The sequence below is a fragment of the Paenibacillus sp. FJAT-26967 genome (genome assembly GCF_001541095.1).
Classification (GTDB): Bacteria; Bacillota; Bacilli; order Paenibacillales; family NBRC-103111; genus Paenibacillus_F.
Map to the genome: position 1 here is coordinate 173015 of NZ_LMXH01000003.1, position 57671 is coordinate 230685.

A 57671-nucleotide genomic window follows, 5' to 3' on the forward strand; every position below is an offset into this window, starting at 1 on the left:
ATCCGCTTCACAAAGGGGAGGTTCCGATCCGGGGAGGGGTGAGCTCCTTCGGGTTTAGCGGGACTAACGCTCATGTGGTGGTAGAGCAGTTTAAAGCTGTGAGACCGGCAAAGGGCGCAAGCAATCCGGAGCAGGCTCATGTGTTGACATTATCCGCTAAGAGTGAAGCGGCATTGCATCAGCTGGTCTGTGCTTACGAGAAACTTTTGGCGCATCATGACTCTCTGCCTCTTGAAGATATGTGCTTCACGGCCAATACGGGCCGTTTGCATTTGGAGCATCGAGCGGGAATTGCCGCCTCTTCAACGGAAGAACTGCTGGATAAGCTCCGGCTGCTGGCATCCGGACAGTCTGGACCTGGAATTTATCAGGGCGTGTTCAAAATCGTGTCCGATACGGGGCGGGCTAAGGCACCGGGCGAAGTGACGGATACCGATCTGTTCAACAGCAGAGAAGAAGCGGCAGCCGTAATAGCGCAAGTACTGTCGCAGGGTTATGCCGGTGAAAAGCAGGCAAACCAGCTCAGCGAATTGTATGTCCAGGGCGCAGTCATAGACTGGCAAGCACTGCACGCTGCTTCAGGCGGCGCCAAGAGAGTCCCGCTGCCTTTGTATCCTTTTGAACGCAGCAGATGCTGGGCGGACTACAGCCCGAAGTCTGCGCAGAATGAAGGACCAATCCGCCAGTCCGGCCTGAGTACTCACGCGCTGGGCGATGGCGGCGCATTAAGGCAGGAGACGGCGGCAGCGTATGAAGCTGTGCAGGAGCGCAGTCTTCCTTATCTGCGTCAAGCGTCCGCGGATTACCAAGATGGGGTGCCGGGTGCATACGAGACTGATCGGAAATGGGGTGCTTCTGCCATGACCGCCGAGGGAATCACAAGAGAGCTGAAGGATATCGTCGCCCGGGCTTCCGGTTTTGAAGCGGACGGGATCGACGATCTGATGCACTTTCTGGAGATGGGTCTGGATTCGATCATGCTCGTGCAGGTGAGAAAAGAGATTCAGGATACATACAGCGTCGATGTTCCAATGGCTCAGTTCTTCGAGTCCGTCACGAACCTATCTTTACTTGCCGCTTATGTTGCGGATCATTGCCCGGCTCCGCCCGCTTTTAACAGGGTGGAGGCGGCTGCGGGCCGGGATGCAGCGCGGCAGCCTGATTATCCGGGCGAATCAGCCGGTAAAGTAGTGCCGCTGAGGGAGAACCAGCCGGTTCCCCCGAAGGAAGACCGGCAGCAAGTGGAAGCGTGGCAGCCGCATACGGGTACACCGGCATTAGCCGGCTTATCCCCGCAGCAGCCTGAATCAGCGAAACCCTACACGTTTACGGGGAGGGGGGCGGCGAATAATGCTGCCGGCGGCGGAACGATCGAGCGGCTGCTGACTATGCAGCTTGAACTGATGAATGCCCAGCAGCAGAATTTCGCGGGTATTATGAACCGCCAGCTGGATGTCATCAGCGGAGCGGTCCTGCCGGGATCAGATCGTGAGCATGTGCGGGGAATTGACCCGGCAGTAGGGCTTGCAGCAGGTTCAGTAACAGGCAGCGGAACACCGTTTGCAGATGCACCCGCTGGCCCGGCCACCGTTGGCGCAGAAGCGGCAGCGGGGCTCATAAGCGGCCCGCCGGCTATGGAGTCCGCTAAGGCAGCCGGATCTGCTGCAACTGCTGCAACTGCTGCAACTGCTGCAACCGGAACCAAGCCGTTCGTTCCATACCAGCCCCTCGTCATTGGAGAGGATGGAGGATTTACACCCAGGCAAAGCCGCTATCTGGCGGATTTCATGCAGCAGTATATCGGTCGGACCCAAGGCTCCAAGCGATTGACATCCGATACCCGGCATGTTCATGCCAATAACCGGAATGTCTCCGGTTTCCGTTCGTACTGGAAGGAAATGGTATATCCTATCATCGCGCAGAAGTCCACGGGATCGAAAATGTGGGATGTGGATGGCAATGAATATATTGATTTGACGATGGGCTTCGGTGTTAATCTGCTGGGGCACAACCCGGAATTTCTGAATGAGGTCATACAGGAAAATGCACGCACGGATCTGCCTCCGCTTGGCCCGATGTCGGATATTGCGGGAGAGGTAGCGGGACTGATTTGCGAGATGACGGGAGCCGAGCGAGTCGCTTTCTACAATTCGGGGACTGAAGCGGTCATGGTCTCGATGCGTCTTGCCAGAGCGGCGACGGGAAGGTCGAAAATTGTCATTTTCTCCGGGTCTTATCATGGGACTTTTGATGGTGTACTGGGTGTTGCGTCTCCGGATTCTCCCGATGCGTTTGCAGTGCCGATGGCACCGGGAATTGCGGACCATTACATGCAGGATGTTATTATGCTGCCTTACAACAATCCGGAGTCACTTGAGGTCATACGGAGTCACGCTCACGAGCTGGCGGCCGTGTTAGTGGAGCCGGTCCAGAGCCGCAGGCCGGACCTTCAGCCGAAGAAATTCCTGCAGGAAATCCGCTCCATAACTGCGGCATCCGGCACTGCGCTGATCTTCGACGAAGTGATCACGGGCTTTCGCATCGGCTTGGGCGGGGCCCAGGAGTGGTTTGATATCCGCGCCGACCTGGTCATTTACGGCAAAGTCGTGGGCGGCGGTATGCCGATCGGCCTAGTGGCGGGGAAAACGGCCTTTGTCGATCCGGTAGACGGAGGGAGCTGGAATTTCGGAGACAGCTCATATCCGCAAAGCGCGAAGCGCAAAACCTTCGTCGGGGGCACCTTCTGTACACATCCGCTTACGATGAGGGTCGCCCTGCGGACACTGACTTATTTGAAAGAGGAAGGGGAGCGGTTGTTCAGTGAATTGAACGATCAGACCGCTTACCTGATGAAGGAACTGAACGCGTACTTTAAGGCGTCGGGTGTTCCGATTCATATGGTGAATTTCGGCTCTTTGTTCCGTTTTGTATCGTTCGGGGACACCGAATTGTTCTTCTATCACTTGATTCACAAAGGGATTTATATCTGGGAAGGCCGCAACTGCTTCCTGTCGACGGCCCATACCCGTCAAGATATGGAGATCATTATCCGTGCGGTAAAAGAAACCGTAGACGTGCTGCGGGCCGGCGGATTCCTGCCGGAGCCTCCAGGGCGTCCGCCGGGAGGCGGGAAGGATCGCTCCCTGGAGGCAGCGTCAACGGCACAATCGGCGGAAGGTGGCAGCCTGGCAGCTTCCGCAGGGGGTCCGGGCAGACATCTGGAACCGGTGACTGCGGCTCCACCCATTACACGGACGGATTCGGAGCTATCCGTTAAGGCCTCCGTTATGGCGCCGCCAACGGATAACTCTCCCTCGTCCGCAAGCACAGCCGAGATCAGACTGCCTCTTACCAATGAACAGAAGCAGCTCTGGTTCGCCTCGGTGACGGGCAGCGCTGAGTCGGCTGCCTTGAACCAGTCGCTGCTGCTGCGGATGTCGGGCCAGCTCAGCGTACCCGTCATGGAGCAGGCTCTTCAAAGACTGGTGGAGAGGCATGAAGCTTTGCGGACGGTTATCGATCCGGGCGGAGAATTTCAAGTCGTCCTGCCCCGGGCAGATGTCCCTATTTATCTGGAAGACATCTCAACTCAAGCTGTACCGCAGCAGGAAGAAAGTTACCGCAGCTGGCTTCTGGAAGACTCGGCAGCATTTGACCCGCGATCGGGTGAACCGCTGTTCCGGGTCCGCATCCTGAAGCGTGGTGCAGGCGAGTACTACATGTCGCTGACCTTCCACCATCTTGCCGTGGACGGCTGGTCTATCGCGCTCCTTGTCGGCGAGCTGCAGCAGGTCTATTCCGCCCTGCTCCAAGGAACCGCTGCGGGATTGCCGGACGCTGTCCCGTTCCGGGAATACATGAGCTGGCAGCAGAACCAACAGCTGCAGGAAGGGAGCCGGGCGGCTGCCGAGTTCTGGAAAGAACAATTCCGGAATCCGCTCCCGGTATTGGCGGTTCCTTCGCCTGTAGGCCATGTGCGCCGCAGGCTGCATTACGGCAGCCGGATTACCGTCAGAATAGACGGCGCATTGACCAAGCAGCTTAAGGCGCTGAGTATCCGGTCCAAGAACAGTCTGTTCGTGACGCTGCTCGGTGCATACAAGCTGTGGCTGCACCGGCTAACCGGAGAGCAGCAAATCGCTGTGGGAATTCCGACAGCCGGACAGGCCCAGATGGGCGCCTACTGTCTTGTCGGAAACTGCGTAAACCTGCTTCCCGTCATAACCCGGGCACAGGGATCCGACCGTTTTGCCGATTATCTTGGCCAAGTTAAGCGAAGCATGGCCGCTCTGGAGGCTCATCAGAACTACTCGCTGGCCGCTCTTGCAGAACGGATGCCGGGCAGCCACTTGCCTGTGCTTAATCTTTTATTCAATATGGACCGGCCGATACAACGCTTTACATTCTCGGGTCTGGAGACTGAGATGCTTCCATATCCCGTTCAATATCTGCACTACGATCTTTTTCTGAATGTAACGGAAATCCGTCAGGAGCTGTGGCTCGACTTCGATTACAGCACAGATTTGGTGGAACCGGACATTATGAAGCAGTGGTCCGAAGCGTTCATTCATCTCTTGCAGCAGTTGAGCCGTGAAGAGACATTACGTTTGTCGGAGCTGTCCCTGCTTTCTCCCGATCAACTCCGTAAAGAGTCCGAATCGGCTGTTCAGAGCGGACAGGCCATTCTGGACGGTTATTTGCAGCCTGCCGCCGCCGGGATTATGGGCGAATTGTATACACGAAGCGCAGAGAATTGGTCTCCGTCGGGCAAGCTCGCCATGTATAGACCGGATGGGGATGTTCTTGTGATTGGAGACAAGGACAAGCTTACCCGCATCAGAGGCTTTCAATTTCATGTTCAGCAGCTGGAACAAACTCTGATGAGCGTACCGGGTATCGCCTCTTGCGCGGTTCACCTTACAGGCGGGGATAGCGCTGGCGCTTCTCTGGCCGTATACGCAGCCGGCAAAGCCGGCCGGACTGTCAGCGCGTATGCCGCTAAGGCATCGATGGCGGCACTTCTGCCGGATCATCTGATTCCGAGGACGGTCATTCCGGTTGATTCGATTCCGTATCAGCCGGACGGCAGTCTTGATCTGTCCATGCTCCCGCTTCCTTCAGACGATGAGGGGATTCAAGCACCTGCAAGTGAGCTGGAGCGGCAGATCCTTGCCTTGTGGGAGGAAATCCTGGGGGTTAGCCCGATTGGGATTCAGGATGATTTTTTCTCGCTGGGCGGCAATTCCCTGAAAGCGACGATCATGCTGTCCCGGATGGATCAGACCCTTTGCAAACGTGTTCAATTGGGCGAGCTTTTCGGCCATAGTACTGTGCGAGAACTGGCTAAGCTTCTGCACAACGCAGACAACTCGGCGTATAGTCCCATTCTCCCTCTGGCAGAAGGTCAGGACAAGTATCCGGTGTCTTCCGCCCAGCAAAGAATATACCTTTTGAATGAGCTGGAAGGGGACGGACTTGTTTATAACGTGCCGGGGCAATTAGTTATCGAAGGGAAGCTGGATAAGCAGCGCTTTAAGGAAGCGATCCGGCAGGTCGTAAAGCGGCATGAAGCCTTCCGGACCGTTTTTGAAATGGAAGAGGACGGCCTGATTGTTCAAAAGATTGTGGATGCTGTGGAATTCGTTATCCCGGAATACACAGCAGTCAAAGAGAGCTGGCAAGAAAGGGTAAGCGGATTTGTCCGGCCTTTTGATTTGCGACAGGCTCCGCTGCTGCGTGCTGAGCTGGCTGTCTTCTCGCAGCAGGAAAGTATCCTGCTGTTCGATATGCACCATGTCGTCTCGGACGGGGTGTCGGTTTCCATTTTCCTGGATGAGCTGATCCGCCTGTATGAGGGAGAAGAGCTTCCGGAACCGACGCTTCAGTTCAAAGACTATGCAGCGTGGCAGACGGAATTGGCCGCAGGAGAGCAGTTGAAGGTGCAGGAGGCTTACTGGCTGGATCAATTCAAGGGAAGCCTGCCGATTCTGAGTCTGCAGACGGACTATAGCAGACCTGCGCAGCTGTCTGCCCAGGGCAGCCGGATTACATGGAGTTTGAACGAGGATCTGGCAGCCGGGCTGAATAAGCTCGCCCGTAATACAGGCACAACCCTGTTTATGGTGATGTTGTCGGCCTATCAGATCCTGCTTCACAAATATACCGGGCAGGACGACCTGATCGTTGGCACGCCTGTATCGGGAAGACTTCATCCGGATACGGAGCACATGATCGGCATGTTCGTTAACACGGTTGCGATTCGCAGCAGCGTGGACGGCAGTATGAACTGCTGCGACTTCCTGCAGCGTGTCAAAGAATCATGCCTGCTTGCTTTTGAGCACCAGGATTATCCGTTTGATCTGCTGGTTGAAAAGCTGGAAGTTCAGAGGGAGCCGGGCAGACGGCCTCTATTCGACACAATGTTCGTTCTTCAAAATATGGGCATTACGGAGCGAACAGCAGCCGGCTTGAAGTTTAGTCCTGCTGAAATCAATCCGGGTGTCTCTCAGTTCGATTTACTGTTCACCGCAGAAGACCGGGGAGATCACTTGCTGCTGCATGCGGATTACGGGACGCATTTGTTCGGGGAAGCCACGGTCAGCAGACTGCTTGCCCATTATGTCCGGCTGTTGGGCTTGCTTGCAGAGAATACGGATCGGTCCATTGGTGATATCGAGCTCCTGACAGACGAGGAAAAACAGCTCCAACTGGGCGATTTGAGCCTGGCGCAGGCGGACTATGACCGGAGTGCAACGATACATGGTCTGTTCGAATCACAGGCGGCGCGTACGCCGGAGCGGACAGCCGTAGTGTTGGACGGGGCAGCGATCACCTACGGACAGCTCAATGAACAGGCCAACCGGATTGCGGGCTGGCTGCAGGAGCAGGGAGCCGGTCCCGATACGATCGTAGGCCTGATGATGGGGCGCTCTACCGAGATGATTGCCGCAATTCTCGGCACGCTCAAAGCAGGAGCCGCTTACCTGCCGATTGATCCGGATTACCCGGAGGAGCGGATAGCATTCATGCTGGAGGACAGCGGTACTCGCCTGCTTTTGACTGGAGGAGCCGGTGGAGAAATACCTCGCGGGGTATCCTTCCAGGGTGTGCTGCTGAATGTTTCGGACCGCGAAGCGTATGACAAGTATAAGGGCAGTAACCCGGAGGCGGAAGTCAGCCCCGGGCATATGGCCTATATCATTTATACATCGGGAACTACGGGAAGACCAAAGGGCGTGATGATCGAACACCGGAATGTGGTCCGTCTTCTCTTTAACGACCGGATTCAGTTCGATTTTAACGAGCGGGACGTATGGACGATGTTCCATTCTTACTGCTTCGATTTCTCCGTCTGGGAAATGTACGGGGCGCTGCTGCAAGGCGGTAAGCTTGTCATCGTACCGAAGGAGACGGCGCAGAGTCCGGAGGATTTTATCGAGCTGCTGATCCGAGAAAGGGTTACGGTTCTTAATCAGACACCGACTGCCTTCTACCATCTTATTCAGGAAGAAAAAAAACGTACAGGCAGGCAGCTTGATTCGATTCGTTACGTGATTTTCGGAGGCGAAGCCTTAAAGCCCGGCATGCTGCGCTGGTGGCGGAGTTTCTACACGGATACACGGCTGATTAACATGTATGGCATTACGGAAACAACGGTCCATGTCACGTACAAAGAGATTACAGAGCAAGAGCTTCAAACGGATTTGAGTAATATCGGCAAACCGATTCCGACCTTAAGCTGTTACATCTTTGACGATCAGAAGCGCTTCGTACCGATAGGCGTAGTCGGAGAACTGTATGTGGGCGGCGATGGAGTAGCGAGGGGGTATCTGAACCGGGAAGAGCTGACGGCTGAGCGTTTCATTCCGAATCCCCACAGACCGGAGGAAAAGCTGTACAAGACCGGAGACCTTGCCCGGCTGCTGCCGAGCGGAGAATTCGAGTATATGGGGAGGATCGACCATCAGGTCAAAATCCGCGGTTTCCGCATCGAACTCGGCGAAATCGAGCATGCTCTCTCCGGTATGTCCGGGATACAGGAAGCAGTCGTGCTCGTCAGAGGAGAAGGTGAAGGCGATAAGCAGCTCTGCGCATATTATGTGGGAGATCGTGAATTCCGCAGCTCTGAACTGCGCAGCCACCTGCTGGAATCTTTGCCGGAATACATGGTTCCGGCAGCCTTCGTTCCGCTGGAGCGGCTGCCGATTACGTCCAACGGCAAGCTGGACCGCAGCGCCCTGCCTGACCCGCAGAGCTACATGCAGAGCGGGATCGAGTACGTGGCTCCCCGTGACAAGACCGAGGAGGCATTGGCCCGAATCTGGGCCGAAGAACTGTCGGTGGATCAAGTAGGTGTCCACGATCACTTCTTTGAAATCGGAGGACACTCGCTCAAAGCTTCCGTCGTAATCGCCCGGATCAATCGGGAACTGAGTACCGGAATTCCGGTACGGGCCATGTTCGCGAATCCGACGGTCGCCGGGCTCGCTAAGCTCATTAAGCTTCCGGGAGCAAGCGCTAATGCATACTCGCCTATTCCAATCAGAGCAAGGCAAGAGTTCTATCCGGTTTCGCCGGCTCAGAAACGTCTCTACCTGCTGCATCAGATTAACGAAGAGCGGAACACTTCTTATAACATGGCAGCTGCTTTTGAAATAATCGGCGTGCTGGATATGGATAGACTGGAAATGGCTTTCCAGACTCTTGTCCAGCGGCATGACGCGCTTCGGACATCCTTCCGTTTGGAAGATGACGAGCCGGTGCAGGTCATCCATGACGAGGCGGCTTTTGCCATCCGTCATCTCGGGGAAGCCGCAGAAGAGGAGCTGGCTGTACTGGCGGAAGAGTTCGTCCAGCCGTTTGATTTGGGACAAGCTCCTCTGCTGAGAGTCGGTTTGGTCCGGACTGGAGAGAATCGTCATCTGCTGCTGCTCGATATGCATCACATTATTTCCGACGGTAATTCGGTGGATATTTTTATAAGGGAATTCAATGAAGTTTATCGCGGGGGCTCCTTGAGTCCGCTGCCGATTCAATACAAGGACTACACCGATTGGCATAACCGGGCCGTGCAGCATGAAAGCTATAAGAACCAGGAGCTGTTCTGGCTGGAACAGTTTGGCGGCGAACTGCCGGTTCTTACGCTGCCGGCAGACTTCTCCCGTCCGAAGAAGCAGAGCTTCGAGGGAGGCAAGACCGCGTTCCATCTGCCTGCGTCTCAGACTGCGGCTCTGAGAAGACTCGCGCTGAGCACCGGCTCCACCCTCTATATGGTGCTGCTTGCGGCCTTAAGCACGGCTTTGTCCAAATACGCCGGACAGGAAGATATCATTGTCGGCTCTCCGGTCGCAGGCCGGAATCATGCGGACCTGCAGCCGGTCATGGGAATGTTCGTCAACACACTGGCACTGCGGAACCGGCCATCCGGGGAGAAGACATTCCTGACTTTTCTGGAAGAGGTCAGAGGGAATTGCTTGAACGCTTATGACAACCAGGAGTACCAGTTTGAGGATCTGGTAGAACGTCTTCAGCTGAAAAGGGACTTGAGCCGTAATCCGGTGTTTGATGTCATGTTTACGATGCTGATTACTAATGCAGCCGAGTTCAGTGCCGAAGGTCTTTTGGTCCGGCCTTACGAGCTGCCGTCTTATTCGTCCAAGTATGATCTCAGCCTGAATGCGGAGGAAAAAGGCGAAGAAATCCGCTTTGAGCTTGTTTATTCCAAAGCACTGTTCCGGGCAAGCACCATAAAGCGGCTGGCTGATCAGCTTCTGCATCTGCTTGCCGCACTTCCGGAAGAAGCCGGTAAGCCCATCCGTGATATCGGGCTGCTGCCCGATTCGGAAAGAGAGCTTCTGCTCCATACGTTTAACCGGACTGCCGCGAAGTACCCGTCCGATCAGACGGTTATTGATTTGTTCGAACAGCAGGTGGAGAAGTCCCCGGATGCGGGAGCGCTTGTGTATGAAGGCAGCCGCCTTACCTTCTCGGAGCTGAACCGCCGGGCGAATCAATTGGCGCGTGTGCTTCTCTCCGAAGGAACGGGAGACAGCGCCAAGATGTCCGGAGCTGTGGGAACCACTCCGATCGTGGCTATTATGGCGTGTAGCCGGATGGAGACGATCATCGGCATTCTGGCGGCACTCAAGACCGGCTGTGCCTATCTGCCGATAGATCCGGAGTTTCCTGCCGAACGTGTCAATTACATGATTGAGAGCAGCGGAGCTTCCATGCTCCTGAATTACCGCAAATTCACGGACAAAATAAACCGGGATATCGGGATGTACTTCCTCGATGATGTGGAGTTCTTCGTCGGGGATGACCTCAATGTAAGGCGCCCGTCCCGGCCGGATGATCTTGCGTATGTCATTTATACGTCAGGCACGACCGGTCTTCCCAAGGGTGTCATGGTGGAGAACCGTAATCTGATTAACTATGCAACCTGGTTCACCCGGCAATATGACATCGGAAGCCGGGACAAGACGATGCTGCTTTCTTCTGCAAGCTTTGATCTGGGCTATACGGTGCTGTATTCGGCTCTGCTGAGCGGCTGTGAGCTGCATTTAGTGGATAAGCATGACTCGATAGATCCGGTACGGGTGCTGCAATACATTGCGCAAGAAGGAATCACTTATATCAAAGCGACACCTTCGCTGTTTCATATGCTTGTTAACAATGAGTTTTTTGAGAACCGACCGCCGGTTCAGTCCTTGAGATTAATTGTGCTGGGCGGAGAAAAGATGAAGCCTGCGGACATCGAGGCCTATCATGTTCAGAATCCGGAGACGGTCTTCATCAATCATTATGGGCCTACGGAAGCCACCATCGGGTGTATCACGCACAAGATCGACTTCAGCCGCTTCGGAGAGTTCAAGCAGCAGCCGGTCATAGGACGGCCGATTCATAACGCGCGGGTTTACATTCTGGACAAACACGGGAAGCTGGCGCCGATCGGTGTGCCGGGTGAGCTGGCGGTAGGCGGCGATGGTCTTGCCAGAGGATACCTGAACCGGATGGATCTGACGCAGGAGAAATTCGTGTCAGATCCGTTCCTCGACGGGAAGCGCATTTATCTCACTGGAGATACGGCAAGATGGCTCCCGGACGGAACGATTGAATATATCGGACGTGCCGATCATCAGGTGAAAATCCGGGGTTACCGGGTAGAACCGGCTGAGATTGAAAGCAGCCTGATGAGTAATCCGGTCATCCGGGAAGCGGTTGTGACGGTTAAGGAGGACATGGAAGGGCGCACGTTCCTGTGTGCTTATGTCTCCGTCCGCACTGAAACGACGGCCGCCGAGCTTAGAGAATACGCAGCGGAGCGGTTGCCCGACTATATGATTCCGGCTGTATTCATGCTGATAGAGCAAATGCCTTTAACCGAGAACGGCAAGGTGAACCGGCAAGCGTTGCCGGAGCCCCAGAGCAAGCTCCAAACCACAACCGCTTATGCGGCGCCTGAGACGGAAACCGAGCAAATTCTTGTTGATGTCTGGCAGGATACGCTCGGTATCCAAGGAATCGGCACGAGCCATCATTTCTTTGAGCTTGGCGGCGATTCCATCAAAGCTCTGCAAATTTCATCCCGCCTGCTGAGGCAAGGATTGAAGATGGAAGTGAGGGCGCTGTTCAAGCATCCGAGAATCAAGGAACTGAGCAGATACGTAATACCGGCCGTGCGCACCATCGATCAGGGGCTGGTGGAGGCTGTAGTGCCGCTGACGCCTATTCAACACCGTTTGTTCGGTCAAAAATGGGAGGCGGTTCAGCATTATAACCACTCTGTGGTGTTGGCCAAGCCGGATGGATTCGATCCGGACACTGTCAGCCAAGTGTTCCATCATCTAGTGAAGCATCACGATGCCCTGCGCATGAGTTACCAGCGTAAAAGCGGGGGAATTGTCCAGCGCAACCGTGGTATGGAACCGGGTTTATTCCAATTGGCAGTCCATGATGTCAAAGACGTTGCAGACAACCGTGAATTTATCACGGCAGAATGCGCCAAGGTTCAAGCTTCCATGAATATCGGCAAGGGTCCGCTGGTGAAGCTGGCACTCTTCCAGACGGCAGAAGGCGATCATCTCCTGATTGTGATCCATCATCTGGTCGTTGATGGAGTATCGTGGAGATTCCTGCTCGAAGACTTCGGAATTCTCTATGCCCAGCTGCAGAACGGACAGACTCCGAAACTGGCGGACAAAACGGATTCCTTCAAGGTCTGGGCGGAACAGCTTGGTGAATATGCAGCTGGTAAGGAGATTTTGCGGGAGCTTCCGTATTGGCAGAAAGTCGAATCCGCTGTAACGGTGCCTTTGCCGAGAAAAGGAGGCGCTGCGAAAAGCAACAAGATCGCAGATGCCGCCTCCGTCCGAATAACGCTGGAGCCGGAGCTTACGGACAAGCTGCTTAAGGATGCCCATTTTGCCTACAATACCGAAATGAACGATCTGCTCCTCAGCGCCCTGGGGATGTCAATCAAAGAGTGGTCCGGCCACCAGCGCGTGCTGATTCAGCTCGAAGGGCACGGCCGGGAAAACATCGGCAAGGAATTGAATATAGCCAGAACTGTCGGTTGGTTTACGTCCTTGTATCCGTTCCTTCTGGACAGTATGGAGACGGAAACTCTCGCCGATCGGATTAAGTCGACCAAAGACGAGCTGAGAAGAGTTCCGCATAAAGGAATCGGCTATGAGATTTTGAAGCATCTGCACAAGGAACGGGATCAGCTTCCGCTCGGATTTCAGTTGAAGCCGGAGATCGTGTTCAATTATCTGGGTCAGTTCGACCGGGATTTTGACTTGGGCAGTATCGGGGTTTCTGATATCCCGGCAGGCCCGGAGATTGGTCCCAAATTCGAGCGGCCTGCTCTTTTTCAAATGAACGGGCTGGTCCGTGACGGGTCTTTCGAGCTGGACATCCAGTACAACAAGCATGATTACGATGCGGAGACGGCTGAGAAATTAGCCGATCTCTATAAGAAGCATTTGACCGAAGTGATCCGGCATTGCTGCGGGAAGGATACCAAGGAATATACGCCGACGGATTATCAATATAACAAGTTGTCCCAGAAACAGCTGAGTAAAATAGCCGGTTCCTTGAAGTTAAACCTGTAGCCGGGGTTCATGGATCCGGTCAGATCAAGCAGCCGACAAAGGCGGCCCTCCATACAAGCGGGATATGGGTTAACCGTAAGGCTGGCTGAACCAGCCGGGAAGAGGCTGCCGGTCCGGTCCGAATGTGGAAGGCACCGGCAGGCCGATTTCTTTAATACCGGACAGACAGGGCATTTTTTTCTAAATAATAGGGAGTGAGCAGTCATGAGTAGCCCTGAAATTGTAAACATAATCGAGATGACTCCAATGCAGGAGGGTATTCTTTTCCATAGCTTAATGGACGAGGAGTCGGGAGCTTACTTTGAACAAGTGAACCTGACCCTGGAAGGCAGAATGGATCCGGAGGTATTTGAGAAGAGCTTTAATAAACTGCTGGAGCGCCATGATGTTCTGCGGACGGTATTTATCGCCAAAGATGTAGATCAGCCTCTGCAAATTGTGCTGAAGGAAAGGAAGGCGACTCTCTATTATCAAGATATAGCTTCTCTTTCAGAAGAAGAACAAGCAGAGGAAATCAGGAATTACCTGGAGCGGGATAAAAGTAGAAGCTTCCAGCTGGAAAAGGATGTACTGATCCGCCTCGCCCTGCTGAAGCTGGGAGAAACCAAATATGCGATGATTCTGAGCTATCACCACATCATTATGGACGGCTGGTGCCTCAGCATCCTCGGTAAGGAGCTCTTCCAGATCTATGCGGCGCTCGTGCGGGGGGTGCCTCCGCAATTGGAGGAGGTGTACCCGTACAGCGACTATCTCGAATGGCTTGGCAGCCAGAACAAGGAAGAAGCGGTGGCCTACTGGACGGGCTATCTGACTGAATATGAGCAGCAGGCGTCGATTCCCTCTTCGGCAGGGGCAGGGAAAGCTGCGGGTTATGACTACAAGACTTATACTTTCAAGCTTCCAATAGATCTTACGTCTGCACTCGAAAAGCTGGCTTCCCGGCAGGGGGTTACTTTGAGCACGGTCGTTCATGCTTTGTGGGGGGTTATTCTTCAGAGATACAATCACTCGGACGATGTCGTGTTCGGATCGGTTGTATCGGGAAGGCCGCCGGAGGTGCCGGGCATTGAGAACATGGTCGGTATTTTTATCAATACCGTCCCGATGAGGGTCAAGAATACATCCGGTAAGACGTTCGGAGGGCTTTTGCAGGAAATGCACCACGCGGTCATTGAAGCGAACCGGTATAACTATGTGTCGCTGGCGGATATCCAGAAGAACACGCCGCTTAAGAACAATCTGATTCATCATATTCTCGTGTTCGAGAACTACCCTATGGATGATGAGACGATTGGTGAAGAGAACGGAATTCGCATTACCGGGACGGAAATGATCCAGTATACCAATTACGATTTTGATATCACCGTGTTTCCGCAGGCGGAACTGGAGTTCGTATTCACTTATAACGGACGGCTTTACGGGGAAGCGTTTATCCGGCGGATGGAAGGACATATCCGGCAGGGGGCGCAGGCGGTAACGGAACATGAAGATCCGGAACTTAGCGGGATTGATATTCTGACCGCTGAAGAAACGAAGCGGATATTGAACGGATTTAATAAGGATGCCGTGGAATATCCGTGGGACAGAACCGTTCATCAATGGGTGGAGCATCATGCGGAGCAGGATCCTGAACGGATTGCGTTGATCTACGGGGAAGAGCGGATTTCATACGGTGAACTCAACAGGCTTGGGAACAGACTCGCCAAGCGTTTTATCCTTGAGGGTCTTCAGCCGGGTGATTTTGCAGCCGTTATGCTGGAGCGCTCTCCGCTCATGGTCGCCGCTATTCTGGGGATCTGGAAAGCCGGAGCGGCGTATGTTCCGATGGATGTCGAGTACCCTACGGACAGGAAAACAGCGATTACCGGAGATTCGGCCGCACGCCTGATTCTGACTTTATCCAGGTACGATAGCAGCGCGTTTGAGCATCTTTACCCGGAAAGAGTGCTGCATCTGGACGGATACGGCTTCCGGGATGGGGCTCTTGCAGCCGAAGCAGCAGGCTCAGATGACACAGCTCCTGCTGTACAGGTGCAAATCGAAGATGCTGCGTATGCTTTATTTACTTCGGGCTCCACCGGCAAGCCGAAAGGTGTCGTGATTGAGCACAAAAGCATGTTGAATCATATATGGGCCGAAAAAGACTTCCTGGGCTTAACGGATGAAATGGTGTTCGCTCAAAATGCGCATCACTGCTTCGATATCTCCGTCTGGCAGTTTTTCGGGGCACTCACGCTTGGCGGGACGACCGTTATCTACCCGGACGAGATTGTCCTGCAGCCGCACGTGCTGCTGCAGAAGCTGGCAGCCGACGGCGTCACGCTGCTGGAAGTCGTGCCGTCATACCTGACAGTCGTCATGGATGTGCTGGAAATGCAGCCTGCAGCCCTGGAAGGGCTGGGCAGCTTGAAGCACGTGTTTATCACAGGAGAAGCGGGCAGTACCTCGCTGGTTAAGCGCTGGTTCGAGCTCTGCCCTGCGATTCCGATGGTTAACGCCTATGGTCCGGCCGAAGCAGCCGACGATATCAGTCAGGAGCTGATGGAGCGGGCCCCTGAGGAAGGGGAGCCAGTGTCCATCGGCAGGCCGCTGCCGAATATCCGGATGTATATAACGGATGCATCCATGAACTTGTGCCCGGTAGGTGTTCCCGGTGAGATCTCTGTTGCCGGAATTGCCGTAGGCAGAGGCTATCTGAATGATCCGGTGAGGACCGGGCAATCGTTCGGAACGGATCCGTTCTCGCCCGTACCGGGCCAGAGACTGTACAAGACCGGTGATTTGGGCCGGTGGCTGCCGGACGGACGGATCGAATTCTTGGGACGCAAAGATCACCAGGTTAAGATCCGTGGCTTCCGGATCGAACTGGGCGAGATCGAGAACGCGCTGGCCGCATGCGAGGCCGTCAGGCAGAATGCCGTCGTTGCGCTGGAGAACGGACGCAGCAGCGCTTACCTGTGCGCTTACTTCACAGCGACAGGCACTTCTCCTGTTTCCGCTCAGGAGCTTAAGGATTTTCTCGCTGAACGGGTACCTGCGTATATGATTCCTATGCACTTCATCCAGCTGGATGAGCTTCCGCTGAACCCGAGCGGCAAGGTCGACCGGAAGCGGCTGCCTGAGCCGGAGGCTGTGAGCACGGAACCGTACGTACCGCCGAGAAACGATCTAGAACAGGCGCTTGCCTTGATCTGGAAAGAGGTTCTGGACACGGAAGAAGCCGGAATTCATGATGACTTTTTTGACAGGGGCGGACACTCGCTTAAAGCTATTCTGTTCGTCTCCAAAATATATTCGGAGCTCGGTATGGAGGCGTCGGTCAAGGATATTTTCACGTATCCGACGATTGCTCTGCTGGCAGGGCGGTTTGCCGGAAGCAGTCCCGCCGAAATGGAAGCGATCCCTGCTGCGCAAATCCGGGAAGGGTATCCGCTTAGTGCTGCGCAGAGAAGACTCTTTATACTCCATGAACTGGAGGGAAACAGCAGCACGGCTTACAACATGCCCATCGTTTATCAAGTTAGCGGACGCCTGGATGTACACAAACTGGAAGATAAGCTGCGCCAGATTATTGCCAGGCATGAGATTTACCGGAGCAGTTTCATAACAGTAGAGGGAGAACCTATTCAGATCGTACACGATGAAGCTGAGTTTTCCATCACGCAGAGGGAGTTGCAAGAAGATTTCGATGGCGACATCCGTTCAGTGACGGCAAGTTTTATCCGTCCCTTTGACTTGGGAGAAGCCCCTCTGCTGAGGGCGGAAGCTATCCGGACACCGGAAGGGAATCACTGGCTGCTCCTGGACATGCATCATATTATTTCGGACGGAATTTCCGGCCAGCTGCTGCTGAAGGAATTGACTGCTCTCTACGAAGGGAAGGAGCTTCCCGCTCCAAGCATCGCGTACAAAGATTACGCCGTATGGCAGGAGGACCGCTTTGCGGGCAACGCGATGAAGGAGCAGGAAGCCTACTGGCTGAATGTCTTCGGGGGCACCGAACTGCCTGTTCTGCAGCTTCCGCTGGACTTCAAACGGCCTCCGGTGCAGAGCTTCGAAGGCCGTACGATCCGTTTCACCGCAGGGGAAGCATTAACCCGGCAGGTGAACGAGACGGCTGCGGGAACGAAAGCGACCTTGTTCGCCGTCTTGCTTGCCGCTTATCAGGTTCTGCTTATGAAGTATTCCGGGCAAAACGACATTGTGGTGGGCTCGCCTGTGGCCGGCCGCACTCATCCGCAGCTGCAGGATGCGATGGGGATGTTCGTCAGTACGGTAGCGCTGCGTGCCTACCCTTGCCGGGAGAAGACGTTCCGGGAACTCGTGAAGGAAGTATCCGGCAGTGTCCTGGCCGCTATGGAGAACCAGGAGTATCCGTTCGAGAAGCTGGTGGATCAGCTGAATGTCGTACGCGATACAAGCAGGAATCCGCTGTTTGATACGATGTTCAGTCTGTTTGACCCCGAAGAACAGCCGGTTAAGCTTGGCGGGATGCAGCTTGAACCTTACCCGTTTGCAAGTACGGCGGCCAAGTTCGACCTCATGCTCGATGCGGGCGAGGAGGATGGCCGGCTTATATTCGACTTGCAGTACTGCACCGCCTTATTCAGGGAAGATACGGCAGAGCGGATGGCCGGACATTATTTGAATCTGCTGAGAGAGCTTACTTTGCACCCGGACAAGCCATTAGGTGAAGTAGAAGTGGTGACGCCAGGCGAGCGCCGGCATATTGTGGAGATATTTAACGGCAGGAAGGGGGATTATGATTTCACACGAACCGTCCATGAACGGTTTGAAGAGACAGCGGCGAGTACGCCTTCCAAAACGGCGCTTTTGTATGAAGAAGAGGCGATTGCATACGGAGAGCTGAACGTTTCCGCCAATCGAATCGCCCGGTATTTAAGGCGGATCGGCCTTGGCGAGGAGGATGTTGCGGCCGTTCTGCTTGAGAGGACCCCGCAGTTTGTGGCCGGTGTACTCGGAATTTGGAAGGCGCAAGGTGCCTACGTTCCGATGGATCCCTCTCATGGCGTAAAGCGCCAAAAAGATATTTTGCTCGATTCGGGCGCCAAAGTACTCCTGACGCTGTCCTCGCATTTGGAAGAAGAAGTGACCGAATCTTTTGAGGGTATGATCGTATGCCTGGATAAAATCGTTCAGCAGCTGGAAGCGGAAGAAGCAGAAGATTTAGGTCTGGCTTCAGACATGAACCGGTTGGCCTACATCTTATTCACGTCCGGCTCTACAGGCCGTCCTAAAGGCGTCATGATCGAACATCTCGGCATGCTCAATCACATACTTGCGGAAGCGGAAGAACTGGAGCTGGACTCCGGACTTATCTTCGCGCAGAACGCGAATCAGTGCTTCGATATTTCCGTCTGGCAGTTCTTCGGCGCTTTGGCGCTGGGAGGTACGACCGCAATCTATCCGAAGGAGCTTGTGCTCGAAGTGAGCAAGTTCGCCGGCCGGATAGCCAGAGACGGGGTCACGCTGCTGGAAGTCGTCCCTACGTATTTGGCAATGCTGATGGATGCACTGGAAAGTGGGGACAATCCGCTTCGCAGCTTGCGTCACCTTATCATAACCGGGGAGTCTGTTAAGCCGGGAACGGCCGAGAGATGGTTCAAGCTATGCCCCGGCATACCGCTGGTTAACGCCTACGGTCCGGCGGAAGCGTCGGATGATGTCAGCCAGTACATGATGACCTCGGCTCCAGCCGGCATGCCAGTCGTTCCGGTCGGCAGACCGGTGCCGAACATGAACCTGTATGTCGTGAACGAAGACATGCAGCTGTGCCCGGTCGGCGTCGTCGGCGAACTATGCGTAGCGGGCATCGGCGTAGGACGCGGTTATCTCAACGATCCGGAGAAAACGAGCCGTGCTTTCGGCGAGGATCCGTTCAGGCCCGGCGAAGGATTCCGGCTGTACCGCACCGGTGATCTCGGCAGATGGCTGCCGGACGGCAATCTCGAGTTTGCCGGACGAAGTGATTTCCAGGTCAAAGTGCGGGGCTTCCGCATTGAACTGGAAGAGATCGAGTCGGCGCTTCAGAAGCACCCGCTCGTGAAGGAAGCTGTCGTGATGGCTAGAGATGACAGCGCCGGGGATAAGTATTTGTGTGCTTACTTGACGGTGAAGGCCGGATTCGATCCCAAGTCTCTGAAGGAGGCGCTTCAGGATGAACTGCCGGATTATATGATTCCGGGCCATCTGGTGGAGCTTGCGGCTTTGCCGCTTCTGGAGAACGGCAAAGTGGACCGGAAATCACTGCCTGAGCCCGTTCGCGATCCGGCTGCAGACAAGGAATACACCGCCGCTGCCAGTGAAACTGAGCAGTGCCTGGTGGATATTTGGGAAGAAGTGCTGGGAACCTCGCCGATCGGTACGCAGCATAACTTTTTTGAACTGGGCGGGGACTCCATCAAGGCCATTCAAATCTCTTCCAAGCTGAATGCGCGCGGGTATGTGATGAGAATCAAGGATCTTTTTCAGAACCCGCATATTGTGAAGCTGGCCAAGCATGTCCATAAAGCCAGCCGGGAGATCGACCAGGGAATCGTGGAAGGTGAAGTACTGCTCACCCCGATCCAGAGGTGGTTCTTTGATCAGCGGTTCACGAATGGACACCATTACAATCAAGGGGTCGTTTTGTTCAAAAAAGACAGGTTCGATCTGGCGGCTCTGAAGGAAGCATGGACGAAAATCGTAGAGCATCACGATGCGCTGAGAATGGTTTTCCGGCTGAAGGCTGAAGGTGTAAGCAGCAGGGACGGCGGTGACGACAAGGATATCAGGGGAAGCAGTTCCAGTCTGGTCAAGCAGATCAACCGTGCTGCTGACGGTGAGTTGTTCCATCTGACGATTGCCGACTTCCAAGGGGAAGTCGACCCTGGAGAACAGATCAGCGCAGCCATAAACGAGCTTCAGGCCAGTATCGATCTGGAGAATGGCCCGCTCGTCAAGCTCGGGGTGTTCCGGACAAGCGAGGGCGATCATTTTGCGATGGTTATTCATCATCTGGTCATCGACGGGGTATCCTGGCGGATTTTGTTCGAAGATCTGACAACCGCCTATACCCAGGCCATTCAGAATCAGAGGATTGAGCTTCCGGCCAAAACGGATTCGTATCTGAACTGGGCGCAAGGTCTCAGCGAGTATGCCAAGGGCAGGGAAATGAAGCGTGAGAATGACTATTGGAGCCGGTTGGATGCTGTAAAAGCAAAGCCTTTGCCACGGTTTAGCAGTGGTCAGTCGCTTAAGAACCGGGATAACCGGACGTATACGTTCCGGCTTCCAAAGGAGGAGACCGATCAACTCCTTGCCGGCGCTCATACCGCATATGGGACAGAGATTAACGATCTTCTGATGACCGGCCTCGGAATGACTGTCCAGCAGTGGACGGGCGAGGACCAAGTCTTCATCTGCCTGGAGGGACACGGCCGGGAAGAAATCATGAGAGAGATGAACGTCAGCAGAACGGTCGGCTGGTTCACTTCCACCTACCCGGTTCTGCTGGATATGGGCAATTCCGAGGATCTGGGCTATGTGATCAAGCAGACCAAAGAGAACCTGAGGCAAATCCCAAGCAAAGGGATCGGCTACGGCATCCGCAAGTATCTTGCCTCCAGCAGCAGCGCAGTCAGCGAACCGGAGATTAAATTCAATTATCTGGGCCAGTTCGACACAGATATTAACACGGATGTATTCCAAGCCTCCCCCATATCGCAGGGACAGACCGTCAGTCCGGAGGCCGACAGGGAAATTCCGCTCGATATCGGAGGCGTTATTGAGGAAGGCGAACTGGTTCTGTTTATCGAGTACAACCTGAATGAGTATACCGAGGCTTCCATGGCGGAGTTTGCCGAACTTTTTCAGCAAAGCTTGTCTGCGGTTATCGCGCACTGCTCTTCTAAGGATTCCAAAGAAATGACCCCCTCCGACGTAGGGGGAGGAGACCTGTCCATCGACGAACTCGAAGCGATTATGTCTTTTTACGAAAGCTGAACGCGAAGTACGAAGATTAAGGGGGAAACCATTTGGAACGGACCATGGCGATTCAGGCCATTTACAATTTAAGCCCGATGCAGGAAGGTATGCTGTTCCATCATTTGTTGAATAAGGATTCCCAGGCCTACTTCGAACAGTTTACCTGTGAGGTGACAGGTACTCTGGATGTAGCCGTGCTGCAGCAGAGTTTCAATTTGCTCATTGGTAAATACGAGATTCTGAGAACCAATTTTCTTCATGAAAATGTAAAAAGACCGAAGCAAGTCGTGTTCAAGGAGCGGCCGATCACGATTGCTTATGAAGATATCAGCGGGCAGGACGAACAGGCCCGTAAGCAGCTGATCGGGGAGCATATCCGGGAGGACAAGAAGCGTGGCTTTCACCTGGCGAAGGATCTGCTGCTCAGGCTGGCTGTCTGGAAGACCGGCAGCGAAGCATACACGCTGAACTGGAGCTACCATCATATTCTGATGGACGGCTGGTGCCTGAAGACGATTGTCGATGAGCTGTTTGACACGTACCGGGAACTGAGACAAGGTCTGCCCGTAACGCTGACGCTGACGGATGCGGCTCCCTATGCGAATTACATCAAGTGGCTGGATGAACAGGATCAGGAGGAAGCCCGGGCTTTCTGGAAAGAATACCTGGCGGGCTTCGAGACCAAATCTGCTTTGCCCGGGAACAAAGGCAATCTCAAAGAGAACGGCTATACGCAGCGGGATGACGTATTTGCCATCCCCGAAGAGACAGCGATCTTGCTTGAACGAACCGCAACCGAGAACCAAGTGACCCTGAATACGGTGCTGCAAACGGCCTGGGGCGTGCTCCTGGGACGTTATAGCGGATCGGATGATGTCGTCTTCGGGACGGTTTCATCGGGACGACCGGCGGAGGTGGAAGGGATCGACAGCATGGTCGGGTTGTTTATCAATACGATTCCGACCCGCATCCGCTTCCGGGAAGAGCAGACTTTTGCGGAGCTGATCCGGCAGGTTCAGGCGGCTTCCGGTGAAACCAAGGAGTATGACTATTTTCCGCTGGCGGAAGTGCAGGCTCTTTCGGTAATGAAGCAGGGTCTGATTGACCACTTGTACGGCTTTCAGAATTATCCGGTCAGTGATGAATCGGCGGAATCTCTCTATACGGAAGAATTCCGGATGACCGAGATCGAAGACTACGAGCAGTCCAATTATGACTTCAATGTCATTCTGACACAAAGCAGAGGTTTAGAAGTTTTATTCAAATACAACACCTGTGTCTATGACGAAGAGTGGGTTTCCCGTATTGCGGGGCATTATCTGAATGTGCTGCGCGCTGTCGCCGGGAATGCCTCCCTGGAGCTGAAGGATATCGAAATCCTCACACCTGCCGAGAAGAAACACCTGCTGGAAAATTTCAACGGGAAGGAAGTTTCCCTTCCAGCGGATACGACAGTACTGGATTTATTCGAGGCCAAAGTGGAAGAAATCCCCGGCAATACGGCTGTTGTCTTCAAGGGGGAGAGCCTTACTTACCGGGAGCTGAACGAACAGGCGAACGGGATGGCCGCTTATCTTCGTGAGCAGGGAGTCGGTCCTGAGAAGACTGTCGCCATCATGCTGGAGCACTCCATCGGCATGATCGTGGGGGTGCTGGCTGTTCTGAAGGCCGGGGCGGCTTATCTCCCGGTAGATCCCGAGTATCCGGCAGAGCGCATCAGCTATATGCTCCAGGACAGCGGAGCCGCTATCTTGCTCACCCGCCGTCAGCATGTACGCGGACGTGGGATGAACCTGCAGGTGCCGACGCTGGATTCAGACAGTCTGGTGCCTGTTCTGGGCACGCATTCATCCAATCCGCTGCGCGCAGCTGGGCCCGGCCATCTGGCTTATGTGATCTACACATCCGGATCTACAGGTAAGCCCAAAGGCGTCATGATTGAGCATCATACTCTCGTTAACATGTCTCTTTGGCACAAGTCATACTATGGTCTCAGCGAGCTGGACCGCTGCACCAAATATTTGGGCTTCGGATTCGATGCTTCGGTCAGTGAAATCTTTCCCTGTCTGATTGCAGGCAGTGCGCTGTATATTATCCCGGATGAGATCCGTCTGGATGTGCAGCGGCTCAATGCTTACTACGAAGAGAACGGAATCACGATCACTTCGTTCCCGGCAGCGATTGCCGAGCAATTTATGCGTCTGGAGAATCGTTCGCTGACCCGCCTTATTACGGGTGGAGACAAATTGAATTTCTACCGGAAGACTCCATATAAACTTTACAACAATTACGGCCCGACGGAGAATACGGTTTGTTCCACTTCGTTTGAAGTGGTTGATGAATATCCAAATATTCCGATCGGCAAACCTATTGACAATGTTAGAGCTTACGTCCTGGATGCCCGCAAACGTCTGCTTCCGGCCGGTGTGCCCGGCGAGTTATGGCTGGCGGGAGCAAGTGTGGCCCGTGGGTACAGGAACAGCCCGGAGCTGACGGAGGAGAAATTCACGGCCGATCCGTTCAAACCGGGTGAGCGGATGTACCGAACCGGCGATCTTGTGAGCTGGCTGCCGGACGGGAATCTGGAGTTCTTGGGACGTGTGGACCAGCAAGTGAAAATCAGGGGCTACCGGATCGAACTGGGTGAAATCGAGTCCCTTCTTCTGAAGCAGAAGGAAACCCGGGAGGCCGTCGTTACGGCTTGCGCCAATTCACTCGGAGACAAGTTCCTGTGTGCATATCTCGTGCTGAACAGCGGGATGACGACTCGTGAGCTCAAGGCCAGACTGGCTGCAGAGCTGCCTGAGTATATGGTCCCGGCACATTTTGTTGTGCTGGATAAGCTGCCGTTGACACCGCATGGCAAAGTAGACCGCAAGGCGCTGCCGGAACCGGATCAAGCCGCAGGCCCGGGGGCAGATTATGTGGCCCCGCGCAGTGAGGCTGAACACAAACTGGCTGTAATCTGGCATGAGATTCTCGGTCTGGATGTAAGCGGCATTGGGGTGAACAGTCACTTTTTCGAGCTGGGGGGCCACTCCCTGCATGCGGTGAAGCTCGTTTCGGCCGTTCGAAAAGCATTCCAGAGTGATCTGCCTCTGACGGGTGTATTCGAGTCCCCGTTACTCGGAGAGATGGCACGGATGATCAGCGGCGGTACAGAAATGCAGCAGGGTTATGCTTCCATTGAACGGGTGCACCGGGCCGAGTATTATCCGGTTTCGCCGCCACAGAGAAGACTCTTTATTCTGGAACAGCTGGAAGAGCATAGTACGGTTTACAACACGCCATCGGCCATCCGGATCAGCGGAGAGCTGGATGTGGAGCGTCTTAACCGGGTGTTCCAGACGCTTGTTAACCGGCACGAAGCATTCCGAACTTCGTTCGAACTTGTAGACGCGGAGCCTGTCCAGAAAATTAAGGACGAGGTCGAATTTGCAGTCAGCTTCATGGGACGGACGGATGAATCCGGGCTTGCGGGAGTGCTGGAGAACTTTGTGACCCCGTTTAACATAAGCAAGGCGCCACTTTTCCGCGCGGGTCTTGTTCAGATCGCGGAGCGTGAACATGTGCTGCTGCTTGATTTCCATCACCTGATTGCAGACGGTTCCTCCGTCTCCATCCTGGTAGATGAATGGAATGCGCTGTATGCAGGCCGATCTCTGCCTGAGCTGAGCATTCAGTACAAAGATTACGCGGTCTGGCATCATAAACTCGCGAAGGACGGAATTCTGAAGAAGCAGGAGGAGTACTGGCTGGAGCGGTTCCAAGGCGAGCTTCCGGTGCTGAACCTCCCGGCGGACGGCCCCCGGACACAGATCCGCAGCTTTGAAGGAGACAGCTTATCGGTGAGGCTTGCGCCTGAACTGCTCAAGCGGCTGCATCAGCTTGCCGCTGAGACCGGTACGACCTTCTATATGGTTATGCTGGCTGCTTATGGAATTGTGCTCTCCAAATATACCGGACAAGAAGATATCATCGTCGGGTCTCCGGCAGCGGGGCGCCCTCATTCGGATCTGGAACCGGTTATCGGAATGTTCGTGAATACGCTGGCGATGCGTAGTTACCCGGCAGCGGGCAAGAATTTCAGAGACTACCTCCAAGAGGTCAAAACAAGCACCTTGGGGGCTTTTCAGAATCAGGATTATCCGTTCGATGAACTCATCGAGCTGCTGGATATTCCGCGGGATTTGGGACGCAACCCTTTATTCGATACGATGCTGGTTGTACAAAATCTGGAATCTGGGGACATCCGGCTTGAAGGCCTTGAATTAAAACCCTTCGACCTGGAAGCGAAAGTGTCTAAATTTGAACTTACCCTTACCGTCATCGAAGATGCGGAAGGTGCCGAGCTTGATACGGAATATGCAGCTAAGCTGTTTCGTCCCGACACGGTTAAAAGATTGATCGGACACTATGTCCGGGTTCTTGAAGAAGTCACCGCAGATCCGTCCGTCAAGCTGGGGGATATCGATCTGCTGACGGCGGATGAGCAGGATGAAATCGTATTTGCCTTCAACCGCAGTGCAGCCGAGTACGATCGAAACCGGACGATTCCCGGACTGTTCGAGGAACAGGCGGCAAAATCCCCGGATGCGCCAGCGGTTGTAAGCGGAGGAGCACAGCTTACTTACGGGGAGCTGAACCGCCTCGCGAACAGACAGGCCCGCGTGCTCAGAGAGCGGGGCGTCCGGCCGGGTACCGTAGCGGCAATCACAGGTGAACGCACCGCCGGAACCATAATCGCCATCCTGGCGATTCTTAAGGCAGGGGGAGCCTATCTGCCGATTGACCCGTCCTATCCGGTCGACCGGATCGCCCATATGCTCCGGGACAGCGGAGCGGAACTGGTGCTCTGCCCGGCGGAGTTGGCCCAGCAGGCACGGGAGTGGACGGCGCTGGCGCAGTCAAGCACGCTCATCCTGGAGCTTGATGCGCTCACGGGTCCAGCCGGGACCGCCGGCGCTAATGACGGTCATGGGGCTGAGGACGCGAGCAACCTGCCGCCGCTCGGTTCGAGTCAAGATCTCGCTTATCTGATCTATACTTCCGGTTCGACCGGAGTTCCCAAAGGCGTCATGTTGGAGCATCAAGGGATTCTCAACCTGCAGGTGTTCTTCCGGGAGCAGCTCGGCATCCTGCCGGAAGACCGCATCGTGCAATTTGCGAGCTTGTCTTTCGATGCGTCTGCCTGGGAGATGTTCATGGCCTTGCTGACCGGCGCGTCTTTGCATCTGGTTCCGCAGGATACGATCCAGGATATTCCACTGTTCCAGAAGTTTGTGGCCGGCAGCGGCATTACGGTTGCTACGCTTCCGCCTACGTACGTGGTACATCTGGACCCGGAGGCAATGCCTTCTTTGAGAAAGCTCATTACAGCCGGCTCCGAAACGAACCGCGATCTGGTACAGGAGTGGAGCCGCAGGCTATCGTACATCAATGCCTACGGCCCGACTGAGTCGACCATTTGCGCAACGATCTGGGAGGCTCCGCAGGATGGGCGGCTGCCGGAGGGGCCGATTCCGATCGGCAAGCCGATTGTGAACACCCGCGTCTACATCGTGGACGCGGGCAACCGGCCGGTGCCGATCGGCGTTACCGGCGAGCTCTGTCTCGCGGGAGACGGACTTGCCCGCGGTTACCGCGGCAACGAGACGCTGACCGCCGAGAAGTTCGTCCCGGATCTGTTCTATCCGGGTGAGCGCATGTACCGGACCGGGGATCTTGCACGCTGGAGCCGGGACGGCAGCATCGAGTACCTGGGCAGGTCCGACCATCAGGTCAAAATCCGCGGCTTCCGTATTGAAACCGGCGAGATTGAAGCGCAGCTTCTGCGGCATGAAGCGGTCGAAGAAGTTCTGATTCTCGCCCGCAAGGACAGCTTTCATCAAGACTACTTATGTGCCTATGTCGTGTCCGGAGCGGATTGGACACCTTCGGTCCTGCGTTCATATCTGGCGAAATCGCTGCCCGACTATATGATCCCGTCCTTCTTCATCGGGCTGGACCGCATGCCGCTGACGCCCAACGGCAAGCCGGACCGCAAGGCTCTGCCGGAGCCGAATACACTTCTTCACAGTGGAGCGGAGTATCTGGCTCCCCGTACGGAGACTGAGCGGAAGCTTGCGGCCGTCTGGCAGCACGTCTTGGGACTGGAGCGCATCGGCGTGTACGATAACTTCTTCGATCTCGGCGGCCATTCGCTCAAAGCCGCCTCTCTGATCGCCGGAATTAGCCGGGAATTCCAGACCAGCCTGCCGCTTAGAGAAGTATTCCAGTCCCCGCTGCTCGGGGAAATGGCGGACAAGATTGAAGCTGCCGCTTCGGCGGGGCATGGATATGCACCCGTGGAAAGATTGCAGGAAGCGGATTTCTATCCGGTCTCTTCCGGGCAGAAACGGTTGTTGATCCTAAACTCGCTTGATGAAGCCGGCATCGCGTACAACATGCCTACGATTCTCACACTCAGCGGCGAACTCGATTTAAGCAGGCTGAAGGAAGCGTTCCATACCTTAGTACAGCGGCATGAATCCTTGCGGACATCCTTCCGTCTGGAAGAGGGGGAACCCGTTCAAATCATTCACCAGCAAGTTCCTTTCGCTGTTCAATTTAGTGAGCTGGAAACCGGATCGGAGAGGGAGATTGAACAGGCTGTCGTGAATTTCGTGACTCCGTTTCAGTTGAGCCAGGCTCCGCTGTTCCGGGTTTCTCTCATCAGAGTCAGCGGCGGCAAGCATCTGCTTCTGATTGATATGCATCATATTGTGTCCGATGGAGCCTCGGTAGGACTGCTGGTGAGTGAATTTAACCGGCTTTACCGCGGAGAGCAGCTCCCCGAGCTGACGCTTACCTACAAGGATTACGCGGGATGGCAGGCAAGGCAGCTGCAGGACGGCAGTCTGGAGCTGCAGGAGCAGTTCTGGAAGCGGCAGTTTGAGGGTGAGATTCCCGTGTTGAACCTTCCGACGGATGATCCGCGGCCCAAGACCCAGAGTTTCGAGGGAGAGAGTCTTTCCATCCGCTTGGAGGGAAGCGCAGGCGCCGCTGTTAAGCAGCTCGTCTCTGAGACGCGCTGCACACTGTACATGCTCATGTTGACCGCATACAATGTGCTGCTCTCCAAATATAGCGGTCAGGAAGATATCATCGTAGGGTCTCCTGTTGCCGGCAGGCCGCAGGCAGAGCTGGAGCAGGTGATCGGGATGTTCGTCAATACGCTTGCCTTGCGGAATTATCCTGCAAGCACTAAGACGTTCCGGGATTTCCTGGATGAGGTGAAGGATCGTACGTTAAGTGCTTTTGAGAACCAGGACTTCCAATACGAAGAACTGGTGGACAAGCTGAAGCTCAAACGTGATCTCAGCCGCAATCCGCTTTTTGATGTGATGCTGGAAGTACAGAACATCGACATCGGAGACATGGAAATGGAGGGCCTGCATGTAACGCCGTATTCATTTGAATCGACTGTCTCCAAATTTGATATGACCGTCTCGGTTTATGAGGACGCGGAGGGCTTTACACTGAGTGTCGAATATGCGGCGAAACTGTTCCGGAAGGGAACGATGGAGCGTCTGCTTCATCACCTCACGAGAATTCTTCAGACCGTGACAACAAATCCGGATATCCGCCTTGCCGATATCAACATGCTGACGGAGAACGAGGAAAAGGTTCTCCTGACGGATTTCAACGACACGAAGGCCAGTTATCCCGAGAATGCGACCTTACCGGAGCTGTTCAGGGAACAGGCAGCCCGCACGCCTGACAGCACGGCTCTGGTATATAAGGAAACTACGCTTACTTACCGGGAGTTGAGTGAGAAGACCAATCGGCTGGCGGCTGTTCTGCGGGATAACGGCGTGCGGAGCGGGAGCGTGGTAGCCATTGTGGGTGACCGTTCCTCCGATATGGTAATCGGAATGCTGGGTGTCATGAAGGCAGGAGGGGCTTACCTTCCTATCGATCCGGAGTATCCTCAGGACCGGCTGGATTATGTGCTGGAAGACAGCGGCGCTCAAATTGTGCTGTATCAGACGATCTACGAAGATAAAGTGCCTGCGGGCATGAAGGCGATGGCTCTGGAGGATGAAGCAACTTACCGGGGAGGGGAGAAGGATCTCCCGGACTGGAATACGTCTTCGGATCTGGCCTATGTGATGTATACATCGGGTTCTACCGGCAAGCCCAAGGGAGTGATGGTAGAGCACAGAGGTATTGTGAGGCTGGTGCGCAATACAAACTATGTAGAGTTCAAGCCGGAGGATAAGATTCTGCAGACGGCAGCCCAAGTGTTCGATGTAAGTGTTTTTGAAATTTGGGGTGCTCTGTTGAACGGCTCGGAGCTGTATGTAGTGGATAAGTTCACACTGCTGGATCCCTACAAGCTGGGTGAAGCCATCAAAGAATATGGCATCACGATGATGTGGCTGACTTCGCCGCTGTTCAACCAGTTGTCCCAGCAGAAGCCGGACATGTTCCGTCCGCTGCGCTATCTGATCGTAGGCGGAGATGCGTTGTCCCCCGTGCGGATTAACACCGTCCGCCGTATTTGTCCGAAGCTAACCGTTGTTAACGGCTACGGGCCTACGGAGAACACGACGTTCTCCTGCTGTTTCGAGATTAACGAGGATTACCCGGACAATATTCCGATCGGATACCCGATCAGCAACTCTACGGCGTACATCCTGAACGCGCACGGCAAGCTGAATCCAATCGGAGTACCGGGTGAACTGTGGGTCGGCGGAGACGGCGTGGCACGAGGGTATATCAACAAGCCGGAGCTGACGGCGGAGAAATTCATCCCGAATCCGTTCGCGCCAGGTGAACAGCTGTACGGGACAGGAGACCTGGCTAGATGGCTTCCGGGTGGGGCTATCGAGTATCTTGGCCGTATAGACAACCAGGTGAAAATCCGCGGCTTCCGCATCGAAATCGGAGAAATTGAAACCCAGATCTTACGCCATGAAGCCGTGAAGGAAGCGGCTGTTCTAATCAAAGAGCAGGGGGACCAGAACAAGTTCCTGTGCGCTTATGTTGTGTCGGAGCGGGCCGTAACTGACCGGGAGTTGAAGGATTATTTAGCCGGGCAGCTGCCGGATTATATGATCCCGGCCGTCTTCCTCTTCATGGAGAAGCTTCCGCTTACCCAGAATGGCAAAGTGGATAAAAAGGCGCTTCCCGAACCGCAGCAAGGCGAATGGAACGAGAGTGGATATACGGCGCCGAGAAACCGCACGGAAAGAACCATTGCGGATATATACAGCGAACTGCTCGGCATAGAGCGTATTAGCGTAAGGGCCAATTTCTTCGAGCTTGGCGGCCACTCGCTCAAAGCGATCCGCCTGATTGCCAGATTCGCAGAGCTTGGCTGGCCGGTCTCCATCCAGGATGTCTTTACGCATCAGACACCGGCGGATATGGCTGCCCTGATCAGCAGGTCGGCAGTCGATCAGGTGCAGAAGATCAGACAGAAGGCCGAGGCAGCCCAATTCCTCACCGGGCGTCTGGGCAAACCTGTCCGGTATCTGCACTATTACTCCGGGTCGAGACGATATGACCTGCTGTCTGTTGAGGAACTGGATGAAAGCATCCGCAGGCAGGCCGAGCAGTTGATTGCCGCGAACATCGGAGCCGAGATTCAGCCTCATTACATTGTGAGTGGGATTCAGCCGGAATCGGGCCCGCAGATCAGCGCAGAGCAGTTTAAGGCGCTGACGGCGCTCCAGGAGCCGGAGGAAGCGGGAATCGCCGGAATTCTGGCGCAAATCGACGAGAGCCAGACCCAGTTTGCTGAAGGGATCACGGGTGGAGAGATCGTGACTCACTACGGGATTTCTCCTTCACAACGTTACCATCTGGCGCACAAGGACATCTCCGGGACGCATATCAGCTTCGATCACTATGTCGATACGGACCTTCTCCGCGGCGTTATTCATCACCTCATCTGTACGCAGGAAGTGATGAGAAGTGTTCTGACGGAGGAAGGGGAGCAGGGCAGTTGGATGCTTCTGGACGAACCGGAGTCGATCACCCTGCCTTACCTGGATCTCTCGGGTTTTGGAGCGGATACCCGGAGACAGGTGCTGCAAGCTGTGATGGAGAATTTCTTCATCCGTACGCATGATCTTGTGGGCTCCTTGATGTACCGAATCCTTCTGGTGAAAGAAAATTTGAAAGAATACACCCTGCTGCTGCCGTTCTCCCACGCCGGATTTGATTATATGAGCGGGGAAATTATTCAGAATAAAGTGCGGCGTCTCTATGAGCAGTTCGAGAATGGGGAACAGCCTCAAGAAGAGAAGGGACACACTTACCAGGATTATATCGCGCAGATATCGAAAGGTCCGTCCGAAACGACGGATGAGGAGCTTGTTTCCAGTCTTGCTCTGGAAAGCTTCCAATTGCAAACGGAGAAGCTTTACCAGTTCTCCCGCCATTTTGACAGCAGTGGTTATACGGTCGTCAACTTCGAGAAGGATGCCGGTCAAGCGGCAGGAGGCGATGCGGAAGAGCTGTGGAAAGTGGCGATTGGAATAACCCGTGACTTTTTCAGCGAATACTTCGGTGTCCGTCACTTACCTGTCTGGCTGACCAATTATGGCAGGAAATATGGAAATGAGTCGTTCTTTGAAACCGTCGGGGAATGCATTGATTACATTCCGGTGCTTCTGAATGCGGCCGATGACATCTCCTACTCGGTGAAAGATATCAAGTTCCGACTCGATAAAGCGTCCAGACAAAATATCAACTATGCCAATCTGATGTATAACGGCGCCATGTCGGAAGCATTCGGACAAACCCAGCTGCTTCTGAAAGCGGCCTTCGAGAAATTCCCGCTGAACGTCAACTATCTGGGGGAAATGCCAGAGCTGGAAGACACGGTAAGCGGGCTGGATCTTGGAGGGGTAAACTGCGACGAGAAGGACCGCGTGGTCTGCATGGTCTGGCACAGTAAAGGCAAGATCTCGCTGACGATCGTTCTTCCTTACCTGGAGAATCAGGAGAAAGTCAGGAGTCTGCTCGAGCAAGTTTCCCGCAGCTATCTGTTCGCTCTCAGCACGGCCGAATAGCAGAGAAGGCTGCAGGGGCAAATACCGGCAGGTAATCCCTTGCAGGAAGCGCTTCTAGATTTATGTGTGTGAGTGTGCTATCTGTTCAGGCGGCGCAGCAAAAGCTAGGGCAAGCTGTTCCGCCAGTCGCTTGATATGTATATAAACCGATCCATGCCGCATGATTTTTTATCAGGCAGGCAGAAAGGTGTAGAACATGAGAGATACCTCTAACATTATTCTGTTCAGCATAAGCCGTCTGATTTCCGAGCTGGGGACTGCCGTTTTCAAATTCGCCCTCAGCCTCTACGTTCTGGATATTACAGGTTCCGCCAGCTTGTTTGCGACCGTGCTCGGCTTTACGTTCCTCCCCGGCATACTGGTTAATATTTTTGCAGGGGTGTATGTCGACCGGAGCAATAAGAAGAAAGTGATGGTCATAAGCGACTTTGCCAGCGGGATCATGATTCTGATCTGTATGGTCATTTTCAGCTACTATCCGGAGAACATCTTTACACTGATTCTATATGCAATCGCGCTTTCGACGATCCAGGCTTTCTTCTCTCTGGCTGTGAACGCCTGTATCCCCGATCTGGTTTCAAAAGACCGCGTTAATGCGATGAATTCCAGCCATCAGGGCATCAATGCTCTATTAAGTATTTTCGGACCGGTTGTCGGGGCGATCGCGTACAGCATGATCGGATTTCACATGATTTTCCTGATCGACGGCATTTCTTTTATCGTCTCCGGAATTCTCATTCTTTTTCTGAAATTCAGACCGAGAAGCACGCCCGCAGAAAAGCACAAGCCGTATTTCGAAAGCCTCCGGGAAATCCGGACGTATATCCGGGACCGGGCCGCCATCAAAAATATCCTGTTTGTTTTCCTGGCTACGAATTTTGTAATCGGTCCGGCGATTTCCCTTGTGCTGCCCTATATTATTTACAAACAGTTCCAGATGTCCGCGGAGCAGCTTTCTCTGATTGAAGCGGCTTTGGCGGTCGGGTTTATTGTGGGGGCCATTACCATTGCTATGAAAAGGGTCCATGCGTTCTTTATCAACAAAATTTTTGTCCTTATTCAGCTGCAGGCTCTCATGTTCACCTTATGGATCTTTCCGAAATTGCCGTTTATCGGCCTTGAGGCCAAGTGGGGCCTGACTTTCGGGTATATGCTGCTGCTGGCCTTCACGGGGATTTTCCTGGCTATGGGGAACATTCCGATGACCTCGTATGCACAGCTGTATATTCCGGAGAAAATCAGGGCGAGTTTCTTCGGAGTGGTAGGAACGGTGACGACTTTGGCCGTACCTGTCGGGATGTGGATTTACGGTGTCCTGATTGATTTGATTAACTTCTCCTTTATCGTGATCGGATCGGGACTTCTTCTCTTTATTGTAGGCACCATTGCTCACCGGAACAAAGATCTCAGGGAATTCTTCAAGCAGGATCTTGAACCGGAACCGGATGACGTCACAGGAACAACCAAGACCAAAACCATAGAGGCTTAATCGTTCGTGCAAGTCCAAATTCGGAGCATGGGGAGGCAATTGAGATGAGTATTTTTGAAGAGTTGGAATCAAATGTGAGGTCCTATTGCAGAAGTTTTCCGGTTGTGTTCGATAAGGCGAAGGACGAGTATCTGTATGCGGATAACGGCCGTGAGTATCTTGATTTTTTTGCGGGAGCGGGGGCTTTGAATTACGGGCACAACAATGAGTTTATTAAGGAAAAAATCATTGATTACTTAAAATCGGACCGTATCATGCATGGGCTGGATATGTATACGAAGGCGAAGGAGGATTTCATCCAGTCCTTCTCCAGTCTTATCCTGAAGCCCCGCGAGCTTGATTACAAGCTGCAGTTCTGCGGACCGACCGGAACGAATGCGGTTGAAGCGGCTCTGAAGCTGGCTCGTAAAGTTACCGGCCGGACCGGCGTGTTTACCTTCATGGGAAGCTTCCACGGCATGTCCATGGGAAGCCTGGCGGTCACCAGCAACAAGGAAAGCCGGGCTGGGGCCGGGCTGCCCCTGGGCAACGCCACGTTCTTCCCGTACGATGGCGGCCCCTTCGCTGAGCTGGACACGATCTGGTACCTGGAGCAGGTTCTCCGCGATACGCATTCCGGGATAGACACGCCGGCTGCCGTTATTCTCGAAACGGTCCAGGCAGAAGGAGGAATCAACGTAGCCGGTGTAGAATGGCTCAGAAGACTGAGGAACTTATGCACCGAGCACGGAATTCTGCTTATTGCCGATGATATTCAGGTAGGCTGCGGAAGAACCGGCCCGTTCTTCTCTTTCGAGAGAGCGGGAATTACACCGGACATGGTCGTCCTGTCCAAATCAATCAGCGGATACGGCCTGCCGATGTCTCTGCTCTTGCTGAAGCCGGAGCTTGATCAATGGGCCCCGGGTGAGCATAACGGGACTTTCCGCGGCAATCAGCTCGCATTTGTAGCGGCTAAGGCCGCACTCGAGTACCGGAGGGAATCTCTCCTTGAGGAGCAAGTCATGCATAAGGAGGCCTACATCCGGCAGTTCCTGGAGCAGGAGATCATGCCGCTTCACCCCGCTCTTACCATGAGGGGAATCGGTCTCATTTGGGGCATCGACATGGCGGGAGTACCCGATCCGGAGGCGCCGCGGAAGATTGCCAAGCTGTGCTTTGAGAATGGGCTTATTATCGAAAGAGCGGGCAGAAACGACACGGTAATCAAAATCATGCCTCCGCTGATGATTAGTCCGGCCGCGCTTAAAGAGGGGTGCGAAATTATCCTCGCAGGTATGAAGACAGTGCTCGGCGCCTATAATCTCGTTGCCAATTAAGTCAGGAAGAACAACAAGAGCGACATGATAAATACGATAAACACGAGCGGTAATCCTTACAAAAGAGCGGTAAGAAATCGAGCAGATTGCGGCAAATGCCGCAGTCTGCTCTCTGAGCATTCTAAGCGATATCTGCGGTCTCTTCAGTCAAGCGACTGAGAGCGGGCTTGAAGCACTATCGAAGCGGCAATCTTCCGGATCGTGATTTAGTCCGGCAGCTTCGGCTAGAAAAGGTTTTCGTTCTATTAATATAGAAGGAGTGGAGTGAATGAAGCTGTTCTGTATGCCTTACTCAGGAGCCTCCGCCACGATTTTTACCCCGTGGATCAAGGAAGCTTCGCCTCAGCTGCAAATTGAGCCGGTGGAGCTTCCCGGCAGGGGACGGAGATTCAACAGTCCATTGCTGGATGACATGGACGAGCTCTCGGAGGATGTCGTAAATACCATTGAACGCTCCCTGCAAGATGCGGTACCGTATGCCCTTTTTGGACACAGCTTGGGATCGCACCTGGCATTTGAAGCGGCTCATCGGTTAATCAAGAGAGGACAGAAGCCTCCCAGGCATGTCTTCTTCTCCGGAGCGCTCCCCCCTAACGTGGAGCGAAGCTGCCGAATTAACCATGAACAGTCTGACCCGGATCTGGTCCGCCAGCTCATTGATCTGGGCGGCCTTACGGATGAGGTCAGTGAAAATAAGGATCTGATGGACATTTTCCTGCCGATAATCCGTTCGGACCTCAAAGCGGTCAATACCCACCGGTATGCCGATAATCCGGCGCCTCTTGCTCTTAATATCTCGGTCATTTATGGAACAGAAGATGAACTGACCACGGGGGACCTCGGGGGTTATTACAAGCTTACGCGGCAGAATTGCAGCATGTATCCGTTAGAAGGCGGGCATTTTTTTATCCGGGACCGAACCCGGGAGATTCTTGAGATCGTTCGGACGGAGCTGCTGCAGCCGGTGGGGTGAAACCCTGGAGAATGTTAGCAATAGAAGAGTACAGAGTCTCAACTCGTTAACCCGGCGGGTAAAAGGTTAAAAGCGGTCTTTGCAGAAATTAATTTGCAAAGACCGCTTTTATTTAGGCGACGAGCCGTTAACCCAAGGAGAAAATACAGTCCGTCAACTCCTTGCAGAAGATCCACAACTGCGAATCCCGCCGCACCTCTCAGATCCCTGCGCCATTCTCGCCAAGCACCTGCTCGACTTTGGCGATGTGCAGCTCCATGCGCGCCGAGGCTTCGGCGCCGTTGCGGGCGGCTATCGCATCATAGATAGCCTGGTGCTCGCGCAGCAGACGCTCCGCGGACGAGCGCTCTGCGTAGAACCAGAGCGCCCGCGTGTCCCTCATGCTGTCGTGCAGCTTCTGCGACAGCGAGCCCATCAAATCGGCGAGCACCGGGTTGTGGGTGGCGGCAGCCATTTGCTGGTGAAACCGGACATCGGCCTGCTCGCTGCGCGCTTCGTCGCCCAGATGGGCCTCCATCTCGCGAAGGATACCCGCGAGACCGTGCAGGTCGGCTTCCGACCGGTTCCGCGCGGCAAGAGAAGCGCATCCGGTTTCCAGCACGCGCCGGACCTCGAGGATCTGGCGGAGTGAGGCCGCCCGGTCTACCCATGACTCGGGGTGCAGGAGGCCGGGATGCTGCGGCTCTGCCGCGGCAGCCTTCACGAAGGTTCCGCCGCCCTGCCGGATATCGAGCATGCCCATGGCCTTCAGCGCACTAAGCGCTTCCCGCACGGTCGAGCGTCCCACGCCATACTGCGCGGCCAGATCAACCACGGAGGGAAGCCGCTGTCCGGTCGCAAGACGGCCCTCTTCGAGCTGTTTACGGATATCGCTCATGACCCATTCGTGGCTTTTCAAAGGCCGTCCGCTGCTGTTCGTCTCCATGTATTTGCCTCCATACCTTATTTTAAAATTTCCGCTTCCGGTTGATTTATTTTAGTGTATACTTATTCGTAAAGAAAGTCATCAGATGACCTGACTAATTTTTATGTAATTAAATGAAATGCTTATGATTGATTAAGTTTTATCAGTGGGCTTGCCACCTGAAATCGGCCTATTCTTATGTTCATCTAATGATTATTACTTCCATAAAGGGGTGTCTGATTGTGCTGCAGGAAGAAGTTAAACAGAAGCTGACCGCTATTCTCGGGCCCGGCGGATTCAAAGACGATCCGCAATCGCTCGTTACCCATTCGTATGACGGGACACCGATGCTGCAGTCTCTGCCGGATGCGGTCATTTACCCGGAACGGACGGCTCAAGTGTCGGAAGTTATGAAGGTGCTGAGCGAATACCAGGTTCCGCTTATCAGCCGGGGATCAGGCACGAACTTGTGCGGGGGTACTGTGCCTGTAGAGGGCGGGATCGTCATGGTCATGCACCGGATGAACCGTATTCTTGAAGTCGATATGGAGAATCTGACGGCTATCGTGCAGCCGGGACTGAATACCAAGGAATTTATTCTGCACGTGGAGTCGCTGGGGCTTTTTTATCCGCCGGATCCGAGCAGTATGTCGATTTCGACGATCGGCGGAAATATTGCCGAATGCTCAGGCGGGCTGCGCGGTTTAAAATACGGCACGACCAAAGACTACGTCATCGGACTGGAAGCCGTGCTGGCAAGCGGGGAAGTGATCCGTACCGGCGGCAAGCTGATGAAGGACGTTGCAGGCTATGACTTGACGAAGCTGCTGGTCGGTTCGGAAGGTACGCTTGCCGTTATTACGGAAGCAACGCTCAAGCTGATCCCGCCGCCGAAGGCGAAGAAGACGATGCTGGCGATGTATAAGGATTTGTACGGTGCCGCGCGTACGGTATCGAAGATTATCGAGAATCAGATTATTCCCGCTACGCTGGAGTTTCTGGATAATCCGACGATCCGCGTGGTTGATGATTTTGCGAAGCTGGGTCTGCCGCTGGATATGGAAGCGATTCTGCTTATCGAACAGGACGGCGATCCGGAGTCGGTTGAGCGTGACATCGCGCTGATCGAATCAATCTGCCGCAGCGAGAATGCCGATCGGGTTGAGGTAGCTGCAAGCGAGGAAGAAGCGCTCAAGCTGCTGACGGCAAGGCGGAGCGCTTTTACGGCGCTGGCCAGGCTCAGACCGACAACGATTCTGGAGGACGCTACTGTTCCGCGGTCTAAAATCGCCGATATGGTCATGGAGATTAACCGGATAGCGAAGAAACATAATGTAACCATCTGTACTTTCGGTCATGCCGGTGACGGCAACCTGCACCCGACAGCGACGACCGATGCAAGGGATGGGGAGGAAGTGCACCGGGTCGAGGCCGCGTTCGCCGAGATCTTCGAAGCCGCCATCAAACTTGGGGGAACGATTACCGGAGAGCACGGTGTCGGACTCGTTAAAGCGCCTTTCCTGGAATGGAAAGTGGGCACGGCAGGCATTCAAGTGATGAAGGGTATCAAACAGGCGTTTGATCCTCTGAATCTGCTTAATCCGGGCAAAGTATTTGCCAAAGAATCCCGCAAAAGGGTGGTGATCGACCGTGGCTGAACAGGCAGCATGCACCACGAATAATCCGCTGACAGAGAAGCTGAAGCTGCGCCTTGACCAGGATCAATTAACGAATTGTATGCGCTGCGGGTTCTGCCTGCCGGCCTGTCCGACTTTCCGGGAGACCGGAATCGAAGCGGAATCGCCGCGGGGCAGAATTGCGCTGATGAAAGCCGTCACCGACGGAATCATGGAGCCGGATGCGGCGTTCGAAGAACAGATGAACCACTGTCTCGGATGTAGAGCCTGCGAGCCTGCCTGTCCGGCGGATGTAAAATACGGGCAGCTGATCGAGCAGGCCAGAGACGCGATCGAAGATCATACCAGCTCCCACCGCGGTTGGGTAAAGCTGGCGAGGAACACGGCGTTCAAGGCCGTGTTCCCCAAGCAGAGCCGCATGCGTTTGGTAGGAGGGGCGCTGGGGCTGTATCAGCGCTCGGGCCTTCAGAAGCTGACGCGTGCCGCCGGCATCATGAAGATGTTCCCGGCACATATGCGCGATATGGAAGCGATTCTGCCTGAGGCTTCCGCTAGCGGGGTCATCGACCGGATCGGCGCGCGCCATGCTGCTGTCGGAGAGAAGATCGCCACGGTCGGATTGTTCCGGGGCTGCATTATGGATGTGATGTTCACGGACACGAATGTGCATACGGTGGAGCTGCTGACCCGGGCGGGTTTCGAGGTATTCATTCCCGAGGCGCAGAACTGCTGCGGCGCCCTGCATGCGCACAGCGGGGAAACCGGCGGCGCCAAGTCGCTGGCCCGGGGCAATATCCGGGCTTTCCGGGATGCAGGCGTAGACTACATCGTGTCCAATGCAGGCGGCTGCGGAGCTATCCTGACGGAATACGATCACCTGCTGCATGATGATGCAGAGTGGAAGGAAGGCGCAGCCTGGTTTGCCGAGCGGGTCAAAGACATCAGCGATCTGCTCGTGAACGCCGGCCGGGTGCCGGGATTCGCCGAGCACGGCTGCGCCGCTGCGGCGGGACGCGCAGAGCAGCTCGCCGGTACGGCGCAGTCCGCCCCGGCAGGAGCAGAGTGCATGGGCGGAGATCATGCCGCCATTGGCGGCGCGGGACGCGCAGCGGCTGGCATCAGCACCGCCGCCGCTTCTGAAGCGGCCGCATCTGGAGCCGCCGAGGCCGCTGCCAGTGCAACAGGCTCCCGGGCCGCGGTTGCCGGTTCTTCGACGGCCGCTGCGGAGGATGCCAGCACGGCCGCCCAGACAGAGGGGCAGCAGGTTACTCCCTCCGCCCCGGCCGAGAAGCTTCGCATCACCTACCAGGATTCCTGTCATCTGCGCAATGTGATGCGTTCGTCCGATGCGCCCCGGCGTCTTATGCGCCAGGTCGCCGGCGTTGACTACGTCGAGATGGTGGAATCGGACCGGTGCTGCGGTTCGGCGGGCATTTATAATTTGACGCAGCCGGAAATGGCGGATCAGATCCTCGGCCATAAGATGGAGCATGCGAATGCTACGCAGGCTCAGATTATGCTGACGAGTAATCCGGGCTGCCTTCTCCAGATGAAGCTGGGAGTAGAACGGTATGGAAGCAGCAGCATGAAAGTCATGCACGTAGTAGACTTTCTGCACGAACGGATGCAGGAGAGAGAAGCCTCCGAGTAAGGTCATTTCAAAGCAACCCAAAGCCGGTGTGCGGAGCCGGATGTCCCACGGCGCCGCACACCGGACAGCTTAAAGCAAGACAGCCCGCAATGGCACAGCATAGGAGCTGGCTTGTGTTACAACGGCATCCGAAATTGATCTTATAAGAGAAGCAGAGCGGAGGGATTGTCTCTCCGTTCTTTTTTTGTGTGAGCGGATCAGGAGTCCCTGCCGGCATTCGACAACTGGATAAATAAGGGTTGACATTGCAAATGTAAGCGCTTATATTTTAGTTAAAGATTACAAACGCCAGTAGATGCCGGTATGCTGTAAGGAACAATTTCGTTGACGGATTTGTAGGGGCAGAATGGCTATTTTTTATGTATAAAAGTTAAAGCGCTTTAATATTTATGAAATGACGATCTTATTGCTGGTGCTTAAAGGCAGTTTGATCCAAAGCCGCGGCAGTTATTTTATAAAGGGGGTGATGTGGACCCGGGATTGCTGAAATGAACCGGTTTGTGCCCATGCATGTAAAAATGAGAGGAGCATGAATGATGAAAATGAAATGGCTTACCTTATCTTTAAGCACTTGTCTCTTGTGCAGTCTGGCTGCTTCCGCAATGGCAGGCGCGGGTCCGGCCCTTGAAGGGTCAGCGGTTTCGGTATCCGCATCAGCTAACGGGAGCGGCCCGCTGGTACAAAACCCGTCCGCCGTCATTGCCGCCGCGGCCTTGAAGCCTTTTCCGCAGCATGTATCCTACACCCCGGGGACGATAAAGCCGGGTAATTTTACGCAGGCTCAGATGGATCAGCAGGTACAGCAGAAATATAACGAGTGGAAATCGGGATATTTGGTTAAGCATCCGAAGATTTCGAATCAATACTACGTTTTTTATAACAAGGAAAACATCGTCACGGAACCGGCTAATGTCGTTTCATGCTCGGAAGGTCACGGGTACGGCATGATGATTACCGCCTATATGGCGGGCTATGATGCTAATGCTCAGACGTATTTTGACGGCTTATACCGTTTTTATAAGGCTCACCCGAGCTCCATTGATCCGGCTCTGATGGCCTGGCAGCAGGCCAAGGACTCCAGCGGTAACATTGTGGATACCTCAGGCAGTGATGCCGCAACGGACGGTGATATGGACATCGCGTACGCACTTCTCCTTGCCGACAAGCAGTGGGGAAGCACCGGTGCAATCAATTATAAGAGTGAGGCGCTCAAGGTTATCAATGCCATTCTGAAAAGAGAAGTTCATGCGACTTACTATCATCTGAAGCTGGGCGACTGGGCGTCCGACAGCGACACCAAATACGGCCCGGGCACACGGCCTTCCGACTACATGCTGAATCACCTCAAAGCTTTCAAAAGCGCCAGCGGTAATGCCAAGTGGGATCAAGTTGCGGACCGGACGTACTCCATTATTAATACGATCTTCGCGAGTCACAGTCCGAACACGGGGCTGATGCCGGATTTCGTCGTCCGTAAATCAAACGGAACGTATGCTCCGGCTCCTGAGATGTATCTGGAAGAGGCCACAGATAACGACTACAGCTGGAACTCCTCGCGTACGCCGTGGAGAATTGCAACCGATTACCTCGTCAGCGGGGATACGCGGGCGCTGAGCCAGCTCCGCAAGATGAACAGCTGGATCCAAACCAAAACGGGCGGCAACCCCGCCAAAATCGGCTCGGGGTATACACTCAGCGGAGGTGTTCTCGATTCCAGCCATGCGATCGCCTTTACGGCTCCTTTCGCGGTCAGTGCAATGGTTGATGCCTCCAATCAGCAGTGGCTGAACAAGGTATGGAGTGATATCGTCAATTCGCCGACCTCCGACAGCTACTATTTCGACAACAGCATCCGTTTGCTCAGCATGATCACCGTTTCCGGCAACTGGTGGAAGCCTTAATGATGATGAGTGAGCAGGAGTAGGAAGAGAAACGTTTCTTTTGCTTGAGTAAAATAACGGGGCAGCCCTCAGATTAGAGCAGATTTAACCTTCCGGGTTAATTCCGTTCCTCTGAGGGCTGTTTGCTGTGAGGCGGGAGATGATTGCTGCTTATCGTGCGGGGGCTTTACAGTACTTGAAGTCCGGGAGCCAGGCTTCACGTACTTTGTTTAGAAGGCGGGCATGAACTTCCTTCCCGCAGCGCACGCGGGATCGAATTTTCCTGCGGAATAAGCTAAAATAAATAGAAACAACCGTTAGATGGGAAAGCAGGAGGCGCATCAAGTGAATGTAGAAATGGATTTGTACAAAGATTGGATTGAAACAGTCCGTGAAATTTTCCGGGGTTCGGGTGCTCCGCTGCCGCCGGATATGGGCGATGCGGAAGTGGGCAGGGAGTATTATCTCCAGACCTCGCCTTCCGAAGAGGCGGCCGAAGAACGCAGAGAAGCCAATGAAGAGAGAATCCGGCAGCTGCAGCAGACTCTCCTCGACAATATGGATAGCGTGGTCGTACCGGACATTCGCGCGAAGACGAACTACACCGGCAGCCATTTCCGCTTCCGCTGGGTATATTCGCAAGGTGAGCATATTGTGGAAGAGTGTTCGCAATACAGGATTTCATTAGGCCCGTCTCCAGATTAAGCCGCCCCGGAGAATTTTTATATAAAGTAGCGGGCAGATCGGCTTGACACCTCGTTCAAAGAGGTGTATATTTATCTTAAATTAAAGATATTTAAATTTCAGATAAATAAATCCGGTGGTGATACAGGTGAAGGATGCAGAAGACATGAATGAACTCGATTTGTCGCTGAAGCTGTTCGTGGTGCTTGCCAAAGCACAGAAGGTCATTATGGACCGCTCCGTCAAGGATATGAAGAGGCACAACCTGTCACCGTCCGAATTCGCGGTTCTGGAGCTGCTGTATCACAAGGGAAAGTTCCCATTGCAGCAGATCGGGGATAAGATACTGGTGACCAGCGGCAGCATCACGTACAATATCGACAAGCTGGAGAAGAAAGGGCTGCTCAAACGGGTCCCATGTCCTGAAGACCGCAGGGTGACTTATGCGCAGATTACGGCAGAGGGAACAGAGTTGTTCAACGTAATTTTCCCCGAGCATACGAAGGTAGTGGAATCGAGTATGAGCGGTCTGACAGCTGAAGAGAAGATGCAAGCGATTGAGTTGATCAAAAAGCTCGGTTTGAGTGCACAAAAGCAGGAGTAAAAATTTTTGGTATATATCTTAAATTTAAGATTCTTAATTTAAAAGAGATACTCCTCCAGGGATTCTATCCCATTATTGAGCCATACTAACTTATAAAGAAGAGGTGCAGAGCTATGACACAAAGAACAGCCGGAATTCATCACATAACCGCTTTTGTAAAACATGCACAGGAGAATGTAGATTTCTACGCCGGGGTACTGGGGCTTCGTCTGGTGAAGAAAACGATCAATTTTGACGCTCCGGAAGTGTACCACTTGTATTTCGGGAATGAAGCAGGAAGTCCCGGGACGGCCATTACTTTTTTCCCGTGGTCGGCTTCGCGTAAAGGCCGGGTCGGCGGAGGCCAGGTAGGGGTGACGACTTATGCGATTCCGCAGGGCTCGTTTGAGTTCTGGGAACAACGCCTGAAAAAGCTGAACGTTGCTTATAACGTGACGGAGCGCTTCGGCGAATCCTACCTCCGCCTGCAGGATCATGACGGGCTGCAGATCGAGCTTGTGCAGCGGAGCGAAGGAACGCCGAGCAAATGGACGTTTGGCGGGGTTCCGGCGGACAAAGCCATCAAAGGCTTCGGGGGAGCAGTGCTGCTGAGTCTGGCGCCGGAGAAAACGATGGATACACTGGAGAACGTAATGGGCCTTACGAAAGTTGGACAGGACGGCGAGTTTATCCGCTTCAAATCCGAAGGCGATATCGGCAATGTCATTGATGTGAAGGCACAAGCAGTGCCCCGCGGAGCGGATGGGGCCGGAGTGGTCCATCATATCGCATGGCGTGCCAAAGATTTCGAGGACCATGAGGCTTGGAGAAGCCGCGTGCAGGAAAGCGGATTTGATCCTACCCCGGTCATCGACCGGCAGTACTTCAATGCGGTATACTTCAGGGAAGATGGTGGAATTTTGTTTGAAATTGCGACAGATCCACCGGGATTTACACGTGATGAGGCCTTTGATGAATTAGGCGGGAAACTGGTGCTGCCGGACTGGTACGAACCGCATCGTGCGGCAATTGAGAAGGGGCTGCCGCCTATTGAAGTCCGTGTACTGGAGGAGGACAAATCATGAAACATGTATACCGTCAAGGGACAAACAGGGAGCTGCCCACGCTAGTGCTTTTTCATGGAACAGGCGGTACCGAAGAAGATCTGCTGCCGCTTGCCGACAGGATTTCACCCGAATCTTCCGTACTGAGCCTTCGAGGTAATGTGCTTGAGAACGGCATGCCGAGGTTTTTCAGACGGCTGGCGGAAGGCGTGTTTGATGAGCAGGATCTCATCTTCCGTACGAAGGAGATTTATGATTTTATCAATAAAGCGGCCGCGGATTACGGCTTTGACCGGAATAATCTCGTAGCCGTAGGGTATTCCAACGGAGCTAATATAGCAGGCAGCCTGCTTTTCCATTATCAGAATGCGTTGAAAGGCGCTGCTCTGCATCATCCGATGGTCCCGCTTCGCGGAATTGAGCTGCCTGATCTGTCAAGTGTGCAGGTGTTTATCGGAGCCGGTTCCAATGATCCGCTTTGTACGCCGGAGGAGACGGAGGAATTGCAGGAGCTGCTCACCGCGGCAGGCGCCGGGGTAGACGTGAAATGGGAGAACAGAGGCCACCAGTTGACAGCTTCTGAGGTGAATGCGGCAGCGGAATGGTTCGGGAAGCACTACAAGGGCTGACAACAGCCGCATCTCCAAGCCAGATCCGGGACTTGTGCTGCCTTACAACGCGATAAAAGCTTGGTAGAGATGGTGGAGGCACTGTCAGGGGTATCGGCTGATCTTGAAGCACGAAGGAGGAGAGAGCTTGATCTCTATTGATCCCGAAAATCAGAGTGAGCACGATACGTATAAGCTATTAATCGGAAGCATTATTCCGAGACCAATCGCCTTCGTGACGACACGTTCTCTGGATGGAATGGTAAATGCCGCTCCGTTCAGCTATTTCAACATCGTAGCGGCGAATCCCCCTCTTCTGTCCGTATCGGTTCAGCGGAAGAACGGGGAGCCGAAGGATACCGCCCGCAATGCGCTGGACATCGGTGCTTTCGTCGTGCACATCAGCGATGAGTCCTATATCGAGGCGATCAATGGGACCGCGGCTAATCTGCCGCCGGATGAGAGCGAGATCGATCTCTCCGGACTCCAGCTGATCGAGAGCGACAAGGTCCAGGTCCCCGGCGTGGCGGAGGCCAAGATACGGATGGAATGCGTGCTGGAGCGTTCCATCCCGCTCGGCGGCGTAGTCACAGCGCCCGCCTGTGACTTGTTAATCGGGCGGGTCGTCCGCTTTCACGTCGCCCGCGAGCTGTACCGGGACGGGCGGATCGACCCGGAGCTGCTGCGTCCGGTCAGCCGTCTGGCGGGCAGCAGCTACAGCCGTCTCGGGGAGATTTTCTCGCTGGAGAGGCCTGAGTAACGCGCGTAAGCGTGAGAAAGTAAGGATTATTGAAACAAAGGTAGGCGTTCTGTGCGGTGTGTTCCGTTCAGGACGCTTTTTTGGGCTGGGGCAAGCGAAAAGTTGATTTTTATCGATGCAAGGAACGGGGGCTTCTCACCAAGGTGAAATTGTTTCAGGGAGCGGAAGAGCGACTACTATTTTTACGAAGGTGAATGACGGGCAGTGGAAAGGACTCTATTCAAACCGGGAAATCGCATTTGCTGCGGCTGATAATAGAATCTATTTAAGTCTTCCGAGGTTCGGTCTATAATCGTAGGAATAGTGTTACAGCAGCTATGCTGATAATGCTGAAATGCCTATAATGTACGGAGTCCTGTTAGGAGTGTTATTGCTTGAGTATACAATTGACATTACAGGAGATCGGGAAAAAGCGGCACGGCGAATTCCCCGACTATTTGTTCCGGGAGATCACGGCTGAAGTCCAGTCGGGCCAGCGTATTGTGCTTCTGGGCACGTCGGGACAGGGCAAAACGACACTGCTGCGGATCTTGTCCCGCCTGGAGAAGCCCGATGAGGGGGCGCTGAGCCTAAGCGGTCGGCATTATCTGGAGTGGAAGCCGCAGGAGTGGCGCCGCAAGGTGTGTTACGTGGCCCAGCAGCCCGTCATGCTGACAGGGACGGTTGAGGCCAATCTCAGGACAGTGAGTGAGCTGCACGGAACGGCATTTGATAAGCGGTTGGCTGAGGAATGCATGGCCGCGTTGGGATTGGAGAATCTGGACTGGTCTAAGCAGGCTGCGGATTTGTCCGGCGGCGAGAAGCAGCGCACGGCGCTTGTGCGGGCACTGCTGCTGCAATCGGAGGTGCTGCTGTTAGATGAAGTAACCGCTTCGCTCGATCCTGCCAGTAAACGGGCGGCGGAGCGGCTGCTCTCGGATTGGGCTCAGAAGCGCGGGACCGCGCTGATTTGGATCACGCACGATCTGGATCAGGCCGCGCAGGTCAGCGATTTCATCTGGTTCATGGATGAGGGGAGGCTGCTGGAAACCGCACGGGCGGAGGAATTTTTCAGGGAGCCGTCAACCCGGCAGGCAAAAAGCTTTATCCGGCGCACGGATTCGGAAGGGGGCGTTCTCTGATGTCCAATATCGCGCTGATGAGTACCGCCGTCTTTGTTGCGGTCACCATCCTTTTATCTATGAAACAGAAGCTGGGGCTGGAAAAAGAAATTATCATAGGTACGATCCGTTCCGCGGTACAGCTGCTTTTTGTGGGTTACGTGCTTCATTTTGTATTTGATGCGGAGAATCCGCTCTTCATTGTGATAATTATTGCCGTAATGATCCTGGTCGCTTCCTGGAATGTCAGCAGCCGGGCACGGGATATACCGGGCATCCGGCTGCGAATTGCTCTAGCCCTGTGCTGCACGGAGGCGGTGACGATGGCTCTGCTGCTTACGCTGGGAATTGTGGAGGCTACGCCTCAGTTCATTGTACCGATCAGCGGCATTACAATCGGCAGTTCCATGATCGTCGCAGGTCTTTTCCTGAACAGCATGAAAAGGGAGATGGAGGCCTCCAGAGGCGAGATCGAAGCGCTGCTCGCTCTGGGGGCAACCTCCAAGCAGGCGATTCAGAGATCGATTAAGCGATCCATCCGCTCGGGCATGATTCCGACTCTGGATGGGATGAAAACCACCGGGCTGGTTCAACTGCCGGGAATGATGACGGGGATGATTGCGGCAGGCGCCGATCCTATCGAGGCGGTGCGCTATCAGATTCTGATTATGTTCGTGCTGTCCTCGGCTGCGGCTTTAACGGCGATGCTGCTGGGCCTGTTAAGTTCTCCCCTCTGGTTTACGAAGGATGGGCGGCTGCGGATCACAGGGGAATAAGCGGAGTGTGAACAGGAAATGGATCAGGCAGAGTTTGTAGCAGGCCGGATGGGGCTTAATGTTCTTTCGGATGCACCAAGATGGCTTCACCGCTTAGTACGGGTGAAGCCATCTTTTGTGTGCGGAGAGAGAAGCGGTGGGCGGGTGAAGCACGGCCGCTGCCGGGATAAGACTGCTACCCGGCGGTGCGGCCCGCCAGCTTGCCGCGCAGCACCGCCCGCAGGCGGGTGACGGGCGCTTCCTTGACGGCCGGGCGGGCGACTACCGCGCGGCGGCTGGCTTCGAGCTCCTTGAGGTAATCCCCCAGCGCTTCGTAAGCCTGGTAATATGGAAATAGCCGGGCTATTTCCTCCTGTCCGGGATTACGCTTCATACGGGATGGCCTCAGAGCGCGAAGCAGCAGACCCAGCGGCATCCGCCTGCCGTGCTGCGTCATTCGTTCCTGCCCTCGAATGACAATGGCGAGGGCCTGGATCAGGCGTGCCGCCTCGGGATGCGCGGCATCTGCCTTCTGCAGCGCCTTGACGAGATCGCGGATGCGTTCGGCCATAGTCTCATAGGAGCGGAACAGCTCTCCCGCACCTCCATCACTGCCGCGGGTCAGCCAGCGGTCTTCGCGGACAAGCTGGGATACGCTTTTGCCGCTTTCGATATAGGTACGGACTTCTTCGATTTGGAGCCGCATGGCAGGTTTGTAAGGAGTCATCCGCCCTGCCTGCAAGTCGATTTGAATGTAATGGAGCAGAACGCGCAGCATCGTTTCGGACTTGGCCAGCAGCACATCTTCCCGCTCTCGGTGGATAGGCTTGCTGATCAAATTGACGGCCGTACCGACCGTCATGCCCACAAGCACGAGCAGGAATTGATTGTAGGCCGCCATCCCGCCTATCAGCTCATCGGAAGTGCCGATTGTGTTGATAGCAACGATGACCGCAAGCGTCAGAGAGGCAGTCCGCTTCAGCCGGACATGCATCGTCATCACTATAAAGGCTGCTGCTGCAATTACAAGAGAACTGCTGCCGAGTACAAGTGCAGCGGTAATTCCCAGAGCCGAGGCCGCCAGAGCGCTTGCCATATGGGAGAGCGTATGATGGAGCGAGCGGTAGACGGAAGGCTGGACGGCAAGCATCGAGATGATGCCGGCAAAGTGATCCGGTTCCAAATGGAGCAGCCGCGCAATCCAGATGGATAAGGCAATGGCGATTGAGGTTTTGACAACACGAAGACCGACGAACATAGCGGGCAGCTCCTTTTTGTATTCGTTTGTTAACTATACTAACATAAAAACAATGAAAATAATCCAAACGGCAACAAAAAAACGATATAACAGCTAATATATAACATGTTATTAACATTTATATAACATTAATATAACGTAAGTATGTTATCACAATTATTATGAGGTAGGTGTTAACTATTAAAGCTGGAGCTGTGACGCTGCCGGTCTAACGCCGCATAAACATTCCATCTACAGCCCGACTATTCAAGTGCAGGGTTGGTTATTAGAATTTAGCGAAAATCCTATGCGCATGATAAACTGGACGTAATCTTTCAGACGGAAGGAAGACAAGACTTATGACACGATTTGCAGTAATCGGTACGAACTGGATTACGGAAGAACTGATCCGGGCCGCGCAGGAGTCCCCGCAATTTACTCTGACGGCGGTGTACTCGCGGAAAGAAGAAACGGCTCGGGCCTTTGCGGATAAATTTGGAGCTGCGCATATCTTTACGGATTTGGAGAAGATGGCGCAGAGTGATCAGTTCGATGCGGTTTATATCGCCAGCCCGAATTCTTTTCACGCGGAGCAGGCGGTTCTTCTGATGAATCAGGGCAAACATGTCCTGTGTGAGAAGCCGATCGCTTCCAATACGGGGGAGCTGGACAAGATGATTGCCGCGGCTAAAAAGAATAACGTGCTGTTGATGGAAGCGCTGAAGTCCACCTTCTTGCCCAATTTCCAGGCGATCCGGGATCACTTGCATAAAATCGGGCCGGTGCGCCGGTATTTCGCAAGCTACTGCCAATATTCATCCCGCTATGACGCGTACAAAAGCGGCACAGTGCTGAACGCTTTTAACCCTATTTTCTCGAACGGTGCGATGATGGATCTGGGCGTGTACTGTATCTATCCGATGGTCGTTCTTTTCGGCAAGCCGGAGCAGGTAGCGGCAAATGCAGTCTTGCTCGAATCCGGTGTGGACGGTGAAGGGAGCATTCTGGCCAAGTATGGGGAGATGGATGGGGTCCTCATGTACTCCAAAATCACACAATCCCATCTGCCTTCCGAAATTCAAGGGGAGAATGGCACTATCGTGATCGATAAGATCAGTCAGCCGGAGAAGGTAGAAATCCGTTACAGAGACGGTTCGGTGGAAGATTTGAGTCAGCCTCAGCAGGCGAGAAATATGGTATATGAGGTGGAACATTTTATCGGCTTACTGGAAAAAGGGGTTTTGGAATCTCCTGTTAATTCGTATGAAAATTCCAGAAATGCGATGGAGGTCATGGACGAGGCCAGAAAACAGTTCGGGCTTGTTTATCCGGCGGATTACAGAAATGATTAATAGCATTAAATGAAAAATTCCATTTTTATAATATTTAAAAGAGGAAAATCCTTTCAAAAATTGCCCAAATCCTTGATAATAGAGGGAGGGCTTTTTTTTATTCCGAATATAAAGCGCTTACAAGAAATCGTGAGCCAGCAAGTCTTTACAAAATCTCAAATTGTTTAGGGGGTGGGTTTTACAAGCGGCCCGTATACTTTCCTGATGTAAGACCCAGGTTGAAGAATCTTATTGGGAAGACGATCACTTCATAAATGTAAGGGAGGCATTCTGACGGAATGGTAAAAAACAAAAAAATATTGCCATCTTTGCTGAGCGGCGTATTGCTCTTTTCATTACTTTTGCCGGCAGGGCAGGGGCTGGCAGCAGCTTCGGGCCCATCATCGTTAGGAAACGTATTGGACAAGCGGGAAATGGAGATCGGCCCCGGAGCTACATACAGTTGGATGAACATGAAGCTGGACCGCGGTTCCCAGCAAATGCACTTCGTTGAATTCGATCCGAAGAACGCTGCGCTTGGACTGCAGCCGGGACTGACCGACGGCAAAGTGTACGGCATGCAGGGGGTCTCCAAGATGGCAGCCGATGCGGATAAAGAAGGCAACCGGGTAATTGCCGCCGTTAACGGAGATTTCTATGACATGTCGACTGGGGTTCCGATGGGCATGTTCATGGGGGATGGGGAGATTCTGAGCAGTCCTCCGGACGGATGGTTTGCTTTTGGGATGAAGAAGGACGGCTCATCGCTGTACGGGCAGAGTCCCAAGCTGACGAGAACCTTGACTATTGCGGGCAAAACAAGTCCGGTTTCGGCAATCAACCGGATGCGTGCAGCGGAGGGGCTGAACCTCTACACAGCCGCGTTTCATACATCGACGATGACCAACGATCTCGGAGATGAGATTGTGCTGGATGTGCTGGACGGAGAAGTGAAAAGCGGTCAGGCGCTGAAGCTGAAAGTGTCCGCGATCCACAAGAACAAAGGCAACACTCCGCTTGCGGCCGGTCAAGTCGTGCTGTCCGCATCCGGCAAGCACCGGGACGCTCTCGCAGCGCTTGCGGTCGGAGATGAAGTGACGGCAGACTTCGCCTTTGAAGGCGAGTGGAAGGACGTCACGATGTCCATCGGCGGCTCCGCGCTGCTGGTGAAGGACGGCGTCGCCCAGCCAAACAGTGATCCGGCGGCTCATCCGCGGACGGCCATCGGCACGAAGGCTGACGGCTCGGTGATCATGCTGGAGCTGGACGGCCGGCAGCCCGGCTTCAGCGAAGGCGTCACGCTCCAGGAGCTGGGCGTGATCATGAAGGACCTGGGAGCCGTTAATGCCTTGAACCTCGACGGGGGCGGCTCGTCAACGTTCGTAGCCCGTCTGCCGGGGGAGAAGACGCGCAAGATGCTGAACAGTCCTTCCGACGGCGGCGAACGTAAGACGGCGAACGGCATTCTGCTCGTCAACAAAGCACCGGAGGGAGCTGCGGACAAGCTGGTGGTTCAGCCGCAGCAGGAGCGCGTGCTGGCAGGCTCCAAGGCCGCCTTCAAAGCGGCGGCGGTAGATGCTAACCTGCATCCGGCTGCTTTGTCAGGCGATGTGCAGTGGAGCATCGATCCGGCGCTCGGCAGCATAGCCGCTGACGGTACGTTCACGGCAGGCAGGGCTGACGGCACAGCCGAGATCAAGGCTGCTGCGGGCAGCCTCAGCGGAACGGGAACCGTGGAAGTCGTCACGGAACTGACGGAGCTTAAATTCCCGGGTGAAGTGGCGACGGTTGCCTCCGGCGCTTCACAGACGATGAAGGTGACGGCTATCCGCGACGGTAAAGTCATTCAGGCGGACAACAGCCAGCTCCAGTGGCGGGTGGAAGGCCCGGTCGGCACGATCGACGCCAGCGGTGTTTTCACTGCCGCCAATGTGCAGGAGAAGCACGGCAAGATTTTTGCGAAACACCAGAATGTCGAAACTTCAATCGATGTGACGGTAGGACTGCCGCCGGTCATTCTGGAAGACTTCGAGAACGGCCTGGACCGTTATAAGCCGAGCTCGGGGGCGCAGGCCAAGTCTACGAAGGTCAGCATTGAAACCGATGAGGACCTGGTCCGGTTCGGCAAAAGCTCGCTGAAGCTGGAATATGATTTTACAGGCATGCCGGGTACGTCAGGAGCTTATTTGCAGACAACAGGCACCGACAAGAACATTGAAATCCCCGGGTATCCGGAGAAGATCAGCATGTGGGTGTACGGGGACGGCAAGAAGCATTGGCTCCGCGCCCAGCTGCGGGACAGTAAGGGAGCGATTCCGCTTGATTTCGTCGATCAGACCGTCGGCGTAGATTTCACGGGCTGGAAGTATCTTGAGGCTGCCGTTCCTAAGGGCAGGACTCTTCCTTTAACAATTGATATGCCGGTCCGTTATATGGAAACGAAAGCGGCGAATAAAGACGCGGGAGCGATTTATATCGACGGGATCCGCGCTATTTACGGGCCGGTTCAGGATGATATGGACCCTCCTGTCCTGAAAAAGCTGGCTCCGGCAGAGAACGCGGTAATCCAGACGAACACGCCGGTGATTACAGCCTACGGAGAGGATGCGGGGTACGATCCGGTCAAGCATCCGGGCACGACGCTGATTGATCCGGACAAAATCCGGTTCTACCTCGACGGCAGTCTGGTACCGCACACGCTGTATCCTCCGGAGGGGAAGATCTACTATACGCCGGGCGTTCCGCTGGCGGATGGAATTCACCAGGCCAAGATTTCCATTAAAGATTTATCCGGAAATCAGACGACCAAAGAGTGGACGTTTAACGTAAATACAGGCTCATCCAAGATCGTCTATGATACGCCGGAGAAGGTCTATGCAGGCGGTACGTATACCGTTGATCTGAAAGCGGTAAAGGCGGCGGATATTAAGAAAGGGCAGGTTGAATTTGCGTTTGATCCGTCCAAGGTGGAGAATGTGAAGCTGATCAGGGGCAGCAAATTAAGCGAAGCCCAGATGACAGCGGACATCGATGGAAGTAAAGGGACGGTTAAGATCACGATGCAGGAGCTTAGCTCCGCACTTCTTACCGATGGGGATCTTTTCGGCCAGATCCAGTATCAGGTGAAGAAGGACGCGGCCGGGACGAACGCAATTTCATTCAAATCAGGTTCCGTCTCGTTCGTAAGCAAGGGGGATACCAGCTTCTCGTTCTTCGGCCTCCCGCTCTCTTCGGAGATCAAGAATCACTTCCAGCTCGGCTGGAATGAAGAAGGGATGATCCAGGGCTATTCCACTGAGCTTACGGTAAAAGATGAAAGCGGAGCTGCCGTGGCAGGGGCGCAGATCCTGGCCGACGGTGCCGAAGTCGGTGTGACGGATGCAAGCGGTGTGCTCAAAACGGATCAATTGACGTCTGCGCTGAAGACCTACAATCTGCAAGCGGTCAAAGGAGATTTCTTGAGCGCTGTCGTGGTGTTCAAGGTATCACCGCTCAGCGGGTCCGCAGCCCCGCACAACATCAGTGTGGGCATGGGGGCAGATCCTGCGGTTTCACGTTCTTTCCAGTGGCATACGAATCCGGTTACGCAGCCGACGGTCGTGGAGATCGTGAAGGAGTCGGAATTCACGGATTTTGCCGCTGGGAATGTGAAGAAAATAACCGGTGACAGTTATTTGTATCACACGCTTGATCTCGGATCGGTACGCGTGCATAAAGCGGTGGCGGACGGGCTGCTGCCTGGAACGGGCTATGTGTACCGGGTCGGGGACGGGCAAGGGAATTACAGCCAGCAGGGGGAATTCCGCACTACAGAAGCTTCGGGAGATGCGTCGAAATTCTTATATTTCGCGGATTCTCAAGCGTCTGACGCCGCCGGTTTCAAGCTGTGGGGCAACACGATCAAGAAAGCGGCCTCCGAGAACCCGGATGCCGAGTTTATGCTCCATGCCGGCGATATGGTGGATAAAGGATTTAACGAAAAAGAGTGGAACCTGTGGTTCTCTGAAGCGCAGGCTGAGCTGATGAAGACGACGCTTGTCTCTGTCATCGGTAATCATGAAGTGATGGGCAATAAGGAGAACGGCGATTTCCTGGCGCATTTTAATCAGCCGGGCAACGGCCTGGATAGTCTGAAGGGAAGCAATTTCTCTTTTGACTACAAGGATATGCATTTCGTCGTTCTGAACAGTGAGTACCAGTATGAAGAGCAGGCGCAGTGGCTGCGCAAGGACCTTGCGCAAACGGATAAAAAGTGGAAGGTCGTCGCTTTTCACAGAGGTCCTTACGGCAGTATCTATGATGAGAAAATCGTGCGAGACACCTGGACGCCGGTGTTCGATGAATTTAAGGTCGATCTCGTCCTGAACGGACATGACCATATTTACAGCCGCACGTTCCCGATGAAAGGGAATAAACCGGTCGGCGAGGGAGAGGGCACGACGTATGTCATTGCCGGCTCTACAGGGCCCAAGTTCTACTCCCGCACGGTGCGGGAATGGCAGAAGGTCATTGATGAAGAACAGACGCAGATGTACGCGGCAGTGGAGATTGCAGGAGATCAGCTCCAGGTTGTGACCAAGACGGTTGGCGGCAGGGTGGTCGATGAATTTACGCTGAGCAAAAATGTTGTGCCGCCCGGGTCCATCGAGATAGAGCCGAAGAGCGCACTGCTTGCCGTGGGTGAGAGCATTTCGCTTAACGCAGCGGTGAAGCCGGATAACGCTTCGGATAAAAGTGTAACGTGGTCCGTCCAAAGCTCCACGCCGGATGGGGCCGCAGAGGTGTCGGCTGATGGAGTCGTAACAGCCCGCAAGCTGGGAACTGCGGTCATCCGGGCGACGAGCAAGGCGTCTCCGAATGTCTATGCGGACGTAACGGTGGAAGTCAACCGGATCCCGCTGGGCAAGATCGAATCCATTACGCTGGCGGGGCTTCCGCAGCTGAAAGCAGGAGGCGCGGATCAGACCGTTACGAAGGGCGTCTACACGGACGGGACAGCGGTTCTTCTATTGGAGAATGTCGCTTATGACAGCAGCGATAAGAAGGTAGCCACGATCGGGGCGACGGGGCGGATCAACGCGCTTGCTGAAGGTCAGACCGTTATCTCCGCTACTTACGGGGGGCACAGCGCGCAGTATGATTTAACGGTTCTTGCCAAGGATATGCCGCTTCCGGCGCTGGAGAGAATCAGCCTGGACGGACTCCGCTCCGAAATGGAACAGGGACAGACCGCGCAGGCGGCTGTGACCGGAACTTACAGCGATCAGAGCTCCACTCTTCTGACCGAGGGTGTGCGGTACACGAGTAGTGAGCCGTCGGTCGCTCCGGTTAATGCGAACGGACAGGTTCGAGCCGTCAGGGAGGGTCAGACGGTTATTACCGCGACTTACGGAGGCAAGTCCGCCCGGTTCGATATCCGGGTGAAGGCATCCGGAGGTTCGGGCGGCTCTGATGGCGGCAGCGGTAACGGTAACGGAGGCAGCTCAGGCGGCAATCCGCCGGTTCAGCCGCCGGTGACACCGGAAGAGCCGAAGCCGGATACGACCGGCCGGATCGAGATCAGCGCAAGCGAGCTTGCGGATAAGATCGCCGGAGGCAGTGCAGCGCTGCACACAAACGCACCGCTGAAGGAGCTGATCCTGCCCGGCAACGCAGCCGAGCTGCTGCAGGGCAAGCCGCTCAGCATCACGGCTGCCGGTCTTGCGGTCACGTTTCCGGCAGAGGTGCTGAGCGAGCTTAGCGCGCTGGTGCCGGCCCGAGAACGTGCCGGCAGTACGATCACGCTAAGCGTGAGCAAGCTTGCCGAAGCACAGTCGCAGGCGCTGCTTAATAGCGCAGAGCGTGCAGCAGGCGCAGAGCTTGCTGCCGCAGGAGATTTGCTGGCTTTCCGTCTCACGGTTACCACGAAGGACGGTAAGACCAGCGAGCTGTCCGCGTTCGGCAAGCCGATTACACTCCAGTTTGCGGTCAATCCGGCAGCGGATCGTGATCTGTCGGGCCTCTACCACATAGCGGATAGCGGCAAGCTTGAATATGTCGGCGGAACATGGCAGGACGGCAAACTGACTGCACAGGTCCGTCACTTCAGCACATACGCCGTGCTGGAATACAGCAAGTCGTTCTCCGATGTGCCGGAGAACCACTGGGCTGCCAGGGTCATCCAGGTGCTGGCAGCCAAAGGATTGATCGACGGAGTATCCGGCGATCAGTTCGCTCCCGGGCAGAAGGTCACGCGGGCGGAATTCGCCGCCATGCTGGTGCGTCTGCTCGGTCTCCAGGCGGAAGGCGCAGCGCCGTTCGCCGATGTGCCTGCGCAGCAGTGGTACGCGGGCGCCGTAGCCGCAGCCGCCGAAGCGGGGCTGGTGAGCGGAGTCAGCGCCACCGAGTTTGCGCCTGACGCTGCCATTAAGCGCCAGGAGATGGCGGCGATGATCGTGCGCGCGTATAAGCACGCCGGCGGCCAGCAGGGCGGTAGCGGCGCCGATGCAGGCGGAACAGGCTTCACGGACGTGGAGACGGCTCCTGCCTGGGCGAAGGAAGCCGTCGCGTCCGCCTACGGCCTTGGGCTGGTGGACGGACGCACGGACAGCCTGTTCCAGCCGCAAGGCGTCACGACGCGGGCGGAGAGCGCGCAGGTGATCTTCAAGCTGATGAACAAATTAGCGGAGTAACGGGTAATCCTAAGCTTCATAACGGCTGACGGCTGCAGGCTATGGGCCGTCATCGTCATTAAAGCCTATCTTCTTTGGCCTCTGTGCCGGGAAGATAGGCTTTTTGCGGATTCCATTACAGCGGTCACGGTGATCTGAGGGGGTGTTCCGCAGGAGAAGCATCTGTTCGGATGTGCCCGAACATGATAAGCTTTTTCTAGATGGAAATCCTTGTATGAATGGTGGATGAAGGGCATGCAGCCGTTAATTTTACTGGTGGAAGATGATGTCGCGATTAGTGACATGGTGGATGACTATTTGAACAAGGAAGGCTTTACTGTTGTAAGGGCCTATGACGGCGAAGAAGCCGTCCGGCTGTTCGGGGAGTATGCGTTTGATCTGATCCTGCTTGACCTTATGCTGCCTAAGCTGAGCGGGATGGATTTTTTGCAGGTGATCCGGGAGCGGAGCCTGATTCCGATTCTGATTACTTCCGCCAAGGACGGCGACGTGGATAAAGCGCTCGGTCTCGGTTTCGGGGCGGATGATTACATCGCCAAGCCTTTCTCGATGATCGAACTCGCTGCAAGAATCAAGGCCGCTATCCGGCGTGCCACTAAATATACAGCGGGTTCACTGGCGGAAGCGGTTAAGCAGCCGCAAGAGATCCGCTTGGACGACCTGCTCATTGACCTGGACAACTTTTCGGTGAGCCGTAACAACCAGGAGATCAAGCTGACAGCCAAAGAATTTCACCTGCTGAAACTATTTGCCGCGAATCCGAAGAAGGTGTTTACCAAAGCTAATATTTTCCGCTCTGTCTGGGAGGACGATTATCTGGGCGACGAGAACGTCATTAACGTACATATGCGGAGA

At 54.6% G+C, this 57671-nt stretch carries 21 protein-coding genes (2 of these 21 running past the window's edge); 19 read left to right on the forward strand and 2 right to left on the reverse strand.

Annotation, left to right across the window (positions count from 1 at the left end):
• From AR333_RS15455 to AR333_RS15480, 6 genes are all read left to right on the forward strand, one after another.
• A protein-coding gene (locus AR333_RS15455; protein WP_068776271.1) for a non-ribosomal peptide synthetase crosses the window boundary here: on the forward strand, positions 1-13115 show its 3' portion. The gene continues 3457 nt to the left of window position 1, outside the view; the window shows 13115 of its 16572 coding nt (coding positions 3458-16572); its start codon lies beyond the left edge, outside the window; the stop codon is at positions 13113-13115.
• A gap of 204 nt (positions 13116-13319) precedes the next feature.
• The gene (locus tag AR333_RS15460; RefSeq protein WP_068776272.1) at positions 13320-21122 is read left to right on the forward strand and encodes a non-ribosomal peptide synthetase; all 7803 of its coding nucleotides are present in this window, start codon (positions 13320-13322) and stop codon (positions 21120-21122) included.
• Positions 21123-21154: 32 nt separating this feature from the next.
• Positions 21155-32170, forward strand: a complete 11016-nt coding sequence (locus AR333_RS15465; RefSeq protein WP_068776273.1) for a non-ribosomal peptide synthetase — start codon at positions 21155-21157, stop codon at positions 32168-32170.
• 196 nt (positions 32171-32366) lie between these two features.
• Positions 32367-33659 (forward strand): MFS transporter, encoded by a 1293-nt coding sequence (locus AR333_RS15470; protein ID WP_068776274.1) that lies wholly within the window; start codon positions 32367-32369, stop codon positions 33657-33659.
• Positions 33660-33703: 44 nt separating this feature from the next.
• Entirely contained in the window at positions 33704-34978 is a 1275-nt protein-coding gene (gene ectB, locus AR333_RS15475; RefSeq protein WP_068776275.1) for a diaminobutyrate--2-oxoglutarate transaminase, read from the forward strand.
• Between the two features lie 268 nt (positions 34979-35246).
• The gene (locus tag AR333_RS15480) at positions 35247-35951 is read left to right on the forward strand and encodes a thioesterase II family protein (protein ID WP_068776276.1); all 705 of its coding nucleotides are present in this window, start codon (positions 35247-35249) and stop codon (positions 35949-35951) included.
• Between the two features lie 199 nt (positions 35952-36150).
• Here the strand turns inward: AR333_RS15480 and AR333_RS15485 are convergent, their stop codons facing one another.
• Positions 36151-36876, reverse strand: coding sequence for a FadR/GntR family transcriptional regulator (locus tag AR333_RS15485; protein WP_068776277.1), 726 nt, complete (start codon positions 36874-36876; stop codon positions 36151-36153).
• 221 nt (positions 36877-37097) lie between these two features.
• On the opposite strand from AR333_RS15485, the gene AR333_RS15490 reads away from it, so the two are divergent.
• The 10 genes from AR333_RS15490 (at position 37098) to fetB (ending at position 47598) form a co-directional block, all read left to right on the forward strand.
• On the forward strand, positions 37098-38513 hold the full coding sequence (locus AR333_RS15490; RefSeq protein WP_068776278.1) for an FAD-binding oxidoreductase: 1416 nt from the start codon (positions 37098-37100) through the stop codon (positions 38511-38513).
• Complete coding sequence (locus AR333_RS15495) at positions 38506-40143, forward strand: (Fe-S)-binding protein (protein ID WP_068776279.1); 1638 nt, start codon at positions 38506-38508, stop codon at positions 40141-40143. Before AR333_RS15490 ends, AR333_RS15495 begins: the two co-directional genes overlap by 8 nt.
• Before the next feature lie 533 nt (positions 40144-40676).
• Entirely contained in the window at positions 40677-42044 is a 1368-nt protein-coding gene (locus AR333_RS15500) for a glycosyl hydrolase family 8 (protein ID WP_253735868.1), read from the forward strand.
• Between the two features lie 324 nt (positions 42045-42368).
• Complete coding sequence (locus AR333_RS15505; protein WP_068776281.1) at positions 42369-42728, forward strand: hypothetical protein; 360 nt, start codon at positions 42369-42371, stop codon at positions 42726-42728.
• A 145-nt stretch (positions 42729-42873) separates the two neighbouring features.
• Positions 42874-43311, forward strand: coding sequence for a MarR family winged helix-turn-helix transcriptional regulator (locus AR333_RS15510; protein WP_172798876.1), 438 nt, complete (start codon positions 42874-42876; stop codon positions 43309-43311).
• A gap of 113 nt (positions 43312-43424) precedes the next feature.
• Positions 43425-44375 carry a ring-cleaving dioxygenase gene (locus AR333_RS15515; RefSeq protein ID WP_068776282.1) on the forward strand — a complete coding sequence of 317 codons (951 nt, stop codon included), beginning with the start codon at positions 43425-43427 and terminating at the stop codon, positions 44373-44375.
• Positions 44372-44983 (forward strand): alpha/beta hydrolase, encoded by a 612-nt coding sequence (locus tag AR333_RS15520; RefSeq protein WP_068776283.1) that lies wholly within the window; start codon positions 44372-44374, stop codon positions 44981-44983. The genes AR333_RS15515 and AR333_RS15520 overlap by 4 nt, the downstream gene beginning before the upstream one ends.
• Before the next feature lie 127 nt (positions 44984-45110).
• Entirely contained in the window at positions 45111-45722 is a 612-nt protein-coding gene (locus tag AR333_RS15525; protein WP_068776284.1) for a flavin reductase family protein, read from the forward strand.
• Positions 45723-46096: 374 nt separating this feature from the next.
• Positions 46097-46843 carry an ATP-binding cassette domain-containing protein gene (locus AR333_RS15530; RefSeq protein WP_156430927.1) on the forward strand — a complete coding sequence of 249 codons (747 nt, stop codon included), beginning with the start codon at positions 46097-46099 and terminating at the stop codon, positions 46841-46843.
• On the forward strand, positions 46843-47598 hold the full coding sequence (gene fetB / locus AR333_RS15535) for an iron export ABC transporter permease subunit FetB (protein ID WP_068776285.1): 756 nt from the start codon (positions 46843-46845) through the stop codon (positions 47596-47598). Before AR333_RS15530 ends, fetB begins: the two co-directional genes overlap by 1 nt.
• A gap of 175 nt (positions 47599-47773) precedes the next feature.
• Here the strand turns inward: fetB and AR333_RS15540 are convergent, their stop codons facing one another.
• Entirely contained in the window at positions 47774-48835 is a 1062-nt protein-coding gene (locus AR333_RS15540) for an aromatic acid exporter family protein (protein ID WP_068776286.1), read from the reverse strand.
• Positions 48836-49173: 338 nt separating this feature from the next.
• Here AR333_RS15540 and AR333_RS15545 point away from each other — a divergent pair, with 338 nt between their 5' ends.
• From AR333_RS15545 to AR333_RS15555, 3 genes are all read left to right on the forward strand, one after another.
• Entirely contained in the window at positions 49174-50166 is a 993-nt protein-coding gene (locus AR333_RS15545; RefSeq protein WP_068776287.1) for a Gfo/Idh/MocA family protein, read from the forward strand.
• Positions 50167-50444: 278 nt separating this feature from the next.
• Entirely contained in the window at positions 50445-56816 is a 6372-nt protein-coding gene (locus AR333_RS15550) for a phosphodiester glycosidase family protein (protein ID WP_068776288.1), read from the forward strand.
• Positions 56817-57050: 234 nt separating this feature from the next.
• Positions 57051-57671, forward strand: partial view of a response regulator transcription factor gene (locus AR333_RS15555; RefSeq protein WP_068776289.1) — the 5' portion only. Its footprint extends 87 nt past the window's final position; the window shows 621 of its 708 coding nt (coding positions 1-621); its start codon is at positions 57051-57053; its stop codon lies beyond the right edge, outside the window.

Bases quoted from the DNA above. Each gene is read 5' to 3' on its own strand.
- AR333_RS15480 (WP_068776276.1), top strand. From the start codon at position 35,247: ATGAAGCTGTTCTGTATGCCTTACTCAGGAGCCTCCGCCACGATTTTT.
- AR333_RS15460 (WP_068776272.1), top strand. From the start codon at position 13,320: ATGAGTAGCCCTGAAATTGTAAACATAATCGAGATGACTCCAATGCAG.
- AR333_RS15500 (WP_253735868.1), top strand. From the start codon at position 40,677: ATGATGAAAATGAAATGGCTTACCTTATCTTTAAGCACTTGTCTCTTG.
- AR333_RS15545 (WP_068776287.1), top strand. From the start codon at position 49,174: ATGACACGATTTGCAGTAATCGGTACGAACTGGATTACGGAAGAACTG.
- AR333_RS15485 (WP_068776277.1), bottom strand. From the start codon at position 36,876: ATGGAGACGAACAGCAGCGGACGGCCTTTGAAAAGCCACGAATGGGTC.
- AR333_RS15515 (WP_068776282.1), top strand. From the start codon at position 43,425: ATGACACAAAGAACAGCCGGAATTCATCACATAACCGCTTTTGTAAAA.
- AR333_RS15520 (WP_068776283.1), top strand. From the start codon at position 44,372: ATGAAACATGTATACCGTCAAGGGACAAACAGGGAGCTGCCCACGCTA.
- AR333_RS15470 (WP_068776274.1), top strand. From the start codon at position 32,367: ATGAGAGATACCTCTAACATTATTCTGTTCAGCATAAGCCGTCTGATT.
- AR333_RS15550 (WP_068776288.1), top strand. From the start codon at position 50,445: ATGGTAAAAAACAAAAAAATATTGCCATCTTTGCTGAGCGGCGTATTG.
- AR333_RS15540 (WP_068776286.1), bottom strand. From the start codon at position 48,835: ATGTTCGTCGGTCTTCGTGTTGTCAAAACCTCAATCGCCATTGCCTTA.
- fetB (WP_068776285.1), top strand. From the start codon at position 46,843: ATGTCCAATATCGCGCTGATGAGTACCGCCGTCTTTGTTGCGGTCACC.
- ectB (WP_068776275.1), top strand. From the start codon at position 33,704: ATGAGTATTTTTGAAGAGTTGGAATCAAATGTGAGGTCCTATTGCAGA.
- AR333_RS15510 (WP_172798876.1), top strand. From the start codon at position 42,874: ATGAATGAACTCGATTTGTCGCTGAAGCTGTTCGTGGTGCTTGCCAAA.